The organism is Mesorhizobium sp. M0500 (assembly GCF_040321165.1).
Taxonomy (GTDB): Bacteria; Pseudomonadota; Alphaproteobacteria; order Rhizobiales; family Rhizobiaceae; genus Mesorhizobium.
The window spans coordinates 447257-493641 of the sequence record NZ_JAMYRB010000003.1; the positions used below are offsets into that span (position 1 = coordinate 447257).

At 62.6% G+C, this 46385-nt stretch carries 35 protein-coding genes; 19 read left to right on the top strand and 16 right to left on the bottom strand.

Annotation, left to right across the window (positions count from 1 at the left end; genetic code table 11):
- The first annotated feature begins 14 nt into the window (after window positions 1-14).
- Window positions 15-482, top strand: coding sequence for an Lrp/AsnC family transcriptional regulator (locus tag NKI70_RS09340; RefSeq protein ID WP_023674409.1), 468 nt, complete (start codon window positions 15-17; stop codon window positions 480-482).
- Between the two features lie 9 nt (window positions 483-491).
- The gene (locus NKI70_RS09345) at window positions 492-818 is read left to right on the top strand and encodes a hypothetical protein (protein ID WP_352724506.1); all 327 of its coding nucleotides are present in this window, start codon (window positions 492-494) and stop codon (window positions 816-818) included.
- A gap of 16 nt (window positions 819-834) precedes the next feature.
- Here NKI70_RS09345 and NKI70_RS09350 read toward each other — a convergent pair whose 3' ends face one another.
- From NKI70_RS09350 to aztA, 4 genes are all read right to left on the bottom strand, one after another.
- Window positions 835-1173 (bottom strand): protein tyrosine phosphatase family protein, encoded by a 339-nt coding sequence (locus NKI70_RS09350; RefSeq protein WP_023674411.1) that lies wholly within the window; start codon window positions 1171-1173, stop codon window positions 835-837.
- Between the two features lie 122 nt (window positions 1174-1295).
- Window positions 1296-2237 (bottom strand): zinc ABC transporter substrate-binding protein AztC, encoded by a 942-nt coding sequence (aztC, locus tag NKI70_RS09355; RefSeq protein ID WP_352724507.1) that lies wholly within the window; start codon window positions 2235-2237, stop codon window positions 1296-1298.
- Between the two features lie 22 nt (window positions 2238-2259).
- Complete coding sequence (gene aztB, locus NKI70_RS09360) at window positions 2260-3135, bottom strand: zinc ABC transporter permease AztB (protein ID WP_023674413.1); 876 nt, start codon at window positions 3133-3135, stop codon at window positions 2260-2262.
- Window positions 3135-3947, bottom strand: coding sequence for a zinc ABC transporter ATP-binding protein AztA (aztA, locus tag NKI70_RS09365; RefSeq protein ID WP_352724508.1), 813 nt, complete (start codon window positions 3945-3947; stop codon window positions 3135-3137). Before aztA ends, aztB begins: the two co-directional genes overlap by 1 nt.
- Window positions 3948-4159: 212 nt before the next feature.
- Between aztA and NKI70_RS09370 the strand changes: the two genes are divergently transcribed.
- A complete protein-coding gene (locus NKI70_RS09370; protein ID WP_352724509.1) occupies window positions 4160-4504 on the top strand; it encodes a RidA family protein in 345 nt (114 codons plus the stop codon).
- A gap of 170 nt (window positions 4505-4674) precedes the next feature.
- On the opposite strand, the gene hutC is transcribed toward NKI70_RS09370, so the two are convergent.
- Window positions 4675-5436 (bottom strand): histidine utilization transcriptional repressor HutC, encoded by a 762-nt coding sequence (hutC, locus tag NKI70_RS09375; RefSeq protein ID WP_352724510.1) that lies wholly within the window; start codon window positions 5434-5436, stop codon window positions 4675-4677.
- Window positions 5433-6785 (bottom strand): formimidoylglutamate deiminase, encoded by a 1353-nt coding sequence (locus NKI70_RS09380; protein WP_352724511.1) that lies wholly within the window; start codon window positions 6783-6785, stop codon window positions 5433-5435. The genes hutC and NKI70_RS09380 overlap by 4 nt, the downstream gene beginning before the upstream one ends.
- 98 nt (window positions 6786-6883) lie before the next feature.
- On the opposite strand from NKI70_RS09380, the gene hutI reads away from it, so the two are divergent.
- From hutI to NKI70_RS09425, 9 genes are all read left to right on the top strand, one after another.
- Window positions 6884-8119: an imidazolonepropionase gene (gene hutI / locus NKI70_RS09385; RefSeq protein WP_352724512.1), complete on the top strand. Its 1236-nt coding sequence runs from the start codon at window positions 6884-6886 to the stop codon at window positions 8117-8119.
- Entirely contained in the window at window positions 8116-9651 is a 1536-nt protein-coding gene (hutH, locus tag NKI70_RS09390; protein WP_352571517.1) for a histidine ammonia-lyase, read from the top strand. The genes hutI and hutH overlap by 4 nt, the downstream gene beginning before the upstream one ends.
- Before the next feature lie 446 nt (window positions 9652-10097).
- Entirely contained in the window at window positions 10098-10916 is an 819-nt protein-coding gene (gene hutG / locus NKI70_RS09395) for an N-formylglutamate deformylase (RefSeq protein ID WP_352724513.1), read from the top strand.
- Window positions 10917-10948: 32 nt separating this feature from the next.
- Complete coding sequence (hutU, locus tag NKI70_RS09400; RefSeq protein WP_352457143.1) at window positions 10949-12619, top strand: urocanate hydratase; 1671 nt, start codon at window positions 10949-10951, stop codon at window positions 12617-12619.
- Between the two features lie 8 nt (window positions 12620-12627).
- Window positions 12628-13215, top strand: coding sequence for a HutD/Ves family protein (locus tag NKI70_RS09405; protein ID WP_352699048.1), 588 nt, complete (start codon window positions 12628-12630; stop codon window positions 13213-13215).
- A gap of 268 nt (window positions 13216-13483) precedes the next feature.
- Window positions 13484-22054 carry a glycoside hydrolase family 94 protein gene (locus tag NKI70_RS09410; RefSeq protein ID WP_352571514.1) on the top strand — a complete coding sequence of 2857 codons (8571 nt, stop codon included), beginning with the start codon at window positions 13484-13486 and terminating at the stop codon, window positions 22052-22054.
- 364 nt (window positions 22055-22418) lie between these two features.
- The gene (locus tag NKI70_RS09415; RefSeq protein ID WP_352571513.1) at window positions 22419-24188 is read left to right on the top strand and encodes a glucan ABC transporter ATP-binding protein/ permease; all 1770 of its coding nucleotides are present in this window, start codon (window positions 22419-22421) and stop codon (window positions 24186-24188) included.
- Between the two features lie 90 nt (window positions 24189-24278).
- Window positions 24279-25265, top strand: coding sequence for an IS5 family transposase (locus tag NKI70_RS09420; RefSeq protein ID WP_352724514.1), 987 nt, complete (start codon window positions 24279-24281; stop codon window positions 25263-25265).
- Window positions 25266-25654: 389 nt separating this feature from the next.
- Window positions 25655-26407: a heme ABC transporter permease gene (locus tag NKI70_RS09425; protein WP_352571512.1), complete on the top strand. Its 753-nt coding sequence runs from the start codon at window positions 25655-25657 to the stop codon at window positions 26405-26407.
- A 235-nt stretch (window positions 26408-26642) separates the two neighbouring features.
- Here the strand turns inward: NKI70_RS09425 and NKI70_RS09430 are convergent, their stop codons facing one another.
- Window positions 26643-27701: a D-TA family PLP-dependent enzyme gene (locus NKI70_RS09430; protein ID WP_352724515.1), complete on the bottom strand. Its 1059-nt coding sequence runs from the start codon at window positions 27699-27701 to the stop codon at window positions 26643-26645.
- Between the two features lie 145 nt (window positions 27702-27846).
- Here NKI70_RS09430 and NKI70_RS09435 point away from each other — a divergent pair, with 145 nt between their 5' ends.
- Window positions 27847-28533 (top strand): D-lyxose/D-mannose family sugar isomerase, encoded by a 687-nt coding sequence (locus NKI70_RS09435; RefSeq protein ID WP_352457149.1) that lies wholly within the window; start codon window positions 27847-27849, stop codon window positions 28531-28533.
- 269 nt (window positions 28534-28802) lie between these two features.
- Here the strand turns inward: NKI70_RS09435 and NKI70_RS09440 are convergent, their stop codons facing one another.
- From NKI70_RS09440 to NKI70_RS09465, 6 genes are all read right to left on the bottom strand, one after another.
- The gene (locus tag NKI70_RS09440) at window positions 28803-29591 is read right to left on the bottom strand and encodes an RDD family protein (RefSeq protein WP_352724516.1); all 789 of its coding nucleotides are present in this window, start codon (window positions 29589-29591) and stop codon (window positions 28803-28805) included.
- A 64-nt stretch (window positions 29592-29655) separates the two neighbouring features.
- The gene (locus NKI70_RS09445; RefSeq protein ID WP_352724518.1) at window positions 29656-30687 is read right to left on the bottom strand and encodes a stage II sporulation protein M; all 1032 of its coding nucleotides are present in this window, start codon (window positions 30685-30687) and stop codon (window positions 29656-29658) included.
- The gene (locus tag NKI70_RS09450) at window positions 30684-31991 is read right to left on the bottom strand and encodes a DUF58 domain-containing protein (protein WP_352724519.1); all 1308 of its coding nucleotides are present in this window, start codon (window positions 31989-31991) and stop codon (window positions 30684-30686) included. The genes NKI70_RS09445 and NKI70_RS09450 overlap by 4 nt, the downstream gene beginning before the upstream one ends.
- Window positions 31988-32944: an AAA family ATPase gene (locus tag NKI70_RS09455; protein ID WP_292661489.1), complete on the bottom strand. Its 957-nt coding sequence runs from the start codon at window positions 32942-32944 to the stop codon at window positions 31988-31990. Before NKI70_RS09455 ends, NKI70_RS09450 begins: the two co-directional genes overlap by 4 nt.
- Window positions 32931-34130 (bottom strand): DUF4350 domain-containing protein, encoded by a 1200-nt coding sequence (locus tag NKI70_RS09460; protein WP_352641681.1) that lies wholly within the window; start codon window positions 34128-34130, stop codon window positions 32931-32933. The genes NKI70_RS09455 and NKI70_RS09460 overlap by 14 nt, the downstream gene beginning before the upstream one ends.
- Window positions 34127-34759, bottom strand: a complete 633-nt coding sequence (locus NKI70_RS09465) for a DUF4129 domain-containing protein (RefSeq protein ID WP_352700290.1) — start codon at window positions 34757-34759, stop codon at window positions 34127-34129. Before NKI70_RS09465 ends, NKI70_RS09460 begins: the two co-directional genes overlap by 4 nt.
- 144 nt (window positions 34760-34903) lie before the next feature.
- Here NKI70_RS09465 and NKI70_RS09470 point away from each other — a divergent pair, with 144 nt between their 5' ends.
- Both NKI70_RS09470 and NKI70_RS09475 read left to right on the top strand, forming a co-directional pair.
- The gene (locus NKI70_RS09470; RefSeq protein ID WP_352516778.1) at window positions 34904-35686 is read left to right on the top strand and encodes a hypothetical protein; all 783 of its coding nucleotides are present in this window, start codon (window positions 34904-34906) and stop codon (window positions 35684-35686) included.
- A 154-nt stretch (window positions 35687-35840) separates the two neighbouring features.
- A complete protein-coding gene (locus NKI70_RS09475; protein ID WP_352724520.1) occupies window positions 35841-36626 on the top strand; it encodes a hypothetical protein in 786 nt (261 codons plus the stop codon).
- 57 nt (window positions 36627-36683) lie between these two features.
- Here NKI70_RS09475 and NKI70_RS09480 read toward each other — a convergent pair whose 3' ends face one another.
- From NKI70_RS09480 to NKI70_RS09490, 3 genes are read right to left on the bottom strand one after another with little or no spacing between them, the layout of a single operon-like run.
- Window positions 36684-37463, bottom strand: a complete 780-nt coding sequence (locus NKI70_RS09480) for an N-formylglutamate amidohydrolase (protein WP_352724521.1) — start codon at window positions 37461-37463, stop codon at window positions 36684-36686.
- On the bottom strand, window positions 37463-38776 hold the full coding sequence (locus tag NKI70_RS09485) for a type I glutamate--ammonia ligase (protein ID WP_352700287.1): 1314 nt from the start codon (window positions 38774-38776) through the stop codon (window positions 37463-37465). The genes NKI70_RS09480 and NKI70_RS09485 overlap by 1 nt, the downstream gene beginning before the upstream one ends.
- Window positions 38773-39420, bottom strand: coding sequence for a cysteine hydrolase family protein (locus NKI70_RS09490; RefSeq protein ID WP_352700286.1), 648 nt, complete (start codon window positions 39418-39420; stop codon window positions 38773-38775). The genes NKI70_RS09485 and NKI70_RS09490 overlap by 4 nt, the downstream gene beginning before the upstream one ends.
- A gap of 150 nt (window positions 39421-39570) precedes the next feature.
- Here NKI70_RS09490 and NKI70_RS09495 point away from each other — a divergent pair, with 150 nt between their 5' ends.
- From NKI70_RS09495 to NKI70_RS09510, 4 genes are all read left to right on the top strand, one after another.
- Complete coding sequence (locus NKI70_RS09495) at window positions 39571-40293, top strand: LuxR family transcriptional regulator (RefSeq protein WP_352590463.1); 723 nt, start codon at window positions 39571-39573, stop codon at window positions 40291-40293.
- An 83-nt stretch (window positions 40294-40376) separates the two neighbouring features.
- A complete protein-coding gene (locus NKI70_RS09500) occupies window positions 40377-41057 on the top strand; it encodes an acyl-homoserine-lactone synthase (RefSeq protein ID WP_352700285.1) in 681 nt (226 codons plus the stop codon).
- A gap of 278 nt (window positions 41058-41335) precedes the next feature.
- On the top strand, window positions 41336-44560 hold the full coding sequence (locus NKI70_RS09505; RefSeq protein WP_352474980.1) for a hypothetical protein: 3225 nt from the start codon (window positions 41336-41338) through the stop codon (window positions 44558-44560).
- Entirely contained in the window at window positions 44561-45862 is a 1302-nt protein-coding gene (locus NKI70_RS09510; RefSeq protein ID WP_352474979.1) for a patatin-like phospholipase family protein, read from the top strand.
- The last annotated feature ends 523 nt before the right edge of the window (window positions 45863-46385 follow it).

Sequence of the window (46385 nt, forward strand, 5' to 3'; positions counted from 1 at the left end):
CGGACCCGAAATTCATGGATGAGGCGCGCATCGACCAGTTTGACCGCAAGATAATGGCTCTGTTGCAGGGCGATGCACGGCTGACCAACAACGATCTGTCGGAACGGGTGAACCTGTCCGCGTCGCAGTGCTCGCGTCGTCGCCAGCGGCTGGAGGAGGACGGCTATATCAAGGGCTACCGGGCGGTGCTCGACCGCGACAAGCTCGGTTTTTCCCTGGTCAATGTCATCTCGGTGACGCTCGCCACCCACAACCGCGACAATGCGCGGCGCTTCGGCGAATTGGTGGCGCGGCTGCCGCAAGTGCAGGAAGCGCACGCGCTGACCGGCGAGATGGATTATATATTGAAAGTGGTGACGCCGGACCTGAAGTCGCTGTCGGAATTCGTCAACGGCGTGTTGCTGCCGCACGAATCCGTGCAGCATGTGAAGACGGCGATCGTGCTGGAGACGTTGAAGGAGACCGGCGCGCTGCCGATTTGAGTGTAAATCATGTCGAACTTTCAGATCGCCGGCATCGTGCTGTTTCTAGTGGGGATTGTGCCGTTCACGATTGGTAGTCTGATCCACGCCGCGCATGAACCGAAGGCTTGGGAGTTGCGCATCATCAATCCCTGGCCTTCGTGGCTCTATGGCTGGGTCGAACTCACTCATCCGAAGGCGCGCTGGTGGTGCGGTGTCGGCTTTCCGATATGTCTTGCGGGCTTCATCGTACTTTTGGTCGCTACGGTTCCGCTCGTCGATCTTGCGCTATATGTCGCTTTGCTTGTCGCTTTCTTCTGGCTGCGGCGGGTCATAGCCAGACGGCGGCATCACTAAATCATCGGAACGCCTCTCACCCCTTCGACTGCTGGATCAGCCCATAAAGATTAGTGCAGCGGGCGCCGGACCGGCAGTAAGCGAAGACCGGGCCTTCGAGTTCGTCAAGCGCCTCGGCCTGGTCCTCGACATTCTCGGCCGTGATCTGGCCGCTGATGACCGGGATGTAGCGGAAGGCGAGCCCGGCGCCCTCGACCGCCGCTTTGACGGTGTCGGCCGATGGCTGGCCGGGCTGCTCATCGTCCGGCCGGTTGCAGATCACGCTTTTGAAGCCGGCGGCCTTGATGGTCGCGACATCCTCGGGCTGGATCTGGCCCGAGACCGAATAGTCCTCGCTGATCTGACGGTATTCCATGGCGGTGTCCTCGCAATCTGGTTAGCGGCAGTCTTGCCACTCCCTGACCCGGTCGGCAACCGCCATTAGACAGAAATCCGGCCGGGCAATTTCAGCCCGACCGGATGGAGTGACTAGACAGCTCAGCTGCCGAGGATCGCGCCTTTGATCTGGGCGATGTTGTTGTGCATCAGATCGATATAGGTCGCGGCCGGGCCGTCGGGCTGCGACAACGCATCGGAATAGAGCGTGCCGCCCACCTTGATGCCGGTCTCGCTGGCGATCTGCTCGATCAGCCGCGGGTTGGTGATGTTCTCGACGAAGATCGCCGCCGCCTTGTCCTGTTTCACCTGGCTGACCAGCTTGGCGACGTCGGCAGCGGAGGGCTCCGACTCGGTCGACACGCCTTCCGGGGCCAGGAACGTCAAGCCGTAGGCCTGCTCGAAATAGCCGAAGGCGTCATGCGAGGTGATGACGACGCGCTTCTCCTGCGGGATCGACTGGATCGCCGCCTGCACTTCGCCCTCAACCGCCTCGAGCTTTTGCGTATAGGCGGCTGCATTGGCCTTGTAGCTGTCGCAACCCGCAGCGTCGGCCGTGCAAAAGGCGTCGGCGATGTTCTTCACATAGATCTTGGCATTGGCGATCGACTGGAAGGCATGCGGATCGGTGACCGTCTTGCCGCCATCGGTTTCCGCGCCTTCGGCGACATCGGCCTCGGCGAATTCGGGTTTGAAATTGATCGGCGTGACCCCCTTGGTCAGCACGGCGACAGTCGCCTTGGTGGCGCTGGCGTCGACCAGGCGCTGCAGAAAACCTTCGAAATGCAGGCCGTTGACCAGCACGATGTCGGCCTTGGCCATCGCCACCGCATCGGCGGGGCTCGGCTCGTAGACGTGGGCGTCGCCGTCCGGCCCGACGATGGTGGTCAGATCGATGCGGTCGCCGCCGACATTCTTGGCGAAATCGGCGATGATCGTGAAGCTGGCGACCACTTTCAACGGCTCTGCGAAGGCCGAAGATGCGCCAAAGGCGGTTAATGTTATAACGCTCACGGCCAAAGCGGCGCGGATCGATTTCAGCATGGACAGGTTCTCCTTGTTGGGATCAGGCAGTTCTGTGGCGGTGATGAACGATGCGGGCACGCAGGATGCCGCGCGTGCCGAACAGGATCGAGGCGAAATAGACGACGCCGGCGGACAGGATGATGGCCGGGCCGGAGGGCAGCGACGCATGGTAGGACAACAGCAGCCCGGCAATGCAGGAGGCAAAGCCGATCACTGTGGCCAACACGCACATCGGCTCGACGCGCGAGGTCCAGAAGCGGGCCGCCGCCGCCGGCAGCATCATCAGCCCGACCGACAGCAAGGTGCCGAGCGCCTGGAAGCCGCCGACGAGATTGAGCACGACGAGGCCGAGAAAGATGAAATGCACCGGGCTGCCCATCCGGCTGACCGAGCGCAGGAACAAAGGGTCGAGGCATTCGGCGACCAGCGCCCGCCAGAAGATGGCGAGGCTGACCAGCGTCACCACGACGATGCCGCCGATCAGCGTCAGCGCCTCGTTGTTGAGCGCCAGCACGGTGCCGAAGAGCACATGCATGAGATCGACGCTGGAACCGCGGATCGATACCATGAGCACGCCGATGGCCAGCGAAATCAGATAGAAGGCCGCCATCGAGGCGTCCTCGCGCTGAATGGTGAAGCGCGAGACGGCGCCGGCGCCGAGCGCCACGATGATGCCGGCGATCAGTCCGCCGATAGTCATCGGCAGGATCTCCAGGCCATAGAACAGGAAGCCGGCGGCAGCACCGGGCAGGATGGCATGCGCCATGGCGTCGCCGGACAGGCTCATGCGCCGCAGCATCAGGAACACGCCGACCGGGCAGGCGCCGAGCGACAGCATCATCGAACCGGCGAGCGCCCGCTGCATGAAGGCGTAGTCGGCGAAAGGAGCGACGAAAAGACCGTAAAGCACGTCCATCATGCCGTCCTCGGCCCGGAGCCGTGATAATGGTCGTGGTCATGGCCGTGCTCGTGGCCACCGTGCTGGTGATCATGCTCGCCGGGCTCACACCATGGCGCGTTGTCCTCCCAGGCTTCGTGGAAGCGGCGCGCGCGCAACAAATTCTCCGGCCGCAGCGTCTCCCTGGTCTCTCCCCAGGCGATCGGCTGGCGCGCCAGCAGCAGTGTTTCGGGGAAATTCTGCCGCACCAGATCGAGATCGTGGACCACAACCATGATCGTGCGTTCCTCGCCGTGCCAGCGCTTGATCAGCGCGATCAGGTCACCGACCGTCTTGGCATCGACGGCGTTGAACGGCTCGTCGAGCAGGATGAGCTCGGCATCCTGCAACAGCACGCGGGCAAACAGCGTGCGCTGCAGCTGGCCGCCCGACAACGTGTCGATCGGGCGCTTTTCGAAGCCGCCGAGGCCGACGGCCATCAGCGCCTCGCTGACCGAGACGCGATCTTCCCTCGTATAACGGCCGAGCATGCCGCGCCGCGGCCACAGACCAAGCGAAACCAGGTCGACGACCCGGGCCGGAAAGGAGCGGTCGAGTTCCGATTGCTGCGGCAGATAGGCGGCGCGTACGCCGGGCGCCCGGATCACCGCGCCGGCCATCGGCTTCAGGACGCCGACAATGCCCTTCATCAGCGTCGACTTGCCGGAGCCGTTGGCGCCGACCACCGCCGTCAGCGATCCCTTGCGGATCGTACCATTGAGGTGGTGGACCGCAGGATGGCTATTGTAGCCCAGCGTGAGGTCGCGGAAGGTCAGGCAGGTTTGGCTCATGTGACGATCCAAGGGGGCGATGATCGGCGCTGCAGGGGCGGATTCGATATGTGATGTTATTACATTAGTCAACAAGCCAATCGGGCGGAATTGCGGCCGGGCCGTCATCTTGTCTGCTTTGGCTTGGCTCAAGAAGTTCCGCTCGAGCGGCCTTGCCCCCGGCGAACCCGGCCCCTAAACAGGCGCACCGACAAGAAGAGAAGGAATATCCAATGAGCATTCGTCGTATCGATGTAGGCCCGCGCATGAGCCAGATCGTCATCCACGGCAACACCGTCTATCTGGCCGGTCAGGTCGGGAAGCCGGGCGGAAACGTCGGTGCCCAGACCAGGGACATTCTGGCGGCGATCGACGAATTGCTGGCCAAGGCCGGCACCGACAAAACCAAGATCCTGCAGGCGATCATCTGGCTGGCCGACATGAGCACCTTTGCCGAGATGAACGCGGAGTGGGACAAATGGGTACCGCAGGGCAACACGCCGGCCCGCGCCACCGGCGAAGCCAAGCTTGCCGGACCAGAATATCTGGTCGAGATTATTGTTACCGCGGCGGTTTGAGAATGCGGCTCTTTACCCTCCCCCTCGAGGGGAGGGTCGGCGAGTAGTCGAAGCGAAGCGGAGACTGCGAGACGGGGTGGGGTCGGCGAGGTCGCACCGACCCCACCCCGCGTCACAAAATGCCGCCATGCGGCAATTTGCTCCGCGACCCTCCCCTCAAGGGGGAGGGTTTACCCCTGCGACGGCGTGAACCGCGCCACTAGCGTGTGGCTCTCGGCCGCATAGGTGAAGCGGACATGGGTGACGGGGTGCTCGGCGCTCCATGTCCGCCGCTCGATCACCAGGGACGGCGCGCCCGTCGCGATGTCGAGTGCCGCCGCTACGTGCTTTTCGGCGGCAACCGCGCGGATGCGATGCTCGGCCGCACTCCACGGCACACGGCCGATCAGCCACGGACCGGGCGCGGTGTCGAAAAACGCCTCTTCGGCGGCCTCCGGCACGGCAGCCAGGTTGATCAGCCGCTGCTCGTGGGCGAACGGCCGCTTGCCGGCGAAATGCCGGCATTCCAGCACCAGCACCGGCCCGGCGACGTCGAGTTCCAGCAGGGCGCGGTCGTCGGCGCTGCTGCGCCTTCTGTTTCGCGCTATGCGCTCATAGCGGTAGGGCAGGCCAAGTGCCTCGACCTCGATCCGGATGTCGTGGATTTCGAGAACGGCTGCCTGTGACTGCGGCCGGCGGACAAAACTGCCGGAGCGACGCCGGCGCTCGATCAGCCCGGCCTTGGCCAGTTGCGACAGCGCCTTGTTCACTGTCATGCGCGAACAATTGTATTCGGCCGTCAGTTCATGCTCGAACGGAATGCGGTGGCCGGGCGCCCAGGCACCCGACAGGATCCGTTCGCTGATGTCCGACAGGATGCGCTGGTGCAGCGAAAGAACCTCGCCGCCGTCCGCGCTTCCAGAATCCGCGCTTATTGTCCCGAGCATGCTCATGCCGAAAGCGCTGTCATCACCTTGCGGAACCGCTCGGCGATGGCATCGCGCCTGGCATGCATGCCGCCGCTGACCAGTTTCTTGCCATGCACCCAGACGCAATCGACCTTGGTGCCGTTGGCAAAAATCCAGGCATCAAGGATTGCATCGCCCGTCTTGCCGGCCAGCGATGGATGCTTGCCGTCGAGCGAGACGAAATCGGCCGAGGCACCTGCTGCGATCTGCGAGTGGCCGGCGCCCAACGCGGCACTGCCACCATCGAGCGCTGCATCGAACAAAGCACGGCCGGTCGAGCCACCGGCCACCGCCAGCACGTTGCGGGCGCGGTGGGCGAGGCGCTGCGAATATTCGAGCTGCCGCAACTCGTCCGGCACGCCGATCAGTACGTTCGAATCCGAGCCGATGCCGAAGCGGCCGCCATGCTGCATGAACAAGGACGCGGCAAAGGTGCCGTCGCCGAGATTGGCCTCGGTGATCGGGCAGAGGCCGGCAACGGCGCCGCTTTTCGCCAAATCGGTCGTCTCGGTCTCGGTCATGTGGGTGGCGTGGATGAGACACCAGCGCCGGTCGACCTTGGCGTTGGCAAGCAGCCATTCGACCGGCCGCGCCTCGGACCAGGCAAGACAATCCTCGACCTCCTTCATCTGCTCGGCGATGTGGATGTGGATAGGCCCCTCCGGCGCCATCACCGTGATGTTTTCCAGTTCCTCCGGTGTCACGGCACGCAGGCTGTGCGGGGCGACGCCCACGACGCCTTGATTCAGCGCGCGAATGGATTCGCGGCATTTCTCAACAAGCCGCGAGAACTGGTTCACATCGTTGATGAACCGGCGCTGGCCGTCATTTGGCGCAGCGCCGCCGAAAGAGGAATGCGCGTAGAACACCGGCAGCAAAGTCAGCCCGATGCCTGTCTCGGACGCTGCAGCAACAATGCGCTCCGCCATCTCGGCGATGTTGGCATAGGGCCGGCCGTCGCGGTCGTGGTGGAGATAGTGAAACTCGCCGACGCGCGAGAACCCGGCCTCCAGCATCTCGACATAGAGCTGGGCCGCGACCGCCTCGACCTGGTCCGGCGTCATCGACAGCGCGAAACGGTACATCACCTCGCGCCAGCTCCAGAAACTGTCGGCGGAAGGGCCGCGCAATTCGGCAAGGCCGGCCATGCCGCGCTGGAAGGCATGGCTGTGCAGGTTCGGCATCCCTGATAGCAGGATGGCACGGCGCTCGTCGCCAGGCAGGAGCGAGGTATTCGCCTTGACCGTGGCGATCCTGCCGTCGGAGATGACGATCCGCACATTGCTGTGCCAGCCGTCGGGCAGAAGCGCCTGTTCCGCAAAGATTGCTGTCACGTTTTTCTCCAAATCCCGGTCTGCCGTGCGATGATAGCGCTTGCAGTGCCTTTTCATATGTATATACATAATCGTCACCTATTGAAACGGAAAAGATGATGGCTGCAGAGAGCAAAAGCCGGGCAGGAGAGCTTCGCCTCTGGCGCAATGCGCGCCTCGCGACCATGGCCGAAAGCAGCGCCGGGTCAGGCGTCGTCGAGCACGGTGCGGTCGCCGTGCGCAACGGCCGGATCGTCTATGCCGGGCCGGAAGTCGACATGCCGGCGGCTCTCCGCGAGGGCGCCGAGGCGACCGACTGCGAAGGCCGCTGGATTACGCCCGGCCTGATCGACTGCCACACCCATCTGGTCCACGCCGGCAACCGTGCCAATGAATTCGAGATGCGGCTGGCCGGCGCCAGCTATGAGGAGGTTGCCAAGGCCGGCGGCGGCATCGTCTCGTCGGTCAAGGCGTTGCGCGCGGCGAGCGAGGACGAACTGGTCGGCCAGTCGCTGCCGCGCCTCGATGCGCTGATTGCCGAAGGCGTCACCACCGTCGAGATTAAATCCGGCTACGGTCTCGACCTCGAAAACGAGAAGAAGTCGCTGCGCGCCGCACGACGGCTGGGCGGTGAGCGGCCGGTGACAGTCAGGACCACTTTCCTCGGCGCTCATGCGCTGCCGCCCGAAGCAAAAGGTGACAAGGACGCCTTTATCGATCTTGTTGCAAAGCAGATTTTGCCGGCCGTCGCTGCCGAGGGCCTGGCCGATGCTGTCGACGGTTTTTGCGAAGGCATTGCCTTTTGGCCGGAGCAGATCGCCCGCGTGTTCGATGCCGCGAAGGCGGCGGGCCTGCCGGTCAAGCTCCATGCGGACCAGCTGTCCAATCTGCACGGCGCCGAACTTGCGGCGCGCTATGGTGCGCTATCGGCCGACCACCTCGAATACACCGACGAGGCGGGTGCGGCGGCGATGGCGAAGGCCGGAACCGTGGCGACCATCCTGCCCGGCGCCTACTACTTCATCCGCGAGACCAAGAAGCCGCCGATCGCCTTGTTTCGCCAGTATGGCGTCAGGATGGCCGTTGCCACCGACAACAATCCCGGCACGTCGCCGCTGACCTCGCTGCTGCTGACCATGAACATGGCCGCGACGTTGTTCGGCCTGACCGTCGATGAATGCCTTGCCGGCGTTACCCGCGAGGCTGCCCGCGCGCTCGGGCTGCTTGGACAGACCGGTACGCTGGAGGCCGGAAAATCCGCCGATCTGGCGATCTGGAACGTCGAGCGCCCGGCCGAACTCGTCTACCGCATGGGCTTCAACCCGCTGCATGCCCGCATCTGGAGGGGACAATGACCGAACTCAAGCTAAGGCCGGGCAATGCCACGCTGGCCGATTGGCGCGCCATCTATCGCGGCGCCGCACTGAGGCTCGACGATGCCTGCCGGCCGAAGATCAAGGCCAGCGCCGAGGCCGTCGCCAGGATCGTTGCCAAGGGCGAGCCGGTCTATGGCATCAATACCGGCTTCGGCAAGCTGGCCAGCGTCCGCATCCCCGCCGCCGATCTGGAAACGTTGCAGCGAAACATCGTGCTGTCTCATGCCGCCGGCGTCGGCGAGCCGATGCCCGTCGCAATCTGCCGGCTGATGATGGCGCTGAAGCTGGCCAGCCTGGCACAGGGCGCCTCCGGCGTGCGGCCGCGGACGATCGAACTGATCGAGGCGATGCTGGCCAACGACGTTATCCCCGTGGTGCCGGCGCAAGGCTCGGTCGGCGCTTCCGGCGACCTTGCGCCGCTGTCGCACATGACCGCCGTGATGATCGGCGTCGGCGAGTGCTTTACCCCGCATGGCCGCTTTCCCGCCAAGGTCGCCTTCGTTTCGCATGGCCTGGAGCCGGTGACACTGGGCGCCAAGGAAGGCCTGGCGCTGCTCAACGGTACCCAGTTTTCGACCGCCTATGCGCTTGCCGCTTTGTTCGAGGCGGAAGTGCTCTACCAGTCGGCACTGGTCGCCGGCGCGCTGTCGACCGATGCCGCCAAGGGCTCCGACGCTCCGTTCGATCCACGCATCCATCTGCTCAGGAAACATCGCGGCCAGATCGAGACGGCCGAGGCGTTGCGCAATTTGATGGCCGGCAGCGCCATCCGTGAATCGCACCGCGTCGGCGACGAGCGCGTGCAGGATCCGTATTGCCTGCGCTGCCAGCCGCAGGTGATGGGCGCTGCACTCGACGTGCTCCGCAAGGCCGCCGAGACGCTCGGCACCGAGGCCAACGGCGTCACCGACAATCCGCTGATCTTTGCCGAGGACGACTCCGCACTTTCGGGCGGCAATTTCCATGCCGAGCCGGTCGCCTTCGCCGCTGACATGATCGCACTCGCCGTCTGCGAGATCGGCTCGCTGTCGGAGCGGCGCATCGCCATGCTGGTCGATCCGGCGCTGTCGGGCATGCCGGCCTTTCTCACGCCCAAGCCGGGTCTGAATTCCGGTTTCATGATCCCTCAGGTCACGGCGGCAGCACTGGTTTCTGAAAACAAGCAAAAGGCCTATCCGGCCAGCGTCGATTCGATCCCGACCTCGGCCAACCAGGAAGACCACGTCTCGATGGCGGCGCATGGCGCGCGCCGCCTCATCGGCATGGTCGAGAATGCGACGGCCGTCATCGGCATCGAATTGCTGGCCGCGGCGCAAGGCTGCGATTTCCACGCACCGCTGGCCTCGAGCGCGGCACTGGAGGCGGTGCGCCGGCTGGTCAGGGCAGAGGTGCCGCATCTCGACAACGACCGGCACTTCCACCCCGACATGGAGAAGGCCATCGCCATGATACGCAGCGGCGCGGCGGTGAAGGCCGCGGGTGCGGTGAAACTGCCGGGCGTTGCGTCATGAGGCGGTGTGCCGTGACAGGTCGCGTTCTGTCGCGCCGACCTCACCCCGGCAACACCGAAACTTTCAAATCCAGAAACAAAAAACCCGCCTCAAAGGCGGGTCGTCGGGCCGAATCAGCACCATACCGAAGTTAGTAGCATAGCTGCCGGCACAAAGCAAGAACAAAATGCGTTGCAGCGGGCAGTAAAATGCGAATTCCCTGCGCTGCCTCGCCTTGTCGGCAATCCCGACGTCGGTACGCTTGGTCGAGTTCCTTCGCGCCCCCCTCTGCCCTGCCGGGCATCTCCCCCTCTAGTGGGGAGATTGGCAGCTGCGGCGCCTCGCTCTGTCCTGCAACGTTGGAGAATGGCGAAAGCCGGTCTGACGGCCAATCTCCCCCCTCGTGGGGGAGATGTCCGGCAGGACAGAGGGGGGTGCCGTAGAGCTCCAACGCGGGAGAATCTTCTATGACCTCGCCCTCCTGGCTCACCGTCACCCAAGGCACAGCACCCCTGCTGGTTTCGATCCCGCATACCGGCATCGATCTCGCCGGCCTCGATAGCCGGCTGGTCTCGCCCTGGCTCGGCCGCCGTGACGCCGACTGGTGGATCGACAAGCTTTATGACTTCGCAGAAGACCTCGGCGCGACCGTTGTGCATACGGCGATTTCGCGCACCGTTATCGACGTCAATCGCGATCCGTCCGGCGTTTCGCTCTATCCCGGCCAGACGACGACTGGGCTCTGCCCGACAGAGACCTTTGACGGCGATCAGCTCTACCGCAAGGGTGAAGAGCCGGGACCGTCGGAGATCGACGAACGCCGCGAGAAGTTCTTCGTACCCTATCATGCCGCTCTGCAGGCCGAGATCGACAGGCTGCGCGCTTTGCATGGGAAGGTCGTCGTCTATGACTGCCATTCGATCCGCTCGGTGCTGCCGCGCCTTTTCGAAGGCAAATTGCCGGTCTTCAATCTCGGCACCAATGACGGCAAGAGCGCCGATCCGACGCTGCAAGCGACGGTTGGCCAGATCCTCGCCGAAACCGGCGAGAGCTACGTCGTCAACGGGCGCTTCAAGGGCGGCTGGATCACGCGCCATTTCGGCCAGCCGCAAGCCGGCGTCCACGCGCTGCAGATGGAACTCTCCAACCGCGGCTATATGCGCGAGCCCGAAGGCAAGGGCGAACCGGCTAACTGGCCGGTGCCTTACGAGGCCGAATTCGCGGCGCCGATCCGCGTCACGCTGAAGAAGATCCTGGAAACCGCGATCGCCTGGGCCGAACGCTGACGCGCGGTGCACCTCACTCGAAAGGGACAATCATGACCGATCCTCGCCACAACATCCGTGAAGTGCGCAGCCCGCGCGGCAGCGAGCTCAACGCCCGCACCTGGCTGACGGAAGCGCCGTTGCGCATGCTGATGAACAATCTCGACCCAGACGTCGCCGAAAACCCCAACGAGTTGGTCGTCTATGGCGGCATCGGCCGGGCGGCGCGCACCTGGAACGATTTCGACCGCATCGTTGCCTCGCTGAAGACGCTTGGCGACGACGAGACGCTGTTGGTGCAATCGGGCAAGCCGGTCGGCGTGTTCCGCACTCATCCTGACGCCCCGCGCGTGCTGATCGCCAATTCCAACCTGGTGCCGCACTGGGCGACATGGGAGAAATTCAACGAGCTCGATAGAAAGGGCCTGATGATGTACGGCCAGATGACGGCCGGCTCGTGGATCTACATCGGCACGCAAGGCATCGTGCAGGGCACCTACGAGACCTTCGTCGAGGCCGGCCGCCAGCACTATGGCGGCAATCTCAGGGGGAAGTGGATCCTGACCGGCGGTCTCGGCGGCATGGGCGGTGCCCAGCCGCTCGCCGCGGTCATGGCCGGCGCCTGCTGCCTGGCCGTCGAATGCGATCCCGACCGCATCGATTTCCGGCTGCGCACCCGCTATGTCGATGAGCGCGCCGACACGCTCGACGAGGCTCTGGAAAAGATCGAGCGCTGGACCAAAGCCGGTGAGGCGAAATCGGTTGGCCTGGTCGGCAACGCCGCCGACATCTTGCCGGAACTGGTGCGGCGCGGCGTGCGCCCTGACATCGTCACCGACCAGACCTCGGCGCATGACCCGCTCAATGGCTATCTGCCCAAGGGCTGGTCGCTGGCCGAGTGGCGCGAGAAGCGCACCAGCGACCCGAAGGCCGTTGAAAGAGCTGCCCGCGCGTCGATGCGCGAGCATGTCGAGGCGATGGTGGCGTTCTGGAATGCCGGCGTGCCGACGCTCGACTACGGCAACAACATCCGCCAGGTGGCGAAGGAGGAGGGGTTCGAGAATGCTTTTGCCTTCCCGGGTTTCGTGCCGGCTTATATCCGTCCGCTGTTTTGCCGCGGCATCGGGCCGTTCCGCTGGGCAGCGCTTTCCGGCGATCCCGAGGATATCTACAAGACCGACGCCAAGGTGCGCGAGCTGACCCCCGGCAACACCCATCTGCACAACTGGCTCGACATGGCGCGTGAGCGCATCGCCTTCCAGGGCCTGCCGGCGCGCATCTGCTGGGTTGGGCTTGGCGATCGCCACCGGCTCGGCCTCGCCTTCAACGAGATGGTCGCCAGGGGCGAACTGAAGGCGCCGGTGGTCATCGGCCGCGATCACCTCGATTCCGGCTCGGTCGCCTCGCCGAACCGCGAGACGGAGGCGATGAAGGACGGCTCCGATGCCGTCTCCGACTGGCCGTTGCTCAATGCCTTGCTCAACACGGCGTCCGGCGCCACCTGGGTGTCGCTGCACCATGGCGGCGGCGTCGGCATGGGCTTTTCGCAGCATGCCGGCATGGTCATCGTCGCCGACGGCACGCCCGAGGCGGCCAAGCGCCTGGAGCGGGTTCTGTGGAACGATCCGGCGACCGGCGTCATGCGCCACGCCGATGCCGGCTATGACATCGCGATCGAGTGCGCCCGGGAGAACCAGCTCAACCTGCCCGGCATTTTGGGCTGAGCCGCGCCTTGCGCATCCTTCGGGCAGCCGAATACCGGTCGATGCCGTGGAAGAACGGCGGCGGGGTGACGACGGAGATTGCCGTCTCGCCGCCAGGTGCCGGGCTCGACGATTTCGACTGGCGCGTCTCGATGGCGCTGGTCGAGAGCGGCGGCCCATTTTCCGGATTTGCCGGCGTCGACCGGACCTTGGCGTTGCTGGAAGGCGAGGGCATGATCCTCGACATCGCCGGCCGGCTACCGGTCGAAATCATCAAGACTTCCGCACCGCTTGCCTTTCCGGCCGACGTGCCGACGCAAGCCACGCTGATCGCCGGTCCGATCACCGACCTCAACGTCATGACCCGCCGCGACCGGGCGATCCACACGGTCGAGCGCCTGCTGATTTCGGCTCCGACGGAGATCCAGGCCGAAGCCGATGAAACACTCATCCTGTGCGTCGACGCCGAACTCAGCGTGGCCGGCGCGGCGCCCATGCAACTTGGGCCGCTCGACGCGCTGTTGCTTGGGGCGCAAGCGCCGGAACTGCGCCTGGATCCGGTCCGGCCGGCCATGCTGTTCGTGATCCGCATCGACCGCATTGCCGGCAACGATTAACGTCTGTTTCCAAACATGATCGTGACGCCGGCCAAATATCGCGTAAGCTGGTCGCTGCATCACGAAAAAGCCTGAATCTTCCGCCGATCAGAAGCCGAAACGATGCTCATAGTGCCCGCCTGGAAGTTGTCGAAAGACGGCATCTTGTCGTGGTGCGGAAACAAAACTTTCGGCCAAGTGTTGCGATGCAACCAATTGCATTTGGACCGGTTTTAGGGACATTGCCGTGGCGGTGACGCCGCACTGCGTCCCCAACACGGAACCTTAGATGAATATCCAGACCAATCTCGCACAGATCGAAAAGACGAGCGCCAGCTTCCCGGCTGTCACCGACGTGCCGATACGCTCCAATTTCCTGCCGGAAGATCGGCTGCGCGCTTTGGGCGCAGCCCTTGCCAATGGCGACGCCAAGGACTTGTTCGGTCTGACGCCTTTCGATTTTCAGGCGCGCATCCGCGACAGCGCCAGGAAAATTCTCGATGTCTACCGTTCCACCAACGCTGCCCAGGCGAGGGGCGAAACGATCACGCCCGCGGCGCAGTGGCTGCTCGACAACAACTACCTGGTCGAGGAGACCATTTTTCAGGTCAAGCGCGACCTGCCGCGCCGCTTCTACCGCCAGTTGCCGACGCTGAAACTGTCGGATGGATCCAGCGTGCCGCGCGCACTGGCGGTCGCGTGGACCTATGTCGCGCATTCCGACAGTTCCGTCTCGTCGGCCATGTTCAAGGCGATCGTCGAAGGCTTCCAGTCCATCGAGCCGCTGAAGATTGGCGAATTATGGGCGCTGCCGTCGCTGCTGCGCTTCGTCCTAATCGAGAACCTTCGCCGGATCGCGGTCCGCGTCAATCGCACGCGGGAACTGCGCCAGATCGCCAACGAGGTCGCCGACCGTGTGCTGGCGACGGACGACAGCGCCGACCGGCAGGCGATACTTTCCCACTACAGCGCCCATGCGCAGGACACCACCTTCGCCACCCAGTTGCTCTACCGGCTGCGTGACGGCTCGCAAAATGCCGGCAGGGCGCTGGAATGGCTGGAGGGCGAGCTGGAAAGGACCGGCTCCGACGCCGAGGAGATCATCCTCAGCGAGCACCACACGCTGTCCAGCGGCAACGTGACCACCGGCAACATCATCCGCGGCCTGCGCCTGATCAACGACATCGACTGGACGGTGTGGTTCGAGGGCGTCAGCCGCATCGACACCTTGCTGCGCGAACGCACCGATTTCGCCGCGCTCGATTTCTTTTCGCGCGACCAATACCGGACTGCGATCGAGGAGCTGGCGCGCCGTTCCGATCTCTCCGAATTTCGCGTTGCCGAAAGGGCGATCGAGCTCGCCGGCCATGCTGCCGATGCACCGGGCTCCGAAAGCGGTCCGATCGCTCACACCGACGTCGGCTTCTTTCTGGTCGGCCCGCGCCGGCAGGAGCTCGAGCGGTCGATCGGCTACCGGCCGACCATCGGCAAGACGCTCAACCGGACCTTCCGCAAGACCGGATGGCTGGGCATCGTCGTGCCGGTGTTTGCGCTGACGGTCCTGCTTCTGGTCGTTTCCGGCAATGCGCTTGCCAATCTCGGCCTGTCGGTGCCGTCGATCGTCCTGATGCTGGCCCTGTTCGCGGTGCCGGCCAGCGAAGGCGCGCTTGCATTCTTCAACACCGTCGTCTCGCTGTTTTTGAAGCCGACGCGTCTCATCGGCTATGATTTCAGGCACGGTGTGCCGCCCGAGGCGCGCACGCTGGTGGTGGTGCCGTCGCTGATCGGCTCGCGCGACGATGTCGAGGAGAACATCCGCAACATCGAGGTGCATCACCTCGCCAACACGGCGGGCGAAGTCTATTTCGCGCTGCTTTCCGACTGGCCGGACTCGAAGACCGAGATCGATACGGCGGATGTCGAAATCCTCGAATTCGCCCGCGCCGAAATCGCCAGGCTGAACGCCCGCTATCCCTCGGAAGGGGCGCCGCGCTTTTATCTGCTGCATCGGCGCCGGCTCTACAACGCATCGCAAGGCGTCTGGATGGGCTGGGAGCGCAAGCGCGGCAAGCTGCACGAATTGAACCTTCTGCTGCGCGGGGACAGCGACACCACCTTCCTGCCGTTGGAAGTGCCATTGCCGGAGAGCGTCGTCCACGTGATGACGCTGGACGCCGACACCCGCACCACCCGCGACGCCGTCGCTGCGCTGGCCGGCAAGCTTTGCCACCCGCTCAACCGTCCGCATTTCGATGTCGCACGGCGCGAGGTTACGGCAGGTTATTCCATCCTGCAGCCGCGTATCACCGCGTCGCTGACCAGTGGCGACGAGGCATCGTTCTTTCAGCGTGTCTTTTCCGCCAATCGCGGGCTCGATCCGTACGTCTTTGCCGTGTCGGATCTCTACCAGGACATCTTCGGCGACGGTTCCTTCACCGGCAAGGGTCTCTACCATGTCGACGCCTTCGAGGCGGCGCTGAAGGGCCGCATCGAGGAAAACACCATCCTCAGCCATGATCTGCTCGAAGGCGCCCTGGCGCGCTCGGCCTTGGTCACCGACGTCGAACTGGTCGAGGACTATCCGACCCGCTATTCGGTCGACGCGTCGCGCCACCATCGCTGGGCACGCGGCGACTGGCAGCTTCTGGGCTTCATTCTTGGCCCGCGCTCAAACGTGCCGGCGCTGTCGCGCTGGAAGATGGTGGACAATCTGCGCCGCTCGGTGACGCCGATCTTCTGGGTGATGGCCGCGATCGCCGGCTGGACGCTGCTGCCCTTCACGCAGGCCGCCCAATGGCAGGCGCTGCTGATCCTCACGCTGTTCATGGCGCCCACTTTCGACATCGTCGACGCCATCCTGCCGAAGAGCGGCGACCAGACGCCGCGCGGCCATTTCTCGGCACTGGCGCGCGACGTTGCCTTCGGCACCGCCCTGGTGGCGCTGAAGATCGTGCTGATGGCGCATCTTGCCTGGATGATGGGCGACGCGATCATCCGCACGCTCTACCGCCTGTTCGTCAGCCGCCAGAACCTGCTCGAATGGCGCACCGCCTCGCAGGCACACAAGGGCGGCGACAACGATCTCGGCTCCTACTACAGCATCATGTACGGCGCCGTGATCATCGGCGTTGTCGGCCTCGCCGTCCCGGTGCTGGCCGATTCCACCGGCGCCTTCGTCGCCTTCTTCTTTGCCTTGTTCTGGATCGGCTCGCCCGCCATCGCCTGCTGGATCAGCCGTTCGGCCGAAACCGAGGACCGCCTGCGCATATCGGCCGCCGACATCCACGCGCTGCGCACCGTGGCGCGGCGTACATGGCACTATTTCGAGACCTTCGTGACGGCCGAGCATCACCATCTGCCGCCGGATAATTTCCAGGAAAGCCCGGCCCCCGTGGTGGCGCCCCGCACCTCGCCGACCAATATCGGCGTCTACCTGCTGTCGGTGATTTCGGCACGCGATTTCGGCTGGATCAGCCTCTCCGACGCCGTCAACCGCATCGACGCGACCATGTCGACCATCGAGAGCATGCCGCGCGATCGCGGCCATCTCTTCAACTGGTATGACACGACGACCCTGAAGCCGCTCTACCCGCTGTACATTTCGGCGGTCGACAGCGGCAATCTCGCCGGCCATCTGGTGGCCGTGGCCGCTGCCTGCGCCGAATGGGCCGAAGCGCCGTCGGTGCATGTGCAGGGCGACTTCGAAGGCATCCTCGACACCGTCACCATCCTCGACGAAAGCCTTGAGGAACTGCCCGACGACCGGCGTCAATTGCGGCCATTGCGCCAGCGGCTCGCCGACCGTCTCGACGGCATGCGGCGGGCGGTCGAATTGATCAAGGCGCAGCCGGAGATGGCGTCGATCCGTACCATCAACCTGGCCGTCCTGGCCGGCGAGATACGCAAGCTCGCGACAGCCATCCACACCGAGGCCGCGTCGACCCAGAGCGACACCATCGCCGATTGGGCGGCCAGGCTCGAAGCCACCTGCGAGGCGCATGTGCACGACGCGCACAGCGACGAAAACGCCGTCGCGGCATTGCGGGCCAAGCTTCTGACGTTGCGCGAGCGCACGCGCCGTTTCGCCTTCGAGATGGATTTCTCGTTCCTGATGCGGCCCGAACGCAAGCTCTTGTCGATCGGTTACCGGGTCGAGGAGCATCAGCTCGACGAAAGCTGCTACGATCTTTTGGCCTCCGAGGCGCGGCTGACCAGCCTGTTCGCCATCGCCAAGGGCGATTTGCCGACCGAGCACTGGTTTCGGCTCGGCCGGCCGATCGTCGAGATCGGCTTCCAGGGCGCACTGATGTCCTGGTCCGGCTCGATGTTCGAATATCTGATGCCGCCGTTAGTGATGAAGGAGCCGCAAGGCAGCATTCTCAACCAGACCAGCAAGCTCATCATCAAGCGCCAGATCCAGTATGGCCGTTCGAAGAACGTTCCCTGGGGGATTTCGGAAGCGGCCTACAACGCCCGCGACCGCGAGCTAACCTATCAGTACACCAATTTCGGCGTGCCCGGGCTCGGCCTGAAGCGCGGCCTTGGCCAAAACACGGTGATCGCGCCTTACGCGACCGTGCTGGCAGCGCAGTTCACGCCGCATGAATCCGTCCAGAACCTGGCCAAGCTCAGGCGGCTGGGCGCACTGGGCCGGCACGGTTTTTACGACGCGGTGGATTTCACGCCGCAACGCGTTCCCGAGGGCACCGACCACGCCGTCGTGCTCAACTACATGGCCCACCACTCCGGCATGTCGATTGCCGCAGTTGCCGATGCGATCTTCGAAGGGCGCCTGCGCGACCGCTTCCACAGCGATCCGGTGATCGAGTCGGCCGAATTGCTGCTGCAGGAAAGGGCGCCGCGCGACATCCCGACTGCGACCGTCAGGACCGAGGCCGACGAGCGCTCGAAGGACGAGACCGAGCTGGAAAGCCCGGATACCCGCATCGTGCTCGATCCGCTCAGGGCGCTCCGCTCGACCAGTGTCATGTCCAATGGCCGCTATTCGGTCATGGTGACCGCCACCGGCTCCGGGTACAGCCGCTGGGGCGAACTTGCCGTCACGCGCTGGCAGCCGGATCCGACCGAGGATCGCCTTGGTTCCTATATTTTCCTGCGCGACGCCAGCAACGGAGACTGGTGGTCGACCACCGCCGAGCCGAAGCGCGCCGTCGGCGAGCGTGCGCAAACGCTGTTCTCCGACGACAAGGCGAGCTTCGTCAAATCGATTGGATCGCTGCGTTCGGAAGTCGAGTGCATCGTCATCTCGGAAGGCAATGGTGAGGGCCGACGGGTGACGCTCCACAATGATGGCCCCGCCGACCGGCATATCGAAGTAACCTCGTTTGCCGAACTGGTGCTGGGCTCCGAGCCCTCGGATAATGCCCATCCGGCTTTTTCGAAGATGTTCGTGGAAACCGAGATCGCGCCGAACAACGGCGCGATCTTCGCCACCAGGGGCAAGCGCGAAAAGGACGAACCCGACGTCACCATGGTGCATTTCGTCACCGACCCGTCTGGATCGGCGCGAGACGCCGAGGCGGAAACCGACAGGCGCGCCTTCATCGGCCGCGGCCGCACCATCACCGAAGCGGCTGCCTTTGATCCCGGCGCCACGCTTGGGGGCCATTCCGGCTTCACCCTGGATCCGATCGCATCGCTTCGCCGGCAGGTGCGCGTGCCGGCCAACAAGAAGATTTCGCTGACGTTCTGGACCGTCGTCGGTACCCATCGCGCCGAATTGGATGCCGCCATCGCACGGCTCGACCATCCCGAAAGCTTCGCCCGCCAGGCGATGCTCGCCTGGACGCGCTCGCAGGTGCAGACCCGGCACCTTGGCCTCAGCCTGTCCGACGCCGCCAATGTGCAGAAGCTGGCGCGCTATCTGATCTATCCCGATCCGTTCCTGCGCCTTCCGGGCGAATCCATCGTCTCCGGGCTCGGCAGGCAGTCCAGCCTGTGGCCGACCAGCATATCCGGCGATTTTCCGATTTTCCTGGTCAGGATCGCCGATGTCGCCGATCTGGAGATCGTCGCCCAGGCGCTTCGCTTCCAGGAATACATGCGCGCCCGCGGCATGATGATCGATTTTGTCGTCGTCAACGAGCAGGCGTCATCCTACGTGCAGGACCTGCAGCGCGCGGTGGAGACGCTGTGCGAAAACAGCCGGTTGCGCGGCAAGGAACTCGGACCCCGCCAGCACATCTTCGCAGTGCGCCGCGATCTGATGGAGGAAACGACCTACAGGACCTTGCTCGCCGTCGCTCGGGTGGTGCTGCATACGCGCAACGGCACCATCTTCGACCAGATCGAGCGCGCCGAGGCCGCGGCACTGCAGGCGCGGGACGCCGCCCTCCAGCCGGCAGACCTTGCAGCGCTTCGCGAGCCGTCCTTGCCGGTGCCGACGTCGCAAGCATCTGCGGCCCAGGCACTGATCGAGGGCCGCGTCGACGGCAGCGGGCTCGACCAATGGAACGGTTTCGGCGGCTTCGACGGCGACGGACGCCACTACGTCGTGCGTCTTGCCGGCCGGCGCACGACGCCGCAGCCGTGGATCAACGTCATCTCCAACCCATCGTTCGGGTTCCACATATCGGCTGAAGGCGCTGCCTTCACCTGGAGCCGCAACAGCCGCGACTATCAGTTGACGCCATGGTCGAACGATCCGGTCACCAACCGGCCGGGCGAGGGCATCTATATCTACGATCATGCCAGTGGCAGGGCGTTCTCGCCAATGGCTGCCGTGGTGCGTGATCCGACAATGACCTACGAAACCTGGCACGGGCAGGGTTTTTCGACGTTCCGCTCAAAACGCGGGCCGCTGTCGATGGACCTGACCCATGTTGTCGATCCCGTCGATCCGGTGAAGATATCGCGGCTGCGCATCCAGAATTCGGGTTCGGTGCCGATGCGGCTGCGCGTCTACGCCTATGCGGAATGGGTTCTTGGCGGCCATCGCTCGCGCACCGCTGCAAGCATCGTTCCGTCGAGGGATGCCGCAACCGGCGCATTGCTGGCGCAAAATCCCTATGGGCTCGATTTCGGCGAGCGGATCGCCTTTCTGGCCGCCGACGGTGCTGTGCATTCGGTCACCGCCGATCGCGGCGAGTTCATCGGCAGGCAAGGCACGAGCGAGTTTCCGCATGCCGTGCTGAGCGGCGCCGGCCTGTCCGGCCGTGTCGAGGCCGGCGACGATCCCTGCGCGGCCATCGCACGCGACATCGACATCGCTGCCGGCGGCGACGTCACGCTGCTCTGGCTGCTCGGCGACGCGGCCTCGCCCGAGGCGGCCAGGGCGCTGGTGCAGACCCATCGCTCAAGGGATTTCGATCAGCGGCTGGCCGACAACGAGCGCACATGGCGCGGCTTTCTCGACACAATCCAGGTCGAGACGCCGGACAAGGCACTCGACGCTATGGTCAATCACTGGCTGCCCTATCAGAGCCTGGCCTGCCGCATCCGTGCCCGCTCTGCGTTCTATCAGGCGAGCGGTGCCTTCGGCTTCCGCGATCAGTTGCAGGATACCTTGGCTTTGCTGGCGCATGACCCCAAGCTGGCGCGTGATCAGATACTCAATGCGGCGCGGCGGCAATTCCCCGAAGGCGACGTGCAGCATTGGTGGCTGCCGCGCACCGAGGCCGGCGTCCGCACCATGATCTCGGACGACGTCGTCTGGCTGGCCCACGCCACGGCCCGCTACCTGCTGGTGACCGGCGACACCGCGATCCTGAAGGAGCAACTGCCCTTCATCGAAGGGCAGGCGCTAGGCGAAGGCGAGCACGATGCTTTCTTCATCCCAGAAATCTCGAAGAAGACAGCCTCGCTCTACGACCATTGCGCGCGGGCGCTCGATCTTGCCGTCAAGCGCAGCAGCCCAGCCGGGCTGCCGCTGATCCTCGGCGGCGACTGGAACGACGGCATGAACCGCGTCGGCGAGCACGGCAAGGGCGAGAGCGTGTGGCTGGGCTGGTTCCTGCTGAAGACGCTGGGCGACTTTGCCGCTGTCGCCAAGGCGGAGCGCGATGCCAAGCGCGTGCAGGCCTGGACGAAGCACGCCGAGGTGCTGAAGCGGGCGCTGGAAAGCACCGCCTGGGATGGCGAGTGGTATCGGCGCGGCAGCTTCGACGACGGCACGCCGCTCGGCTCGCGCAAGTCGGACGAGTGCAAGATCGACTCGATCGCCCAGTCCTGGAGCGTGCTTTCGGGCGAGGGCGACCCGGCGCGGTCGACCACGGCAATGGCGCAGGCGATGAAAGCGCTCGTCGACGACGACCTCAAGATCGCCAAACTGTTCACCCCGCCCTTCTCGAAGACGGAAAAGGACCCGGGCTACATCAAGAGCTATCCGCCGGGGGTCCGTGAAAACGGCGGCCAATACACGCACGCGGCAACATGGTTCGTCATTGCGCTAGCCGAGATGGGTCGCACCGACGATTCCTACCGTTGCCTTTCAATGCTCAATCCGGTCAACCATGCGCTCGACGAAGCCGCGGCAGAGCGCTACCGGGTGGAACCTTATGTCGTCGCGGCCGACGTTTATTCCGGGCAAGACAAGGGCGGCCGAGGCGGCTGGACCTGGTATACCGGGTCGGCGGGCTGGCTTTATCGAGCTGCGGTCGAGAGCATTCTCGGCATAGAGCGCCGCGGACAGCGCCTCCAGTTCACGCCGAGACTTCCTAGCCATTGGGACGGCTATTCGGCAACCCTGAAGATGCTGGGCGCCGAGATCAAAGTACGCGTCGTCCGCGACAAAAAGGCCCGGGCCATCTCACTTGAAGTGAATGGCACGAAGACCAAATCTTCGTCCTTCGAGCCAAAAGCCGGAGATAGTGCCGAGGTGGTCGTCAGAATACCGGCCTAGATTCAAGGGCTTGGAGCGTCGCTTAGCGTTCCCAGGGGCACGCACGGGCGCTCCAAGTGCATCTACCGGTTATATTTGCGTTTGACCTTGCTGAATGCCTGCACACGACTTTAGACGTCGTGCCCAGGGTCTTGCTGATTAAAATTGTGGCAGTGCTTTCCATCTGCCATGATTTTGCCGCAACGCTGACATTTCACCTTTTATCTCAAACTGTTAGACGATCACGGCAAATTTCGAAGCGTCGTCATCTTTTGTTCGCGGAATGGGAACGGAAGAGCTAGACGAGCATTGTTTTGCGACGCGTCAACCGATACGAGTCAAAAAATGACGCACTGCACCATAAATAATTGGCGGAGTAGCTGAAGTGTCACTTCTGCAAATCTACTGGCGAGCCCTTGGTTATCTCGCTGCCGACAGGAAACGCGTTGCGTTTATCTGCGGGGCGAATGTCGCGCTTGCCATTATCGCCATTCTCGAGCCGATCATGTTCGGCCGGGTGATCGATGCCATTTCGGACCGCGGCTCGGTATTCGCGACACTCGCAATGTGGGCCGGCCTCGGCGCGTTCAACATCATCGCCTTCGTGCTGGTGGCGCGCGGCGCCGACCGCTTTGCCCACCAGCGGCGCAGCGAGGTTCTTTGCCAGTCGTTCGAGCGCGTGATCACCATGCCGCTTGCCTGGCATCATCAGCGCGGCACCTCCAATTCCCTGCACACGCTCCTGCGCGCGGTCGAGACCTTGTTCAGCCTCTGGCTGGAATTCATGCGGCAGCATCTGTCGACCGCGGTTGCGTTGGTCCTGTTGGTGCCCACCGCGCTCAGCATGGATATCCGCATGTCGATGGTGCTGCTGGCGCTTGGCGCGCTCTATGTCGGCATCGGACGGCTGGTGATGCGGCGCACCAAGGAAGGCCAGGCGGCCGTGGAGCGGCACTACCACAAGGTATTTGCGCATGTGACCGACTCGGTCAGCAACGTCGCCGTCCTGCAAAGCTACAACCGCATCGGCCATGAGACCGAGGCGCTGAAGCGCTACGTCAAGAACCTGCTCGACGCACAGAATCCGGTGCTCGACTGGTGGGCGATGGCCAACGCGCTGCACCGCCTGTCGTCGACGATTTCGATGATGGTGGTGCTCTTGATTGGCGCCTATCTGGTGACGCACGGCCAGTTGCGCATCGGCGACGTCATCGCCTTTACCGGCTTTGCCACGCTGCTGATTGCCCGGCTCGACCAGATGTCGGCCTTCGCCAACCAGATTTCCGAGGCGCGCGCCAAGCTCGAGGAATTCTATCATCTCGAGGACTCTGCATCCGACGCCGCCGAGCCCGATGGGCTGCGCGAGCTCGTCAACGTCACCGGTCATGTGCGTTTCGAGAATGTCTGCTTCGAGTTCGGCAATTCCGGGCAGGGCGTCGACGACGCGTCGTTCGAGGTCCAGGCCGGCCAGACCGTCGCCATCGTCGGCCCGACGGGCGCCGGCAAGACGACGCTCATCAACCTTCTGCAGCGCGTCTTCACGCCGTCCGGCGGACGCATCCTGATCGACGGCATCGATACCCGCACGGTGACCCGCAAGTCGCTGCGCCATTCGATCGCCACCGTCTTCCAGGATGCCGGCCTGCTCAACCGCTCGATCGAGGACAACATCCGCGTCGGCCGCGCGGAGGCGAGCTATGACGAGGTCCATGCCGCGGCCAATGCCGCCGCCGCGCAGGATTTCATCCTGTCAAAGTGCGAGGGCTACGACACGGTCGTCGGCGAACGCGGCGGACAGCTGTCCGGTGGCGAGCGCCAGCGCATCGCGATCGCCCGCGCCGTGCTGAAGGACGCGCCCATCCTGGTTCTCGACGAGGCGACCAGCGCGCTCGACGTCGAGACGGAAGACCGCGTCAAGGACGCCATCGACGAATTGCGGCGCGGCCGCACCACCTTCATCATCGCCCACCGCCTGACCACCGTTCGCGACGCCGATCTGGTCGTGTTCATGGACAAGGGCCGGGTGGTCGAGATGGGCGGGTTCACCGAACTGTCGCTGCGCAACGGTCGCTTCGCCAGCCTGCTGCGCGCCGGCGGCCTGCTCAACGACGAGGAGGTCCGCCGCCTCAGCCGTCCGGTGAACGAAGCCGCCTGAGCAGCGCGGCTTGCCTTCTCCCCTTGCGAGACCTTTGCACAGAAGCCGATCGGTGATTCTGTGATGATGGTCGAAGCAGGGAGATTCGGGATGGCGGATCGTGTTCTGGGTCAGTTGAGTCTGGCGGACGGGCTGGCGGCGTCGGACGAGACGATTTTCGACCTGGTATCGAAGGAACTGGACTGGGCACCGATCCGAACATTGCTGGGTCAGCGCAGCGGTCCCGGCTCGGGCAACACCAGCTACCCGGCGGAGGCGCTGGTGCGCTGTCTTTTGCTGGGCGTGTGGCACGGGCTGAGCGATCCGGCATTGGAGGCTCAGATCCGTGACCGGCTGTCGTTTCGCCGCTTTGCCGGCTTCAGCCTTTCGGACCGTACGCCCGATCATTCGACACTGTGGCGCTTCCGCGAGGAACTGACGCGCGAGCGGCTGATCGACAAGGTGTTTGAGGAGATCAACCGCCAGCTGGAGACGAAGGGGCTGATCATCAAGCGCGGCACCTTAGTCGATGCGACGTTCCTGCAGGCCCGTGGGCGGCCGCCCAAGCAGCCGAAGAAGGGCCACCAGGGCCCGGCCAAGCCGTCGGCCGACAAGGACGCGCGCTGGGGCAAGAAGGGCAACAAGAGCACCTTCGGCTACAAGATGCACATCGGCGCCGACCAGGAGCACACCATGATCCGGCGTGTCGAGGTAAGCGACGCCTCGATCACCGACACCGAGGCGGCCGACAATCTGGTTTGCGGCGATGAGAAGGCGGCCTATGGCGATCAGGCCTACTACACCCATGCCAGGCATGATCGGCTGGCCAAGGCCGGGATCAAGGACCGGCTGATGCGGCGGCCCAACAAGCATCATCCCGAGTTGCCGGCGCGCCAGAAGCTGCGTAACCGGTTGATCGCCAAGGTGCGGGCGGCTGTGGAGCGGCCTTTTGCTGTGTTCAAGGAGCGCTACGGCATGCGGCGCCTGCGCTTCTTCAACCTCGCCGCCAACCGCACGCAATGCATACTAGCCGCCTGCGCCTACAATCTGCGGACCATGGTCGGCGCCCTCTATCCACCTGGCGGAAAGCCGGCATGAGGAGGAGTCTGTCTAAAATCGGCCTAAAATCGGCGGATCGGCCGGTCATGCCGTTCGATGCCATGCCAAGCCGTCGAAAACTGCTTTCCCGGCTTTCAAAAAAGCCCCATTAACTCACCAACCAGGATTTCGCTTCCCCGTGCAAAGGTCTCCTTGCGGGAGAAGGTGGCCTCGCGAAGCGAGGTCGGATGAGGGGTGCTCCAGCTTGGCGCAAATCTTCATCCAAATCCAGACTTCGGCGCACGGCGATCATTGGCGCCTCACTCCGTCCAGCACCCCTCATCCGGCTCGACGCTACGCGCCGATCCACCTTCTCCCGCAAGGGGAGAAGGGAAGACGTACCGCCGCTGCGGTTGCCGCAACTCCGCCGGCGGTCTATGTAAAGCCGCATGAGCGATACGACTTCACGCCTCTCCGGCTGGATGGACCTTGCCAACCCGACGCGGTTCGTCGCGCTGGTCGACAAGGTGGTGCCGTGGTTGGCGAGCGTGGCCGCCATCGTCCTCGGCGTGGGTCTCTATATGAGCTTCACGGCGCCTGAGGACTTCCAGCAAGGCATCACCGTTCGCATCATGTATATCCACGTGCCTTTCGCCTGGCTCGCCATGATGTGCTACACGCTGATGGCGGTCTCGGCACTGGGCACGCTGGTCTGGCGCCATCCGCTGGCTGACGTGGCGCTAAAATCGGCGGGACCCATCGGCGCCGTCTTCACCGCCCTTGCACTGATCACCGGTTCGATCTGGGGCAAGCCGATGTGGGGCACCTGGTGGGTGTGGGACGCGCGGCTGACCTCGGTCTTCATCCTGTTCCTGATGTATCTCGGCATCATCGCGCTGACCCGCGCGCTCGACGATGCCGGGCGCGCCGCCTGGGCCGCCGCAATCATCACTTTGGTCGGCTTCATCAACATTCCGATCATCAAATTCTCGGTCGACTGGTGGAATACGCTGCACCAGCCGGCGTCGGTGTTCCGTCTTGGCGGCCCGACCATCGACCCAAGTCTTTTGTGGCCGCTGCTGGTGATGGCGGTTGGTTTTACCGTGCTGTTCTTTGCGCTGCATCTGATGGCGATGCGCACCGAGATCTGGCGCCGCCGCGTCATTTCGATGCGCCGGGTTGCCGCGAGACAGGCTAGCTGATCTTCGTCGAGTTCCTTCGCGCCCCCCTCTGGCCTGCCGGCCATCTCCCCCTCCAGGGGGGAGATTGAATGTCACGTATCGTTTCGCCAATCGCGAATGTTGAAAGAGAGGCGCTACCGGCGAAGCTACCGATCTCCCCCCTTTGAGGGGGAGATGGCCGGCAGGCCAGAGGGGGGCGCTGTCCCATAAGCGTTTGAAGGATTTTGTACCTGAAGCGCACGCGCTCCAGCTGGACTCACCCCATCCGCCCGCGTGCTGCCACCGGCAGCGTTTCCAGCACCTTGTCGCCTTCGATCAGATGCACCTCGTCGAACAGGTTGGTGACGACGCAGCAATGGTCGGGCACGACGCGCACGCGCTCGCCGATGCGAAGCTCGGCGCCGCCTGACAGCGTGACGTTGCCGTGCTCTTCGCTGAGGCTGGTCACCCTTGCGCCTGAAATGCCCAGCAGCTCGCCGAAATCGGCGAGCCCCAGCGTATCGCTGGACAGGGCCTTGCTGCCGGCGTCGAGGATGGCGCGTATCGGCGTTGGGTGGCTGACCACCGTCGACAGCACCGTCAGTGCGCAATCGTCGAGGCTGCCGACGCCTTTGGCGACCTGGTAGCGGTCGAGATAGATGTAGGTGCCGGGCCGGTATTCGGTAACGACGCTGTGCTCGCCGGAACGCCACATATCGGGTGTGCCGCCGCTGGAGATGCGCTCGCAAGCAAGGCCGGCTGCGGCAAGTGCTTGCTGCGCATCGGCGAGCCACGCCTCGGTCTCGGTGGCGCGGCCCGCCCCCGGGTAGGTCATCAAGCCGCCGAAGACGAGCCCCCGGACCTTGTCGATCTCGCTCGCCAGCGCGACTGCCTCGCCGGCCGACTGCACACCGCAGCGGCCCATGCCGGTGTCGCATTCGACCAGCACCGGCAGGCGGTGGCCGGGATCGGTAAAGGTGGCGGCAAGTCCCATCAGCGTGTCCATGCTGTCCGTTGTCACCGACAGGGTTACGCGGCCGTGCAGCGCCTTGAGGCGCTCCAGCTTGGCCCGCCCGAGGATATTGTAGGGCAGAAAGATGTCGGTCAGTCCGGCGTCGGCCATGACCTCGGCCTCGCCGATCTTCTGGCAGGTGATGCCGACGGCGCCGGCCGCGATCTGCTTCTTTGCCCAGTAGGGCAGTTTGTGGGTCTTGATGTGCGGCCTGAGCTTCAGCCCGTGCCGGTCGGCATGGGCCTGCGCCCGCGCGATATTGGCTTCGGCGCGGCCGGCATCGATCAGGATCGCCGGCGTATCGAGGTCGTCTATGCTGCGCATGGTCTCACCATCGGAAAATTGGTTGACCTTATGGCCCTGATCGGACCGCATGTCATGGGGCCAGCGACAGCAGTTTGCATCGACACCGGATGGGCGTTCGGCTATGCGGTTAGCGCTTGGAACGCGACGGGAAGGAACCACGACCATGAAACGCTCCGCCATCAACGACATCATCCGCGACGCCGACGCCTTCATCCGCTCTTTCGGCTACATCATGCCGCCCTTCGCCTACTGGACCCCCGAAGAGATGAAGGCGCGTCGGCAGGATTCGTCGGCAATCTTCTCCTCCCGGCTCGGCTGGGACATCACCGACTACGGCCAGGAGAAATTCGACGAGCTCGGCCTGTTCCTGTTCACCGTCCGCAACGGCCGCTACGAGGACATGAAGAAGGGCATGGGCATGCTCTATGCCGAAAAGATCATGATCTCGCGCAAGGACCAGTTGTCGCCGATGCATCGCCACAACATCAAGGCCGAGGACATCATCAACCGCGGCGGCGGCAAACTGGTGCTGGAGCTGTTCATGCATGATCGCGATGGCGGCATCGATCCGAAGGCCGAAGTATCGGTGCCTGTCGACGGAACCATCCACAGACTACCTGCGGGTGGGCTCCTGAAGCTCGACCCAGGCCAGAGCGTCACTTTGCTGCCGGGTGTCTGGCATGCCTTCTGGGCCGAGGGCAAGGACGTGCTGATCGGCGAGGTTTCGACCGTCAACGACGATCTCACCGACAATGTCTTTCGCGAACCAATCGGCCGCTTCGCGGACATCGACGAGGACACAGCACCGCTGCACCTGCTGGTGTCCGATTATGAGAAGTGGGTGGGGTAGGGCAGGGTGGCATTTGAACCGGCCTCATGAGAGGGGCTCATCAGGTTCGTCGGCGCCGCCCCTCATTGCCCTGCCGGGCATTTCTCCCCGTATAGTGACGGGGAGAAAGACGCTATCGCAGATGGTTTCGCAAACTGGCAGCGTTGCGGAATAGTGGTCGACATTGCGTCTATCTCCCTTCTCCCCGTCACTATACGGGGAGAAGGTGCCGGCAGGCGGATGAGGGGCAGCACCGATGCTTGTCGCTAGCTGCACCTGTTCGGCAACTGCTACCGCGCATGCTTGTCGGCTCTGCGGTTGCCCAGCAGCAGCTTGCGTTCGAGATGCGCCCGTAGCTCGCCGTAGTAAGCCGTCAGGAACGGGCGCGGGTCATGGGCTTGGGGTGCTGCGCCGATCTTGCGTGCGATCGTTTCGGCAACCGTCCGCAGGGCGAAATAGTCGTCGCGGCGCAGCACCTCCTCCAGCTTGTGGAGTTCGGCAATCCCGTAGGCATCGAGCTGGGCGTGGCTGAACCGGAAGGCGCCGGCCGCCGGATCCTGCCGTGCCGACAGGTCTTCAAGCAAGGCGCGCTTCGGCGCCTCGACCACCCAGGTCCCCGCCAACAGGTCGCCGATCCGCATGCGGTCTCGATTGAACAGCGGGAACAAGGCAAACAGCAGCGCCCACACCAGTCCGAACACCGTCGTCAGCGTGTCGGCGAGGTCGGTCCCGCTGCGTCCAACGATGATCGACAGCGGCAGGAACACCTCGATCTCGCGCATCAGGTTGCGGGCGATGACCTGGTCGATCGACAGGCCGTCTCCGCTGCGCGACGCGACCCGGATGCCGACGATCCGCTTGCCGGGCGTAGCCGCGCGCCGGCCCGCTTCGAAAACGATGAAGTAGGCGTTGCGCAGAAAGAAGATCAGGATGATCCAGACGACGAAGAGCGGCTGAAATCCCTCGCTGCCAAGGCCTCCCACCCCGAACAGCGCGACGATCGTGATCACGATTGCAGCCACGGCGATGAACACGATGTCGAGCAGGAAGGCGGAGGCCCGCGTGCCGGCGTCGGCCAACTTTATCCGGAGATCGACGCCTTCGGGCGTGATCAGCGGCCGTATAGCCGCGAATGCGGCGCGTTTAGCGATCGCCATGCCGCACCGCCCGGAACAGGTAGAAATAACCGATCCACAGCACCAGCATGCCACCGCCAATGCCGTAGCGCGTGACGTCGCTGGTGATGGTCTGCCTGCCAATACCCTCGAGCAGCCCGGCAAACAGCAGCATGACCGAGACCCCGACCATGGCGTTCGCGGCGATGCGTCCGGCGCGAGCCGCTGCCGCCATGCGTGTCAATTCGCCGGGAGAGGCGATGCTGGTGCCGATGCGCATGCCCGCCGCGCCGGCCAAAGAGATCGCGAACAATTCGGTGGTGCCGTGGATGGCCAGCCAGCCGCCGAGCTCCATGCCAAGCCCCTTGGACCAGTAGACTTGGAACAACGCCCCGATCATGCAGCCGTTGTACAGCATCAGCAGCACCGTCGGCACCGCGAAGGCGAAGCCAAGGGCGAAGGCCAGGATTGCGACCTGGACGTTGTGCGTGAACAGATAGGCGGCAAAGCCTGAGAGAAAGCCATTGTCGCCATCATAAAGCATGCCTCGCAGCAGCTCGGCCGAGGTGTCGGGGCCGCGGCCTCCTGCCAGGCCGGGCGGGATGATCGCGTCGAACCAGCTCTTGTCGGATGCCACCAGCCAGGCGCCTGCACCAATGCCGATCACCATCAGCGCGACCGACGCCAATGTCTCGCGCCACAGGTCGCGAATGGCTTCGGGCCAGTCATGCAGGAAGAAATCGGCGAGGCGCTGCCGCAGCCCGCGGCGTGCGCCATAGAGATAGAAATAACCGCGCAGCGACAGTGCTTCGAGATAGGCGACCAGCGCGTTGTCGAGCGAGGTCGCCCGTGCCACGGAAAGGGAAGACAGCGCCGATCGATAGAGCAGCGGCAGCGACAGCAGCTCCTCTTCGGAAAGCGTCCGCGGCGCACGCTTCTCGACACGCGCCAGCAGCGCCTCGAATGCCTTCCAGTCGGCCTCGCGCTCGCGGCGGAAGCTGGCCAGCGACTGGCGTACCGCGTCGCCGCGCATCGCATTGCCGCGTACCGGCGCCGTCACAGCAAATCCTCCTGCTTGAACTGCAGATAGCGCTCGACCAGCGCCGGACCGAGCCGGTTGTGGTCGGCTTCGATCACATGCGCCCCGAGCAGGCGCAGCCGGCCGATGACGACCTGCCTTTCGCGCAAGAGCCCTCCGGCAACGACCGCGCGGGCAACATCCTCGCCGGAGCGTGGCGGCAGGTCGGCCAGGCCCTCCAGTTCGGTGTCCTTCATCATCATGAACAGCACGAGATGTCGTTCGGTGAGCCGGCCCACGGTGCGCAGCATCAATTCCGCACTGATCGAATCGACGAAATCGGTGAAGATGATGACCAGCGAGCGGCGGTCGAGCCGCGCCGCCAGCGTCGTCAATGCCAGTGTGAAATTGGTCTCCTCGCTGGAGTAGTCGATCTCGGCGGCCCGTTTCTGGATCATCGCAAAGCTGGCGGGGCCGCGCACCGCGCCGCTCGAAACGCGCGGCCTTGCATCGAAGCCGAACAAGCTGACCATGTCACCGCCCTTCAGCGCGATGAATGCCGACAGCAGGGCGGCCGTCACCGCCCGGTCCACCTTCGGCACACCGTCAACCGGTTCGCACATCAGGCGTCCGCTGTCGATGGCCAGCACGATGTTGTTGTTCTCCTCGATGCGGAACTCGCGCGCCAACAGCTTGCCGTGGCGGGCGCTGCGCTTCCAGTCGATCATCCGCCGGCCCATGCCCGGCTGGTAATCCTTGAGCGCGTCGAACTCGCGGCCTTGACCGGCGCGGCGCTGCGCATGGCCTTCGGCAAGCGCCGCATGTTGCAGCAGCGTGATCGCCTCGCCGCGAGCGCTGCTGACGTCGGGCAGCACCGCAACCTTGCTTTCCACCGGCAGGACGACCTGGTTCCAGACCAGCCCGAATGGCCCGCGCCAGCGCACCCAGAGACGGTCGAAGCTGGCGACGCCGCGCCGCAGCGCCTGGAAGCGGAGGAAGAGCGACCCGCCTCCGGCGGTTGGCAGCAAGGCGCCGCCGCTGCTGTCCACCGGCGCCAGACGCCCATCGTGGCCGACGCGAGCCTCCGCGGCGCGCGGCCCCGAGTGACGGGCGGTGATTTGCACGCCGAATTCCCCACCAACACCGACCTGCTGCGGCGCATCGATGCTGGCACTCAGCGATGCCCGTCCGCGTCCGGCCGCGGCATCCACCGCCAGGAAGGCAAGCAGCAGGCAACTCCACAGCAATCCCAGATACCAGAACGACGGCAATGCCAGCGCGACCAGGAAGGCCGGGACCGCGCCGGCCGCAGCTGCCCATACCGCTCGGCCGCTGGGATAGATCAACGTGGTGCTTCCGTCTGGTCGACCAGGTCGGAGACGATCTGCTCGACCAGCCGGCCATCGATCTGTGCCGCAGGCGAAAGGATGACGCGATGACGCAGCGCCGGCACCGCCAGCGCCTTGACGTCGTCGGGGATCACATAGGCGCGTCCGTCCAGCGCCGCCCGGGCACGCGCCGCCCGCGCCAGCATGGCGCCGGCGCGCGGACTGGCGCCGACTTCCAGATCGGCATTTTCACGCGTAGCCCGTACCAGCGCCGCTATATAGCCGACGACATCGTCGACAAGGGTGACGGAGCCGACCGTAGCGAGTGCCTCCTGCAGCGTCTCGCGGTCCGTCTGCGCCTCGATGCCATATTGCGCGATGTCGTGCGAGGCGGAGCCGCCGCCGTGATGGACGATGATGGCTCGTTCTTCCTCCGGGCCGGGATAGCTGACGCGGTGCTTGAACAGGAAGCGGTCGAGCTGCGCCTCCGGCAGCGGATAGACGCCCTGGTGCTCGATCGGATTCTGGGTCGCGACGACCATGAAATTGCGGCCGAGCGAATGCGTGGTGCCGTCGAAGGTGACCGCATGTTCCTGCATCGCCTCGAGCAGTGCGGCCTGCGTCTTGGGCGGCGTGCGGTTGATTTCGTCGGCAAGCAGGAGATCGCAGAAGATCGGGCCGCGCGTCAGCGTGAACTGCCCGGTCTGGAAGTTGTAGATGTTCGACCCGACGATATCGCCGGGCATCAGGTCCGGCGTGAACTGGATCCGCCCGTAGGCGATCCCAAGCGCCTGGGCGAAGCAGCGCGCCGTCATTGTCTTGGCCGTGCCCGGAGGACCTTCCAGCAGGATATGCCCGCCCGCAAACAAGGCGGTCAGCATCAGGTCGACCGTATCGTGCTGCCCGGTGATCGCCTTGGCCACTTCTTCCCTGATCCGTGTCGCCAGGGCCTTCACATCATCGACGTTCACCGAGCCTCCTTGCCGTCCAGTCATGCAGCCGTTCTGCTGCCTGTTGCATCTGCGTCAGATTCTTCGCCTCGCCGGCCGCTTGCGAGCGCGTCGTGAAGCCGCCAGCTTGCTCCTTATCGCGAGAGTCGAGCCAGTGGTCGAGCGCTTTGCCTTGCAACCCTTGCGGTGCCCCGAGCAGCGCGCCGGCGCGCACCCGCATCAAGGCCGCATAGCGGCCTCCCAGCTCGTCCAGCCGGCCGGCACGCCGCATGAGCATCGCCGTCGTATCGACCAGCGCACGCTTGCCGAAGGCGATCGCGCGCTGGTCGATACGCGGCGGGCCGAACCGGCCAAGGCCATGCAGGAACGCCAGCGCCGCAGCGATCAGGATCGTCAGTGTCAGCGCCAGGAACGGCGGCTCGACCAGAAGCTTGGCCAGATCATACTTCCGCCCCGCGCCGTGCAGCGTCAGATCGAACATCACCGGGCCGTCGTCGGGCTGGAGCAAGGCAATCAGCCCGAGCGCGGCTGCTGCCTTTTCGGGATCCTTGAGGGCGGCGTTGTTGATCAGGTCGGGGTCAGTCAGGATATAGAACGGCTTGTCGTCCAGTTCGGTAAGCACAGCCTTGTCATTGCCGGCTGCGATGAGAGGGTACTTGTCGGCCACCCACTGCAATTCTTCGGGTGCGGCAACCATGTTGCCTTCGATGTCGAGTTGCTTTGCCGTGCTCTGGCCGGCACCGATCGTCGCATCGGCGATGCGGCCAAGCCATTCGTTCACCACCGAACCGGGCAATCGCCCGAATTTCATGTTCCAGCTTTCATGCCCCTGCAGCGGCAGGATCTGCCATTTGGGCAGCACGAAGAGCGTGTTCTGGTCCTGGCGAAGATTGAGGATGTGGTCGAGCGCCTCCGGATCGCTGTCGGGCGAGATGGTGACGATCAGCAGTATATCTCTGGCAAGATCGTCTTCGGTCCGCGCCATCAAGGGCGCTTCGCCGGTGAGCCGCAGCCATTCCGCCAGGCCGGCGTAGCCCACACCGCTTTTCGACAGCGGCGTGGCGCCGCCATTGCCGGGTTGCCGGAAATCGGGAGCATAGGTGGACAGCAGGAAGAAACCGGCTGCCGCAAGGAGGCTGGCGAAAATCCCCCAAAACAGTGTCTTTCGATTGAACGGCTCCTGTGCCTCGACCGCCGGTGCACTCACGTCCAGGCATCCCGGAAGGCGAAACGTTCATAGGCGCCGCGCGCCTGCCGCCAGCCTTCCGCGCCGACCGGCCGGCGCGCGAACAGCGCCGCCTCGACAATGCGGGCGATCTCGGTAAACGCATGGCGCGCCCTTCCCGGCAGGGGAGAGGCATTGGCGATGTCGCGCGCGGTGAGCGACGGGCGCAGGAAGTCCGGCAGCCGGCCGGCAATATCGGCGACGCTGCGCCGAAGCAAAAGGTGAACCGCCTCGTCATAGTCGCCGCGTGCGGCCAGCGCATCCGCTTGCGACAACAGGATCTGCGCGGCGCCGGCGTCGGGGCGCCAGGCTTCTTCGTCTTCGACTTCGGGTCGAGCGCGCTGCCACGGCAGCCGCCAGGCGATGCCTTTCACCTCAAGGAAGACCAAAAGCAGGATGATTGCGACGCCCGATATCACCGCCCCCCAGAACAGATAGATCATGTAGGGACCGAGCCACGACAAAAAATCCTGCAGCGGTTTCAGCCACTCGGGCGGCTTTGGTGGCACATAGGCCGGCAGGTCGAACTGGATCGACTCATCGGCGATCAGCTGCTTGTGCAGATTGGTCAGCCGTTCGGCTTCCGCTGTGCCTGGCTGTGCCAACGCCACCCGCTCCCCTGCAACCTGTGGTTCCCTGCCGACACTGACAATGCAGCGGAACAATTGCAAGTGGGCTGGACGCCCACCGTTAATCTTGGCAGAATTACTATTAGGGCGCCGTGATACTGTTACGGCGAAACACGGGGGGAAATCATGGCTTCAACGACACTGGAACGGCCTGAGAAATTCGAGATCGGCAGGGTGTTCAACAACAGCTTCGCCGTGATCGGCCGCAACATCGGCTTGTGCCTTGGGCTCGCGCTGCTGTTTTCAGGCTTGCCGGCGATTATTCTTCGGCTGTGGAGCCAACCGCAAATAGATGCGGTTCTGCAGGGCGACCCCGGCGCCGCGGCCGATCCCTCGATGATGTTTCGGAATTCATGGTTTACGATTATTGCGGGATTGCTATCCTTCGTTTTCGCGCTGCTGCTCCAGTCGGCGCTGGTGCGGGCGACGATCGAGGACTTGAACGGCAAGCGGCCGACCTTTGGCGACTGCATTCAGATAGCCATCCGCAATTTGCTGCCGACCCTCGGTATTGGCCTGCTCGTCGGCCTGGGTGCGGGCCTGGCGTCGATAGCTTTGCTGGTTCCCGGCATCATCTTATGGCTCGGATGGTGCGTGGCGGTGCCGGTTCTGATCCAGGAGCGGCTTGGCGTGTTCGGTTCGATGTCGCGTAGCCGTGTCCTGACCAAGGGCAACCGCTGGCCGCTATTTGGCCTCTTCTTGATCCTGATGGTCATCGCGATGGTCATCCAGTGGGTGATGCTGGCAGTCATCGTCATGTTTGGCGGGATCATTGCCGATGTGGCGGCAGCCTTGGTGTCGACCGTACTGTCGATGGTGCTGTCGGTCGCCACGGCGGTCAGCTATGTCGAGCTGCGTCAGGTCAAGGAAGGCACCAGCGTCGAAGAACTGTCGCAAATCTTCTCGTAGCAAAGTCGCGCGGCTGCACCACGTCGGGACCGGCCTGAACATCAGGCGGGCCCGGCGAGCCGCGACAGCCGTTCGCCATGCTGCCGCCGGCGGGTCAATGTCGGCCAACACCGGGTCGCAATGACGGACCGGTCAAAACAGGTAGAGGTATATCGTGGCGTCAATAACGCTGGACCAGCCCAACAAATTTCGCATCGGCAGGGTTTTCGGCGCCAGTTTTGCGGTCATCGGCCGCAACCCCATGCTTTGCCTCGTACTTGCATTGCTGTTTTCGGGTTTCTCGACCCTTGTTCATGAGCTTTGGATGCAGGTGCCGCAGGCCGGCGTCGCCCGAGGGGATCCTGATGCCGCCCTCGGCGGCCTCCGCATGATGTCTCGTGATTCTCTGATTACGTTCGGCGTCGTGTTGATGTCCTTTGTCCTGGATCTGTTGCTTCAGTCTGCGCTGGTCCGGGCGACTATCGAGGATCTGAACGGCAAGCAGCCATCCATTGCCGACTGCATCAAGATAGCGATCGGCTGTTTTCTGCCAACGCTCGGCGTCGGGCTGCTGGTCGTCCTGGGCGCAGGATTGGGCTTGATCCTGCTCGTCATTCCCGGAATCATATTGTGGCTCCGGTGGCTGGTAGCGGTGCCGGTTCTGGTACAGGAACGGGTCGGCGTGTCTGGCTCCATGGCGCGCAGCGGTGAACTTACCAAAGGCAGCCGCTGGGCACTGTTCGGCCTGTTCTTCGTTCTGATCGTGGCCTCGGTGGCCATTCAGTTGGCACTTGAAAGTGCTGTCGAACCGTTGGGCGGCATAGTGCGAGCTGTAGTGGCGACTTTGGTGTCGACGATATCGTCAATGGTGACGTCGATTGCCACCGCGGTCAGCTATGTCGAGCTGCGTCAGGTCAAGGAAGGCACCAGCGTCGAAGAACTGTCGCAAATCTTCTCCTGAGGACGGTGGCCAGGCCGACCGTAGGCTCTCGCTTTGCGCTCACTCGGCCGAGCTCTTTCACGACTCCTTAGTCAGCTGCGCCGGCAACGCCGCCGCCAGCCGCTTCGCCCATTGCTCGATGCCGGAGCGGCTCGCCAGCAGGTCCTGCCTGATCTCGATAAGGACCGCGGGAATGCCGCGATCGTCGCCATGGACCGGTATGGCGTAGTCGCCGTCGCGGCTGATCACGTAGGGCTCGTTTGCCGCGGCGTTGAGTGCACTGTCGGCGCGCAGGCCGGCAAGCACTGCCTGGCCGAAATCGACTGCCCGATCGTAAAGCACGCCGGCGTGCCAGGGCCGCGCAATGCCGAGGAAGACCGGCGTGAAGGAGTGGATCGTCGCGATCCGCGTCGCTCTGCCCTGCTTCGCCCGGCCATCGAGATGGGCGGCCACGCAGTCATGGAACGGCGCGAACATGACTTCGGCGCGCCGGCTTCGTTCCTCCGGATCGAGGCCGACATTGCCGGGGATGCCGGTGTCCTCCGATAGCACCGGAATGCTGCCGCTGGAACCAAGCGGCCGGTTGAGATCGATCAAAAGCCGCGAATAGGAGCTGAGGAAAGCCGGAGCATCGAGCAGCTTCGACAGAGCGCGGGTCACTTCGGCGGCGCCGATATCCCAGGCGATATGGCGCTGCAAATGGCTGCTGTCGAGATCGAGCCGCGCATACTCGGCCGGGATGTGATTTGACGCATGCTCGCATATCAGAACGATATCGGAACGCCCCGTTTCGTTGATTGCTTCGACCGCTGGAAGCCAACCTTCCGGTAGGATGGCGTTAGCAAGCGGCTCAGCCATCAATACAGCGTCCGGTAGAGATCGCAGACCGCCACTGGGTCGAGACCAGCGAGGCGCTCGGTCTCATGCCGCTTGAGGCCGACAAAGGTCTCGACGAACACCGGCGCGAACCATCCGGTGACGGTCTTGTCGGCAACGAGCGCGTCGAGTGCCGCAGGCAGCGTTTCCGGCAGCCGCACGAGGCCAAGCTTCTTGCGCTCGGAACCGCTCATCTGCGTCGGGTCGCCCGAGACAAGCGGCGGCGCCGGCAGCTTGGCCTTCAGCCCCTCCAGCCCGGCGCGCACGATCGCCGCCAGCGATAGATATGGATTGCCCGTGGCGTCGGCTGCCCGGTATTCGATGTTGTACTGCCGCGCCGGATCGCGCCCGCCGATCGTCACCGTCGGGCAGATGCGCAGGCTCGCCTCGCGGTCGCGATCGGCAAGCCAGGTGTAGGACGAGCTCCAGCTATGCGGCTTCAGCCGGTAGTAGGACGACACACTCGCCGCCGTCATGGCGGTGATCGCGGGCAGGTGGCGCAGCACGCCGGCACAGAAGGAAGCGGCCTGGCTGGAAAGGCCGCCAGGCTGGGCCGGGTCGTAGGTCGCCGGTTTGCCGGCCTCCTCGACGAAACTGAAATGGATGTGGACGCCGTTGCCGACGGCATCGGGCGCGGTTTTGGGCGCGAAGCTCGCCCGCCAGCCGGCACATCGCGCGACTTCGCGCGTGATCTCGCGGATGGCGACGGCGCGATCGGCCGCGGCGAGCGCATCGGCCGGCTCGCATGTCACCTCGAACTGGTCGGTGCCGAATTCGGCGATCACCACTTCGGGCGCGACGCCGGCTTCCGCCAGCGCCGCCATCAGATTGGCGGCGAACGGGTCGGCGCGGCGCAGTGCTGCCAACGACATCGAATGAGCCGGTGCGAACTCGGCCTCGATATGGAATTCATGCTCGAAGGCGGCGATGACGGAAAGCCCGGTTGCCGCCTTCAACTCCGCCAGGGCATCGCTCAGCATGGTCCGCGTGCAGCCAACCCACGGGCTGCCGTCGAGTTCGACGATGTTGCCGGCGACCATGTCGAAAGGCGTCGCCGATCCGGTCAGCGCCGTTCGAAACCGCCCGTTGAGATCGGGAATGAGCCGCACATCGCCCGACGAGCCCCAGGGATTGGGATCGACGATCGAGTTGAACGGCGTCAGCGACAGGTTGGCCTGCAGCCAGCCGACGCCCGTCGCCGCGATCTTCTGCAGCCTGCTTTCGACGACCGAGCGGCCGCGCGTGATCGCCGACAGGTCGGTGGTGACGACGGCAACGAGCGGTTCGACGGTCATGCAGCTTTTCCCAAGGCTTCGAAACGGCCCGTAACGGTGGCGGTATCAGTGACCCAGCAATAGCCACCGAAGGCTTTTAGCGCGCCGTCATGACGCTCCTGTGAGGCGGCGGCGCAAGCATCGGATACGCAGGTGACGAGATAGCCGCGATCGGCGGCATCGCGCACCGCCATGTCGACGCACTGGTCGGTCATGATGCCGGCGACGACCAGGTAACGCACGCCGAGGTTTTTCAGGACATAATCGATGTTGGTCGAGTTGAAGACACCCGACGATGTCTTCGGCAGCATGATCTCGTCGCCGACCGGCGCCAGCGACGGCACCGGCAGCCCCTCCGGCCGGCTCGGCGCGATATGAATCGGCGTCAGCTTGTGGTCGAGCGAGCGGTCGCGGCCGTCCTCGGTCAGGCTCTGGATGATGGTATGGATCACCTCGACGCCGTTGGCCCGCGCCGCCGCCAGCAGGCGCTCCTGGTTGGGGATCGTTTGCGACGCCGTCTGCCGGTAGAAATAGTGGTCGGAACCACGCTCCGGATGCGCCGGATCAGCACCCGGCTCCAGCCAGACCCGTTGCATGTCGACCAGCAGCAGCGCGGTTTCGCCGGCCCGGAACGGCTCGTTTCGTTTCGGCAATGCTGGCGTCATGCTTGGGGTCCTGCTTCGCGGATTAAAGTCTGGCTGATTTAGCTGATTTTGGTCCACGCGTCCTGCGTGGCCGGCGCGCTTATTGGGATATTCGAAGTCGCTAATTTAAGGTAAGCTTTGTTTTCGGCGTGGAGACGGGGGGTCTCTGTCATGATCGATTCAGATGTGTTCGACTTTGTCGAACGCTGCAGGAAACATACAGCTACCGGGCCGCTGCTGGGCGACCTTCTCGAGACCGTGCGAAATCTCGGCTTCGAGCACCTTATCCTGAGCGGGGTGCCGCTCGGTGGCCAGAAGCTTGCACCCATGGTTGAGCTGAATGGCTGGCCGGCCGGCTGGTTCGAACGCTATGTCGAGGCCGAGCATGCCGCCGTCGACGGCGTTTGCATTTACTCGGCAAAGACCCTGAAGCCGTTCCTTTGGTCGGAAGTCCCGGCAAAGTGGTCAGATACGGAGGGCTCACGACGCGTCGCCGGCGAGGCGACGGAGTTCGGCATCTGTAGCGGCTTCGCTGTGCCGATGCTCAGCGTTCATCACTGGCAATCCGTGCTTTCGTTTGCGTCGTCCGCGAAGTCCTGCACCCTGTCGCCGCGCCATCAGGTGCAACTGGTGACCATGGCGGTCTATGCGGGCATGTCGATCCAGGCCTTGGCCAATGACGATGACGACCATGAAGGCGTGCTGACCGACCGCGAAAAAGAAGTGCTCTTGTGGGCCGCGGCCGGCAAGACCTCGTCGGAAACCTCGCAGATCCTTGGCCTTACCGAGCGCACGGTCAAATGGCACTCGACGCGGGCCCGCGAGGCTTTTGGCGTCGCCACGACCACGCAAGCGGTCGTCGAGGCAGTGCGCCGGCGTCTGATCCATCCCTAATCGCGTCAACTGTCCCATCGGACAGGTGACGTATATTAGCGCGACTGCGAGTATCCCGGCGAGAACGATCGGGGGATCGCGCCATGATAACGGCCCACGTAGTCAATGCCCATAACAAGCATCTCTACGAAAACGAATTCGACGAGTTTCTGCGCCGGCGGCACGACTTCTTCGTGCACCAGAAACATTGGCGCCCTCCGAGCCCGGATGGTCGCGAACTGGATCAATTCGATACCGACGCGGCGACATACCTGCTGGGCATTGAAGACGATCGCGTAGTGACTTCGGCTCGATTGATCCCAACGAGCGAGCCGCACATGGTCTCGGAGGTTTTTTCTCACATGTGTGAAAAATCGGGCGTCCCAAGACGTCCCGATTGGGCCGAATGGACCCGCACATTCGTCGTTCCCGACAAACGCACTGCCGGACTGAGGGGCACGCTGACGCAGCTGTGCTGCGCGGTGATGGAATACGCTCTCGACGAGGGCCTCAGCGCCGTCGGCGGCATCCAGGAAACCTACTTCATGCCCCACCATGGCGCGCTCAAATGGCGGGCCGAACCGATGGGCATGGCCAGGGAAGAGAACGGCGAGTGGTACATCGTCGCGTACATCGAAGTGAACGAGGCGGCGCTGGCGAGTGTCCGGAAGATACTTAGGATTGGGCATTCGTTGCTGGTGAGGCGCGGAATACAGACGCAATTTGTTGAAAATACGAAATACAAGACGGTCGTATTTGACATGGGTATTCCGGTTTTGGCATAGTAACTCATCAAAGCACGCGTCATTATGTCTTCAGCAGTCACCAAAATTGGAGTGGTGTCGTCGCTTATCTGGCCTCATCACCAGATTATTTTCGAAAGAAATTCTATGTAGGCCGATACGGTGTCTTGGCGAAATCACTTGACTCAGGCAGTTTCATTTAAAGGAAAGTTAAACGGGTGGCGAGTTACATCAACGGAGCTTACTTGACTCGCATCAAAAGGCGATACGCTTGAAAAGCGGTTGCATGTAGAAGACGTGTCTCACGAAGGATGAAGTTAATGCCCACAGATGTGCCTCAGAGTGTATTAACAAAATACGCAGTGGTTCGTGCACCGAAGGCCATGCCTGTGGAAGCAGAACGGTGGAATTTCGTCACTCGGCCAAGTGCGCGGACTGAGCTTTGGGATAGACTTTATTCTCTGATATCCAAAGACTCGCCCTCGTCCGATTTTGAAGAAGTATGTGCAAAATACGTGAACGAAAATCCCGTCGCGGGATCGGATGCGGAATTCCCCAAGGCATTCGACTCTGTCATTCAGGCAACTCAGGGGCTTCCAGGATCGGAACTCACGAATTCATACATATCTATACTCAGGGAGAGCCCTAGCATATTCGATAGCGAAGATAAGTTGAAGCTATTTATACTATGGCTTTGGGATCAGCTGACGGCAAGAATTGTTTCAAGACGTAAATACGGCTCAGCGGGGAAATTCATCCAAGCAATCGCCTATCTGCAAGCCAAGGCTTACGCCGATTCACTTGCCGAAGATGCGGTGCCGTGCGCCCTGTCAGTTCGACCTGAGGTTTTGATGCCGCAGGCACTTACAGAGTTTATAAGAGCGGCAAGACACGACCTACGACGCGAACAAGAGGAGTCAGCCTCGAAAATCTCAGATGCCGCAAACGACAAGGCGAGAAGTGAAGCAGCCAGCATACTATGCACGGCTGCTCTGCATAAGTTCTTTGAGGATGCGTTGGATGCGATGGATTTCGCGGAGATTAGGTCCGAAATTCGTACTGACCGGACGGCTGCCAAAGCTGATGCCGCCGAGAATGCCTCGGGTGGAGTAAGCAGGCAGCCGCTGAGACTCTCAGATTCCAGACTGAAGCAGCTCGCTCCTGAACTCGTTGATTTTGCGCGTGCTAAACTTGGAATAGAGATCGTCGATGTCGATCCTATCCATCTCAATCACTTATTGAGCCGCCGCTTGGCTGACACTGAGGCCAAACTCGTACAGGGCGCCACCTTGTCCGTCGCATGGCGTGCGTCAGAGTTCGTTCGCACTGCCGCAGCAGAGATCGCCACCGATGTGAGGAACCTACCGTCAGCGGTTGAACGACTTATTTTAACAATCGGCACCGACGCTACCTACACTTTACCAGACTTCAAGAATCCTAACCAGGTGAGGGTTGCCGGGTTATGTGATCTTAAAGTGGTAAGACAGCAGCTTCAAAAATACATTCTGGGTGAAGTCGCCTACATAGAGAACGTGCTTAAGGGTGAAGAGCGATCCCGCACACATCACCGACTAGATAGAACTGAGCAGCAGATTATAATTGAGATTGAAGAATCGTCATCGATTGAGCGCGATCTTCAAACAACAGATCGTTTCGAATTGACACAAGAATTAGACAATGTCCAGAAGGAGAATAGATCATCAGATATGGGAGTGAACGTGACTGCATCTTATGGTGCCGTTACTGTAGCTGCTCACGCCAACGCCACTAGTACACAATCGGCGGAGAACGCTGAGAAAGTCGCCAGATCCACGGTAAAGGAAAATATCGCGCGAGCGGTGGAGAAGGTGCAAAAGAGCACAAAACGGCAGCAAACTATAACCGTGACGACGGAAGTGACCGAGGACAATATTCACAGGTTCACGGCGACTAGCGACTCCGTTATTGGCGTGTATCGATATGTGGAAAAGCAATATTGGGCTCAGGTGTTTAACTATGGCGCACGTCTCATGCTTGAGTTTCTGGTGCCGGAGCCCGCCGCCAGCTATCTTTTCTATCAGGGGAAGAGCCCGCGGAGCGGTGACGCGCATCTAATTGCACCAGAGCAACCGAATTTCACCGCAGATCAGATCACCGAGTCGAACTATCTTAGCCTTTCCGCACGGTATAACGCCCAAGTAACTGCCCCTCCACCAGCGTTTATGACGGGGTATGCGATGGTCGATCACATGAAAAAAGACGACGCTGATCCGAGTATTGACATAGATACTAGTTACGAAGCGATATACGCTTCACCAGCAATGTACATGATATGGACTGATCCGCAGGCGCAGCTAGCAGTTATACTTGGCGGAAATTATTGGTATATGACTACGATAGCAAAAGATCCGATACACGGCTCAACGTACATGGTCCATCCTTTACGTGGAAAGGTGATGTTTCATGTGCAGCCGTTTAGAGCTATAAGCGCATGGATGGTTGGCATTACGTTGGTCACGAGGAGGACTCAGGAAGCATTCGGAAAGTGGAGACTTGATACCTATCGCGCAATATTGGAAGCTTACAATCTCGCCAAGGATGATTATGATAAGAAGCTGGCGGCATCGCGGTCTAACTCAAGAAACATAACCCTAAGATCCGATATCGAGTACCGCAACACTGAACAGCAGGAGTTAAAGAGGGGGGTTTTAGAGATACTGACGAATCAGCACTTCAACTCTATGGGCGCAGAAAATGTCAGTAAAGACGGTGAGCCGGTTCTCGACCCTGCGAAGGCACTCGCCGAAGGCCCGACTGTACAGTTCTTTGAGCAGGGCTTCGAGTGGCCGAACATGGTTTATACATTCTACCCATACTTTTGGGGGCGGCACGACACCTGGGAGGACCGGCTCTCGGTGTCAGATGCGGATCCGATTTTTTCAAGGTTTCTTTCTGCGGGTTACGCGCGCGTTGTCGTTCCTGTTCGACGTTATTTTGAGAACAATATCAAATATTATCTTGAGCACGGTGATATCTGGGAGGGCGATGACTGTCCAGTGCCGGGAGACGCGGACTATGTAGCCATAGTTGACGAGATCAAAAGCATTGAGGCAACCAGCAGCCCTGATCTACAGGACGGCGTCCCAGACGGCGATCCGTGGCGAATCGCGCTCCCGACTCCGCTGGTTTGCCTCGACGATCCGAAGGTCAAGCTGCCCAGCTGGGAGATAGTAGTTCCATCCACCACACCGTATGTTCCATCAGTCGAGACTTGCAACGGCATTCCCTACAATGCTGCTCAATGGCCAGATCATGTCTCCATAATGGCCGAGCTAAAAGCGCTTGGCTATGGAGTTCCGGCTGACGCAGATCCCGCCAAATACTTAGAAAGCGGCCCCGGCACACGTGTCGTGAAAGCGTTCCAGCGGAGGATGAATCAGCTTGGCATTGCAGATGCGCTGGGAGCTCCTCTGAAGCTAGATGGCATAGCGGGACCCTGCACGTGCCGCGCTTTGACCCTGGCAAACGAATGGCGGCGACTTAAGCAATGGCCGGGCCCTGTGTAAGTGGCTAAGCTCAAGAAGCCCACCGATGTAAACTTCCTCAGCTTTCAAGGGGGCGGGGGGCTGGGATTTGCATATTTGGGTGCCATTCAGGCCTTGGAAGACCTTGCCGTCTTGCCGTTCGGCCGCACGGGCAGTCAGCTGAAAGGTATTAGTGGCACATCAGCGGGTGCGATAACTGCGATGTTCTTGGCTCTCGGTTGCGGTTCGAAGGACCTTAAGGCTGTTTTTGACAACAATATCGACTTTGATTCCTTCTATGATCCTCCAGTGCTAGGCAAGGGGCGTGGTCTCCTACCTAATAACTACAGCGCAGAAGTGGAAATGCCCGGCAGCAAGGGTCAACTACGCGATGTAGCGAAGCTCATCCTTGAAAACAAACGACGGATAGAAAGTGGTAGCGACGACTTCCGGAAGATGCTGAGTTATTCTTGGCTTAGATCGCTTGACGTTCGAGTTTCTGGCGCCGCGCTGATCCTTGCGATGAATACCATCGGACAACTCGACGTTGTGAAGGAAATGCAGTCTATTCCATTTCTGAAGAAATTCTCTGCGCGATTTCCGGAGTATATGTATTCATTGATATATGACCGTGGTATTTTCGCTGGACTAGCCGTTCGGCATTATCTACGAAGGCAGTTTCGTAGTTTTGTGGCACGAATACCTGCATGGCAGCGGAATCCCAGGCTTAAAGATGCCTCAACAATGACTTTTTCTATGCTAAAGGATCTCACCGGCGTAAGTCTTGCCGTTTGCGCCACTAACATATCTCAAAAGAAGAGCATGGTTTTCTCCGCTTCGGGGACACCGGATTTTCCGGTGGTAGAGGCTGTGGGTATGTCCGCATGTTTTCCTGTAGTGTTTAAGCCTATATTTATAGACGCTCCGTGGAGCGACCCAGTGCTCGGTCCTCTGCGTGGTCTTTGGCTCGATGGAGGCCTGTTAAATAACATCCCGGTACACGCATTTGACAAGGAAGCAAGGCGTTCCGGACAGAGTGGGACTGCGACGCTACCTCCTGGAATGTTGGCACTACGATTGGTTGAGGGAGCGCCAAGATCCTTTGAAGCCTACGACGACCCGTCGCAAGACACTTTGCCGCTAATCGGGTTGCTCCGAGACATGTTCTCAACCTTGATGGTTCCTGGTAGGGAAGGCCAATTCCTTACCGTCGAAGAGCGCCAACAAAGCATTGATCTCTTCACGTTCGACCTCTCGCTCTTTGAGTTCGCGCCGACGCAATATAAGGCAAAGAATCCCGTCGATGTTGCACGACGCACTGTGCTGGACTATTTCCGGCGATAGTCACTAGCTCCGAGTCGGCGTAAACACCTATGCTCGCATGAACCTGTCAGCGATCGACAACAGCACGCGATCCGATTGCTGGAGAGGGATGAGTTCGCGCAGTAGACATGGATTAGGAGGGGCACCTTTCGTCGCTCGCATCGCTGACGATGAACCGCCACGACGGTCAAAAAAGTGCTCATCACACGACTTTGAGCTAAGACGCTTTGAAGGTCCATTATTGCGCTGAAGCAGCCGATGTTGATTATCGAAAAGTGGGCACACTCGTGTTTTTGCTTTGAGCGGAAAGCGCGAGCAATGAAACGAAATGTGGGGTGATGCACACTTTATTCTCTAACACCGACATCTTTATCTGGCCTCAGGTGGAACCATGCGAGAAACACAGGAACCGGCTAAAGGGAGGGCGTAGAGGTGCCTTTTGGAAACAGCCGACGAATCGTAAGCGCTATTTTCGCTGCACGTTGACGCGAGCGCTTTCGACGGATGGCCTTCGAATCGGGAACGGTATCTGGTCTGATCAGGC

Bases quoted from the DNA above. Each gene is read 5' to 3' on its own strand.
- NKI70_RS09495 (WP_352590463.1), top strand. From the start codon at position 39,571: ATGATCGATTCAGATGTGTTCGACTTTGTCGAACGCTGCAGGAAACAT.
- hutG (WP_352724513.1), top strand. From the start codon at position 10,098: ATGACCTCGCCCTCCTGGCTCACCGTCACCCAAGGCACAGCACCCCTG.
- aztC (WP_352724507.1), bottom strand. From the start codon at position 2,237: ATGCTGAAATCGATCCGCGCCGCTTTGGCCGTGAGCGTTATAACATTA.
- NKI70_RS09485 (WP_352700287.1), bottom strand. From the start codon at position 38,776: ATGACCGTCGAACCGCTCGTTGCCGTCGTCACCACCGACCTGTCGGCG.
- hutC (WP_352724510.1), bottom strand. From the start codon at position 5,436: ATGAGCATGCTCGGGACAATAAGCGCGGATTCTGGAAGCGCGGACGGC.
- NKI70_RS09430 (WP_352724515.1), bottom strand. From the start codon at position 27,701: ATGCGCAGCATAGACGACCTCGATACGCCGGCGATCCTGATCGATGCC.
- NKI70_RS09420 (WP_352724514.1), top strand. From the start codon at position 24,279: ATGGCGGATCGTGTTCTGGGTCAGTTGAGTCTGGCGGACGGGCTGGCG.
- NKI70_RS09480 (WP_352724521.1), bottom strand. From the start codon at position 37,463: ATGGCTGAGCCGCTTGCTAACGCCATCCTACCGGAAGGTTGGCTTCCA.
- NKI70_RS09350 (WP_023674411.1), bottom strand. From the start codon at position 1,173: ATGGAATACCGTCAGATCAGCGAGGACTATTCGGTCTCGGGCCAGATC.
- aztB (WP_023674413.1), bottom strand. From the start codon at position 3,135: ATGGACGTGCTTTACGGTCTTTTCGTCGCTCCTTTCGCCGACTACGCC.
- hutU (WP_352457143.1), top strand. From the start codon at position 10,949: ATGACCGATCCTCGCCACAACATCCGTGAAGTGCGCAGCCCGCGCGGC.
- hutH (WP_352571517.1), top strand. From the start codon at position 8,116: ATGACCGAACTCAAGCTAAGGCCGGGCAATGCCACGCTGGCCGATTGG.
- NKI70_RS09345 (WP_352724506.1), top strand. From the start codon at position 492: ATGTCGAACTTTCAGATCGCCGGCATCGTGCTGTTTCTAGTGGGGATT.
- hutI (WP_352724512.1), top strand. From the start codon at position 6,884: ATGGCTGCAGAGAGCAAAAGCCGGGCAGGAGAGCTTCGCCTCTGGCGC.
- aztA (WP_352724508.1), bottom strand. From the start codon at position 3,947: ATGAGCCAAACCTGCCTGACCTTCCGCGACCTCACGCTGGGCTACAAT.
- NKI70_RS09425 (WP_352571512.1), top strand. From the start codon at position 25,655: ATGAGCGATACGACTTCACGCCTCTCCGGCTGGATGGACCTTGCCAAC.
- NKI70_RS09470 (WP_352516778.1), top strand. From the start codon at position 34,904: ATGGCTTCAACGACACTGGAACGGCCTGAGAAATTCGAGATCGGCAGG.
- NKI70_RS09370 (WP_352724509.1), top strand. From the start codon at position 4,160: ATGAGCATTCGTCGTATCGATGTAGGCCCGCGCATGAGCCAGATCGTC.
- NKI70_RS09500 (WP_352700285.1), top strand. From the start codon at position 40,377: ATGATAACGGCCCACGTAGTCAATGCCCATAACAAGCATCTCTACGAA.
- NKI70_RS09505 (WP_352474980.1), top strand. From the start codon at position 41,336: ATGCCCACAGATGTGCCTCAGAGTGTATTAACAAAATACGCAGTGGTT.
- NKI70_RS09410 (WP_352571514.1), top strand. From the start codon at position 13,484: ATGAATATCCAGACCAATCTCGCACAGATCGAAAAGACGAGCGCCAGC.
- NKI70_RS09340 (WP_023674409.1), top strand. From the start codon at position 15: ATGGATGAGGCGCGCATCGACCAGTTTGACCGCAAGATAATGGCTCTG.
- NKI70_RS09435 (WP_352457149.1), top strand. From the start codon at position 27,847: ATGAAACGCTCCGCCATCAACGACATCATCCGCGACGCCGACGCCTTC.
- NKI70_RS09490 (WP_352700286.1), bottom strand. From the start codon at position 39,420: ATGACGCCAGCATTGCCGAAACGAAACGAGCCGTTCCGGGCCGGCGAA.